General features: G+C 36.1%; 39 protein-coding genes and 2 rRNA genes. 27 read left to right on the forward strand and 14 right to left on the reverse strand.

Annotation, left to right across the window (positions count from 1 at the left end; genetic code table 11):
• The first annotated feature begins 790 nt into the window (after positions 1-790).
• The 11 genes from plsB to A9G22_RS07940 all read left to right on the forward strand — a co-directional run bounded on the left by plsB (position 791) and on the right by A9G22_RS07940 (position 16112).
• On the forward strand, positions 791-3220 hold the full coding sequence (gene plsB, locus A9G22_RS07890) for a glycerol-3-phosphate 1-O-acyltransferase PlsB (protein ID WP_065587239.1): 2430 nt from the start codon (positions 791-793) through the stop codon (positions 3218-3220).
• Positions 3221-3481: 261 nt separating this feature from the next.
• Positions 3482-6550 carry a formate dehydrogenase-N subunit alpha gene (gene fdnG / locus A9G22_RS07895; protein WP_081297010.1) on the forward strand — a complete coding sequence of 1023 codons (3069 nt, stop codon included), beginning with the start codon at positions 3482-3484 and terminating at the stop codon, positions 6548-6550.
• A 15-nt stretch (positions 6551-6565) separates the two neighbouring features.
• On the forward strand, positions 6566-7540 hold the full coding sequence (gene fdxH, locus A9G22_RS07900) for a formate dehydrogenase subunit beta (protein ID WP_081297009.1): 975 nt from the start codon (positions 6566-6568) through the stop codon (positions 7538-7540).
• Positions 7533-8225: a formate dehydrogenase subunit gamma gene (locus tag A9G22_RS07905; protein ID WP_065587238.1), complete on the forward strand. Its 693-nt coding sequence runs from the start codon at positions 7533-7535 to the stop codon at positions 8223-8225. Before fdxH ends, A9G22_RS07905 begins: the two co-directional genes overlap by 8 nt.
• Positions 8226-8335: 110 nt before the next feature.
• Positions 8336-9244 (forward strand): formate dehydrogenase accessory protein FdhE, encoded by a 909-nt coding sequence (gene fdhE / locus A9G22_RS07910; protein WP_075508650.1) that lies wholly within the window; start codon positions 8336-8338, stop codon positions 9242-9244.
• Between the two features lie 201 nt (positions 9245-9445).
• Positions 9446-10405, forward strand: coding sequence for an ABC transporter substrate-binding protein (locus A9G22_RS07915; RefSeq protein WP_075508651.1), 960 nt, complete (start codon positions 9446-9448; stop codon positions 10403-10405).
• Positions 10406-10695: 290 nt separating this feature from the next.
• Complete coding sequence (locus A9G22_RS07920) at positions 10696-11673, forward strand: ABC transporter substrate-binding protein (RefSeq protein ID WP_075508652.1); 978 nt, start codon at positions 10696-10698, stop codon at positions 11671-11673.
• Between the two features lie 59 nt (positions 11674-11732).
• Positions 11733-12683, forward strand: coding sequence for an ABC transporter permease (locus tag A9G22_RS07925; protein ID WP_065587234.1), 951 nt, complete (start codon positions 11733-11735; stop codon positions 12681-12683).
• A complete protein-coding gene (locus tag A9G22_RS07930) occupies positions 12680-13474 on the forward strand; it encodes an ABC transporter ATP-binding protein (RefSeq protein ID WP_065587233.1) in 795 nt (264 codons plus the stop codon). Before A9G22_RS07925 ends, A9G22_RS07930 begins: the two co-directional genes overlap by 4 nt.
• Before the next feature lie 225 nt (positions 13475-13699).
• Entirely contained in the window at positions 13700-15373 is a 1674-nt protein-coding gene (dauA, locus tag A9G22_RS07935; RefSeq protein ID WP_075508653.1) for a C4-dicarboxylic acid transporter DauA, read from the forward strand.
• 193 nt (positions 15374-15566) lie between these two features.
• The gene (locus tag A9G22_RS07940; RefSeq protein WP_065587231.1) at positions 15567-16112 is read left to right on the forward strand and encodes an HdeD family acid-resistance protein; all 546 of its coding nucleotides are present in this window, start codon (positions 15567-15569) and stop codon (positions 16110-16112) included.
• A gap of 129 nt (positions 16113-16241) precedes the next feature.
• Here the strand turns inward: A9G22_RS07940 and rsgA are convergent, their stop codons facing one another.
• Positions 16242-17270: a small ribosomal subunit biogenesis GTPase RsgA gene (gene rsgA, locus A9G22_RS07945; RefSeq protein WP_065638471.1), complete on the reverse strand. Its 1029-nt coding sequence runs from the start codon at positions 17268-17270 to the stop codon at positions 16242-16244.
• Between the two features lie 79 nt (positions 17271-17349).
• On the opposite strand from rsgA, the gene orn reads away from it, so the two are divergent.
• From orn to A9G22_RS07995, 10 genes are all read left to right on the forward strand, one after another.
• Positions 17350-17913: an oligoribonuclease gene (orn, locus tag A9G22_RS07950; RefSeq protein WP_065587229.1), complete on the forward strand. Its 564-nt coding sequence runs from the start codon at positions 17350-17352 to the stop codon at positions 17911-17913.
• Positions 17914-17918: 5 nt separating this feature from the next.
• The gene (waaA, locus tag A9G22_RS07955; protein ID WP_075508654.1) at positions 17919-19190 is read left to right on the forward strand and encodes a lipid IV(A) 3-deoxy-D-manno-octulosonic acid transferase; all 1272 of its coding nucleotides are present in this window, start codon (positions 17919-17921) and stop codon (positions 19188-19190) included.
• A 9-nt stretch (positions 19191-19199) separates the two neighbouring features.
• Positions 19200-20195, forward strand: coding sequence for a ferrochelatase (hemH, locus tag A9G22_RS07960; protein ID WP_176700251.1), 996 nt, complete (start codon positions 19200-19202; stop codon positions 20193-20195).
• Positions 20196-20390: 195 nt separating this feature from the next.
• Positions 20391-21722, forward strand: a complete 1332-nt coding sequence (locus tag A9G22_RS07965; protein ID WP_075508656.1) for a CoA-disulfide reductase — start codon at positions 20391-20393, stop codon at positions 21720-21722.
• A 95-nt stretch (positions 21723-21817) separates the two neighbouring features.
• Positions 21818-23239 (forward strand): cation:dicarboxylate symporter family transporter, encoded by a 1422-nt coding sequence (locus A9G22_RS07970; RefSeq protein WP_075508657.1) that lies wholly within the window; start codon positions 21818-21820, stop codon positions 23237-23239.
• 574 nt (positions 23240-23813) lie between these two features.
• Entirely contained in the window at positions 23814-25865 is a 2052-nt protein-coding gene (locus A9G22_RS07975; RefSeq protein WP_141670009.1) for a WG repeat-containing protein, read from the forward strand.
• 6 nt (positions 25866-25871) lie between these two features.
• Positions 25872-26510, forward strand: a complete 639-nt coding sequence (locus A9G22_RS07980; RefSeq protein WP_141670010.1) for a hypothetical protein — start codon at positions 25872-25874, stop codon at positions 26508-26510.
• Positions 26510-27121: a hypothetical protein gene (locus A9G22_RS07985; RefSeq protein ID WP_065587222.1), complete on the forward strand. Its 612-nt coding sequence runs from the start codon at positions 26510-26512 to the stop codon at positions 27119-27121. The genes A9G22_RS07980 and A9G22_RS07985 overlap by 1 nt, the downstream gene beginning before the upstream one ends.
• A 56-nt stretch (positions 27122-27177) precedes the next feature.
• The gene (locus A9G22_RS07990; protein WP_082264519.1) at positions 27178-29748 is read left to right on the forward strand and encodes a tetratricopeptide repeat protein; all 2571 of its coding nucleotides are present in this window, start codon (positions 27178-27180) and stop codon (positions 29746-29748) included.
• A 100-nt stretch (positions 29749-29848) separates the two neighbouring features.
• On the forward strand, positions 29849-30178 hold the full coding sequence (locus A9G22_RS07995) for a hypothetical protein (RefSeq protein ID WP_075508660.1): 330 nt from the start codon (positions 29849-29851) through the stop codon (positions 30176-30178).
• Positions 30179-30269: 91 nt separating this feature from the next.
• Here A9G22_RS07995 and galU read toward each other — a convergent pair whose 3' ends face one another.
• The 6 genes from galU to A9G22_RS08015 form a co-directional block, all read right to left on the reverse strand.
• Positions 30270-31184, reverse strand: coding sequence for a UTP--glucose-1-phosphate uridylyltransferase GalU (gene galU / locus A9G22_RS08000; protein WP_065587219.1), 915 nt, complete (start codon positions 31182-31184; stop codon positions 30270-30272).
• Between the two features lie 19 nt (positions 31185-31203).
• A complete protein-coding gene (locus tag A9G22_RS11855; protein WP_081297006.1) occupies positions 31204-31512 on the reverse strand; it encodes a DUF2569 family protein in 309 nt (102 codons plus the stop codon).
• Between the two features lie 166 nt (positions 31513-31678).
• Positions 31679-32221 carry a hypothetical protein gene (locus A9G22_RS08005; RefSeq protein ID WP_075508661.1) on the reverse strand — a complete coding sequence of 181 codons (543 nt, stop codon included), beginning with the start codon at positions 32219-32221 and terminating at the stop codon, positions 31679-31681.
• Positions 32222-32277: 56 nt separating this feature from the next.
• A complete protein-coding gene (locus tag A9G22_RS11130; protein ID WP_176700253.1) occupies positions 32278-32409 on the reverse strand; it encodes an entericidin A/B family lipoprotein in 132 nt (43 codons plus the stop codon).
• A 44-nt stretch (positions 32410-32453) separates the two neighbouring features.
• Positions 32454-33647 (reverse strand): amino acid aminotransferase, encoded by a 1194-nt coding sequence (locus A9G22_RS08010; protein WP_075508662.1) that lies wholly within the window; start codon positions 33645-33647, stop codon positions 32454-32456.
• A gap of 274 nt (positions 33648-33921) precedes the next feature.
• Positions 33922-34305 (reverse strand): RidA family protein, encoded by a 384-nt coding sequence (locus tag A9G22_RS08015; protein WP_065587216.1) that lies wholly within the window; start codon positions 34303-34305, stop codon positions 33922-33924.
• Between the two features lie 193 nt (positions 34306-34498).
• Between A9G22_RS08015 and ffh the strand changes: the two genes are divergently transcribed.
• On the forward strand, positions 34499-35866 hold the full coding sequence (gene ffh, locus A9G22_RS08020; RefSeq protein ID WP_065587215.1) for a signal recognition particle protein: 1368 nt from the start codon (positions 34499-34501) through the stop codon (positions 35864-35866).
• A 113-nt stretch (positions 35867-35979) separates the two neighbouring features.
• On the opposite strand, the gene A9G22_RS08025 is transcribed toward ffh, so the two are convergent.
• Entirely contained in the window at positions 35980-36852 is an 873-nt protein-coding gene (locus A9G22_RS08025) for an EamA family transporter (RefSeq protein ID WP_075508663.1), read from the reverse strand.
• A gap of 125 nt (positions 36853-36977) precedes the next feature.
• Positions 36978-37964: an octaprenyl diphosphate synthase gene (ispB, locus tag A9G22_RS08030; protein ID WP_075508664.1), complete on the reverse strand. Its 987-nt coding sequence runs from the start codon at positions 37962-37964 to the stop codon at positions 36978-36980.
• A 154-nt stretch (positions 37965-38118) separates the two neighbouring features.
• On the opposite strand from ispB, the gene A9G22_RS08035 reads away from it, so the two are divergent.
• Positions 38119-38946 (forward strand): TonB family protein, encoded by an 828-nt coding sequence (locus A9G22_RS08035; protein ID WP_075508665.1) that lies wholly within the window; start codon positions 38119-38121, stop codon positions 38944-38946.
• A gap of 68 nt (positions 38947-39014) precedes the next feature.
• Here the strand turns inward: A9G22_RS08035 and pepP are convergent, their stop codons facing one another.
• Positions 39015-40331 (reverse strand): Xaa-Pro aminopeptidase, encoded by a 1317-nt coding sequence (pepP, locus tag A9G22_RS08040; protein ID WP_442899748.1) that lies wholly within the window; start codon positions 40329-40331, stop codon positions 39015-39017.
• Positions 40332-40361: 30 nt separating this feature from the next.
• Complete coding sequence (locus A9G22_RS08045) at positions 40362-40904, reverse strand: UPF0149 family protein (protein ID WP_065587210.1); 543 nt, start codon at positions 40902-40904, stop codon at positions 40362-40364.
• Positions 40905-41049: 145 nt separating this feature from the next.
• Between A9G22_RS08045 and A9G22_RS08050 the strand changes: the two genes are divergently transcribed.
• From A9G22_RS08050 to crr, 4 genes are all read left to right on the forward strand, one after another.
• On the forward strand, positions 41050-41382 hold the full coding sequence (locus tag A9G22_RS08050) for a hypothetical protein (protein ID WP_141670011.1): 333 nt from the start codon (positions 41050-41052) through the stop codon (positions 41380-41382).
• 138 nt (positions 41383-41520) lie between these two features.
• Positions 41521-41778 (forward strand): phosphocarrier protein Hpr, encoded by a 258-nt coding sequence (gene ptsH, locus A9G22_RS08055; RefSeq protein ID WP_034911114.1) that lies wholly within the window; start codon positions 41521-41523, stop codon positions 41776-41778.
• Positions 41779-41830: 52 nt separating this feature from the next.
• Positions 41831-43558 (forward strand): phosphoenolpyruvate-protein phosphotransferase PtsI, encoded by a 1728-nt coding sequence (ptsI, locus tag A9G22_RS08060; protein ID WP_075508667.1) that lies wholly within the window; start codon positions 41831-41833, stop codon positions 43556-43558.
• Between the two features lie 9 nt (positions 43559-43567).
• Positions 43568-44071 carry a PTS glucose transporter subunit IIA gene (gene crr / locus A9G22_RS08065; protein ID WP_065587207.1) on the forward strand — a complete coding sequence of 168 codons (504 nt, stop codon included), beginning with the start codon at positions 43568-43570 and terminating at the stop codon, positions 44069-44071.
• Positions 44072-44150: 79 nt separating this feature from the next.
• Here the strand turns inward: crr and pgi are convergent, their stop codons facing one another.
• The 3 genes from pgi to A9G22_RS08080 form a co-directional block, all read right to left on the reverse strand.
• On the reverse strand, positions 44151-45800 hold the full coding sequence (pgi, locus tag A9G22_RS08070; protein ID WP_065587206.1) for a glucose-6-phosphate isomerase: 1650 nt from the start codon (positions 45798-45800) through the stop codon (positions 44151-44153).
• 157 nt (positions 45801-45957) lie between these two features.
• Positions 45958-46073 (reverse strand): 5S ribosomal RNA (gene rrf, locus A9G22_RS08075).
• Between the two features lie 169 nt (positions 46074-46242).
• A 23S ribosomal RNA gene (locus tag A9G22_RS08080) occupies positions 46243-46861 on the reverse strand; the annotation flags it as partial.

Here is a 46861-nt window from a genome sequence, read left to right on the forward strand (position 1 = left end):
ATTTAATTTAATTTAATTTAATCAAAATGATAATGTTAATAGTTTTATTATACTAAATAACAATAAATTATGTAGAAAAACACCGAACTATTTACACTTCATTATCAAAATAAACCTCTAAAAAATCATTAGGTATTTTACCAAAAATAAATTAATATATTGTTTTTATTATTTATTATTGGTTGTCTGTTTATATTGCTTGCACTATTTAGCTTTAAGATTAAGTTTATCCATTTACTTACGAACGAGTTCATGAGATAAATAATAACCTTCATCTAACAGTCTATCATGTAAACATCTATAACCCATGATGGAATTCAAATAACGTATTAATCCTCTTATCTAACTATTGATTGAATTCTGTTCGCTAAGAGGGCAAACATTTTAAATAAGCATAATAACCACTAATAGATACCTAAAATAAAGTGAATAATCGTAGTTTAGGCAAATCATCTTGTTTTTTTTGATAAATAAGATCAACATTGAAGATAAAAGCCAAGTAGATGCGTGGCGTTGGTAACAATAAACCGTTATAATACTATTAAGTATCGTTATAATCTGATTTTCTTAGTTTATCCAAAATTACATGAAATGAAAATTGCGTAAATTTGCTAACGATTAAACGATAACAAGTATATTTTTTTAATTCATTGCTCTTTTTAATGCATAAAAAAGCTATCTAGCTTTACAAGCAAAACACACTTATTGTTGTTTGTTGTTTGGTTGATGGGTTAAACAATTAAAATCAGTTAAGTATATCAATAACACAAACGTATGAGGTTTATTTTTTATGTTTTCTTGGTGGACTCAAGTTTATTTTTTTCTTATCCAAATTTTGGTAAAACTTTTTGTTAATAGTAAACCGATTCCTACTGATCCGATAATAGAATTAGATCTTGACAACAACAAACCAATTTTATACGTACTCCCTTACAACTCTCAAATCGATTTGATGGTAATTCGGTCTCTTTGTTTGCAATATAACTTACCTGACCCATTAATTAGCATAGATATTAATGGAAAAACCATACCGGCTTATATCTATACTGATAAAGGTCCTGGTATTTTTGCATCCAATCAACAACAAAATAAAGCAATTGAAATTTTAGGAGATTATATTTCGGCACATCAACAAAATCATGATCTAGACATCCAAATGTTACCTGTTTCGGTCATGTTTGGGCGTCGACCAGATACTGAAGGTAAAAAGAAATTATCACTACAAGTACTTGGTGCAACTAGTAAATTTTTTAAAATAATCACATCTGGGAGAGACTGTTATACTCGATTTTCTCGTACAGTTTCATTCAAAGATATTCATGTTGATAGACAGCAAGATCTTCCTGTTTTAGCTCATAAATTAGCCCGTGTTGCTCGTATTCATTTTGCAAAACAAAGAATGGCATCTGTCGGACCAAAACTACCCGTTCGCCAAGAAATGCTTAATAAATTATTAAATAATCCTGGGCTCTCAGAAGCTATACAAGAGGAAGCTAAAAGTAAAAATATTAATCTTGATAAAGCTAAAAAAAATGCATTAGCTATGCTAAACGAAATTGCAGTTAATTTTTCTTATCGTATGCTAAGAATAACAGATTTTGTGCTTACTTGGGCTTGGCATCGACTTTATCAAGGCCTTAAAGTAACAAATGCAGATCCCGTCCGTGAACTTGCGCAAAACGGACACGAAATTGTTTATGTTCCTTGTCATCGTAGTCATATGGATTACCTATTATTATCCTATGTGCTTTATCGACAAGGGTTAGTCCCACCCCATATCGCTGCTGGCATTAATTTGAACTTTTGGCCAGCAGGTCCTATTTTTAGAAGACTAGGTGCATTTTTTATTCGTCGTTCATTTAGAGGAAATAAGCTTTATACTGCTGTTTTTCGTGAATATTTGGCCGAACTATTTATCCATGGTTATGCTGTCGAGTATTTTATTGAAGGTGGGCGCTCACGCACAGGTCGATTACTCAATCCCAAAACAGGTATGTTGATGATGACTATACAAACACAGTTAAGAGGTGATGCCAGACCAATTACTGTTGTGCCTGTTTATATTGGTTATGAACATGTTTTAGAGGTCGCAACTTATGCCAATGAACTCCGTGGTGCTAAGAAAGAAAAAGAGAGTTTGTGGCGTACAATTAAAGCCTTTTTCAAGTTAAAGAAATTAGGATTTGGTTATGTTAATTTTGGACAACCGATACCTCTGAATCAGTTTTTATACCAACAAGTTCCTGATTGGCGAACTGAAATTGAACCAACTGGTACTCAACGCCCAAGTTGGTTAACACCAACAACCAATTTACTTGCTAAACAAATAATGGAGCACATTAATTGTTCAGCCGCAATTAATGCAATGAATTTATGTTGCTCAATATTGTTGGCCGCAGATCAACAAGCGTTAACCAAAGTTAGGCTAATTGAATTCATTGATAAATTATTAAAATTATTAAAGAACATTCCTTATTCAAATTTGGTAACAATTCCAGATCAAACTGCAGAAGAATTGTTCGAACATGCCAAAGAAATGGGAAAATTTGAGATCACAACCGATGAGGCAGGTGAAATTGTTGGTCTTACTGCAGAACAAGCAGTTTTAATGACCTATTATCGCAATAATATTCAGCATTTATTGATTATTCCAGCCATCGTAGCCAGAATTTTACTCAAAAATAACCATATCTCATCTGACGAAATTTTAAAACAAGTAAAACTACTTTTCCCTTTAATCAAATCAGAGCTATTTCTTTATCATAATGATGAGCAACTAACGGAATATGTTCATAGAATTATTAAATCGTATGTCGAATTAAGCCTAATCAACTGTTCATCCGACAAAGTAACACTCAACTCTTTGAAAATGTCGGGGTTACAATTACTAGCTTCTTCATCCAAAGATACCTTACAACGTTATGCTATTGCGTTTTCTTTATTGCAAAAAGATCCAACGATTAGTCGTGCAACATTAGAAAAAGAAGGCAGGTTAATAGCTGAACGATTATCAGTTTTACATGGCATCAATGCACCCGAATTTTTTGATAAAGGTGTGTTTTCAACGCTTGTTGCTTCTTTACGAGAACAAGGTTATCTAGATGACAAAGATGGGGTTAATTTATCAAAAATTGAAAAAATGAATGCAATACTTAAACCTCTCATTACCGCAAGAGTAATGCAAACTATTGACGAAATTACCCCTTTATTAAAACAATAAAATAACAAGATTATTAATTTTAACTTGTCCATTTATCCAAATGGGCAAGTTTATGTTTATAAATAGGTTAAATAGTATAGAAAGTAAAAAACAAATTGAGATAAAAATAATTCTTTTATCTAAAATTTGACGCATATCAAATTTTCTTTTTCCCCCTTTATTTCCATGCCATTAAAGATTATCATTACAAATTATAGGGATGTTAATAGATTCCAATATAACAAATCAAATAATGTAATGTCAGCTTTTTAAGGAGTCCATATGCTATTTAACCGTAGACAGTTCTTTAAGATCTGTGCTGGTGGTATGGCAGGAACAACGGTTGCCACACTAGGACTAGCGCCTAATATGGCGCTCGCACAAACTCGCCAATTTAAATTACTCAAATCAAAAGAAACCCGTAATAACTGTACTTACTGTTCAGTTGGCTGTGGAATGTTACTTTATAGCCGTGGAGATGGTGCAAAAAATGCTGAATCATCCATATTCCATGTTGAAGGTGATCCAGACCATCCTGTTAGTCGTGGTTCGCTTTGTCCTAAAGGTGCTGGTGTACTTGACTATATCAAAAGTGAACAACGTGTCAAATACCCTGAATACCGCGCTCCAGGCTCTGATAAATGGCAAAAAATTAGTTGGGATGAAGCCGTTGACCGAATTGCTCGCTTAATGAAAGCTGACCGAGATAAAAACTTTATTGAAAAAAACGAACAAGGAACGACAGTTAATCGCTGGACAACAACAGGCTGGCTTGTTACCTCAGCTGCGAGTAATGAAACAGGTTGGCTGGCATTCAAAGTTGCACGTGCATTAGGCATGTTAAGCCTTGAAACCCAAGCAAGGGTTTGTCATGGTCCTTCTGTATCAAGTTTAGCCGCTACTTTTGGTCGCGGTGCTATGACTAACAACTGGAATGATATTAAAAATGCTAATGTTGTTATTGTCATGGGGGGTAATGCGGCCGAAGCTCATCCAGTTGGATTTAAATGGGCCATAGAAGCAAAAATTAATAATGGCGCAGAACTGATTGCCATTGATCCCCGTTTTCATCGAACCGCTTCGGTTGCCGATCACTATGTACCGATTCGCTCAGGATCTGATATTGCATTTTTGCTTGGTATTATTAATTATCTTATTACCAATAACGAAGTTAACTTTGACTATTTAGTGACCCATAGTAATGCAAGTTTAATTGTTCGTGATGATTTTAATTTTGATGCCAATAGTGGGTTATTTAGCGGTTATGATTCAGCTAATCGCCAATATGATCCAACCAGTTGGGCATATCAAAAAGATGAAAATGGTTATGCGCTTCGAGATAAAACACTCAGCCATCCTCGCTGTGTATGGAATCTACTGAAAAATCATGTCAGTCGTTATACACCTGAAATGGTAAATAAAGTGACAGGAAGCCCAATTGAGGGATTTTTACATGTTTGTCGCTCACTTGCAAGCACCAAAACTCATGATAGAGCAGCCACTTTTTTATATGCATTAGGATGGACTCAGCATACTTATGGCTCACAAATTATCCGTACGGCTGCAATGATTCAGCTTATCTTAGGTAATATTGGCGTAATGGGTGGTGGAATTAATGCACTACGAGGGCATTCCAATATTCAAGGTTTAACTGATGTCGGTTTATTATCAAATCGTTTACCTGCTTATCTTGATTTACCTAAAGATTCTCAAGTTTCACTCGAACAGTATTTAGAGGAAAAAACGCCTAAACCGCTAGGACCAGACGAAGTTAATTTTTGGGCAAATTACCCAAAATTCTTTGTCAGTTTTATGAAGTCAATGTATGGTGATAAATCAACTCAAGATAACAATTGGGGATTTGACTGGTTACCAAAATGGGATAAAACCTATGATGTATTAAGATTCAGTAAAATGATGCGTGATGGTCAAGCCAATGGTCTTATTTGTCAAGGTTTCAATCCTCTTGCTGCGCTACCAGATAAAAATAGTATCCGTAACGGTTTATCGAACTTGAAGTTTTTAGTTAGCATTGACCCTATGCCAACTGAAACGGCAGAGTTTTGGAAAAATCATGGTGAATCGAATGATGTCGATCCAAGCCAAATCCAGACAGAAGTTTTTAGGCTTCCTGCAAACTGTTTTGCTGAAGAAAACGGCACTATCGTTAACTCTTCGCGTTTATTACAGTGGCACTGGGCGGCAGCAAGACCGCCTTATGAGTCATTATATGATCCAGAAATCATCGCTCGTATCTTTCTTAGAATGAAAGAGTTATATGCCGAAGAAGGGGGGGCATATCATGAGCCAATCAATAACTTAGTTTGGGATTATCAAAATCCAGAAGGCCCTGCTGCAGAAGAGCTAGCGCAAGATTATAATGGGCGAGCCCTTGCTGATCTCACCGATACCAATGGCAATGTTATTCTTAAAAAAGGTCAGCTATTAAGTGGTTTTTCTCAATTAAAAGCAGATGGAACAACTTCATCAGGAATATGGATATTTTGTGGTTCATGGACAGAGCAAGGTAACCAAATGGCAAGGCGAGATCCTAGCGATCCGTCAGGTAAAGGTATTCATGCCGGATGGGCGTGGGCATGGCCGATGAATCGGCGGGTACTTTATAATCGTGCCTCGGCGGATGAAAACGGCAAGCCATGGGATCCCAAACGCGTACTGGTAAAATGGAATGGTTCAAGCTGGGACGGTAATGATGTTCCTGATTTTACTGCAACGCTATCGCCAAGTGCTGGAGCGGGTGCCTTTATCATGAATAACGATGGTTTAGGCGGATTGTTTTGTTTAAATCGATTAGTCGATGGCCCGTTCCCTGAGCATTATGAACCGTTTGAAACACCAATTACCAATAATCCATTACATCCAAATCAAGTGAGTAGCCCTGTGGCGCGGGCATTTACAGAGGATTTGGCGCGCTTAGGAAATGCCAGTGAATTTCCTTATGTTGGTACCACTTACAGTATCACCGAGCATTTCCACTTTTGGACTCAACATGCCAGACTGGCTTCTATTACTCAGCCAGAACAATTTATTGAGCTCAGCGAAAACTTAGCCAATAAAAAAGGCATAAAACTAGGCGATACCGTAAAAGTGACTTCATATCGCGGTTATATCAAAGCTAAAGCTGTTGTGACAAAGCGCCTTCCGACATTAACTGTTGATGGTAAAGAAATCGAGACTATTGGAATTCCTATTGTTTGGGGATTCACAGGTCAGACGAAGAAAGGATTTTTGGTGAATGAATTAACGCCACATTTAGGTGATGCCAATTCACAAACGCCAGAATATAAATCATTTTTAGTCAATATTGAAAAAGTGACCAGTGCGGCATAGGGAGGAAGATAAATTATGTCATTACAAACACAAGATATTATTCGCCGCTCGGGAACCAATTCGTTAACGCCAGCGCCACGAGCACGCGATTACCAACAAGAAGTGGCTAAATTAATTGATGTAACCACATGTATTGGCTGTAAGGCTTGTCAAGTTGCGTGTAGCGAATGGAATGATCTTCGTGCCGAAGTGGGTAATACTGTCGGCGTTTATGATAATCCGGCTGATTTAGAGCCGAAAGCATGGACAGTGATGAGGTATTCAGAAGTTGAGGTTAACGGCAAATTTGAATGGCTGATTCGTAAAGATGGCTGTATGCACTGTTCTGATCCTGGTTGTTTGAAAGCCTGCCCATCAGAAGGCGCTATTATTCAATACGCCAATGGTATTGTTGATTTTCAATCGGAACACTGTATTGGTTGTGGTTATTGTGTCGCAGGTTGCCCGTTCAATATTCCTCGAATTAGTAAAGAAGATAATCATTCTTACAAATGTACTTTATGTGTGGATCGCGTTGCAGTTGGGCAAGAGCCTGCTTGCGTTAAAACCTGCCCAACTGGTGCTATTCACTTTGGCACTAAACAAGATATGATTCGTCATGCTGAAAATCGAATTGTAGACTTGAAAAAACGCGGTTTTGAACATGCTGGCCTTTATGATCCACAAGGTGTTGGCGGTACTCACGTTATGTATGTTTTACACCATGCTGATCAACCAGAACTGTATCACGGCCTACCAAAAGACCCACACATTAGTGAAATTGTCAAATTTTGGAAAGGTATTTGGAAACCGTTATCCGCAGCTGCATTTGTTGCAACATTTGGCGGGTTGCTTTTTCATTACATGGGGGTTGGTGCAATTGAAGTGGATGAAGATGACATTGAACAAGAAAAACAAGCTGATAGACAAGCGCGAAAACGTCTAGGATTACCCGTTTTTGGTCGCAAAAATGGTGCTAATTCATCACAACAGGAGAATCATCATGAATAAAAAAGGCATGATTTTAAGAACACCACTTATTGTTCGTTTTTGCCACTGGTGTATGGTGTGTCTGTTTATTCTTACTGCACTATCAGGCTTATCCTTGTTTTTTCCATCAATTAAACTGTTTGGTTTATTCCTTGGTACACCACAATTAGTGAGGGCATTACACCCAATTATTGGTTGTATTGTTTTTGTCTTACTGATGTTTATGTTTGTAAAGCTTGCTCGTCATAATATCCCTAACAAACAAGATATTGTATGGTTAAAAAACTTTAAAAGCGTCATTATGGGCAAAGAAGAAGGTATTCCAATTGGCAAGTATAATGTCGGTCAGAAGTTTTTATTCTGGTGCATTATGAGCTTAATTTTTGTATTATGTATTACTGGGCTAATCATGTGGCGCCAATATATTTCTGATTATTTTCCAGTACAGGTTGTACGTATTGCGATATTCTTCCACTCGTTTGCTGCTATAGCTTTAATTTTACTTGCTATTGGCCATGCTTATATGGCAATTTGGGTGAAAGGCTCTATTAAAGGGATGATAACAGGTTACGTATCACGTGCTTGGGCACGAAAAAATCATTCTACTTGGTATGAGGAAGAAATGGAAAAAATTTATCAAAATGAACTAAATGCAAAGGCCAAATCTGAAGCAGAATCTACAGACGTTGAGCACAAGCCAGCATAGACGTTCTCCTCTAACTGTAATTGTATTTTCCGCTGATAGTCACTATCAGCGGAGTTATCTTAAAAGTAAAAATCAGTGATAAGTGAAATCACAATCAATGAGCATTTATAATGAGTATCAAAATCATCCCTCAAGATCAACTAGAACTACAAGCGACAAACTCAGTTATTAAACAAATTCCATTACTCTTTTACCCATCGCCTAAAACGCTGTATATTCATCGAGCAGAGCGTTTAACGAGCCTTGCAAACAATAGTCCAATTAGTGATTATTTGAAATTTTGTGCAATAATCGCTGAAAAACAAGCGAATTTAATTAAACATAATCCTATAGATATTGATGTATCTTGTTTATTAAACAGCGATCGCCCGCCACTTAGTTTAGCTAATTTACCACTTCAAAATACTTGGCAAGATTACTTAACTTCATTATTGAACTCATTTTCTGATACAACGCAGCAAATCACTTTAGTCATAGACCAGCTTAAAAAAAATAGTTCTCTAGAATTACAAGATAAAGCATTGCATTTACTTAAAGGAGAATTTGATCGAGTCGATGGCAATGAAACAATATTTATTTGGTCATCATTATCGGTTTATTATTGCCAACTTGCCAGCCAAATTAAAGGTAAAGCTATCGCAGAAAATACCGATAAACTTTGGTTGTGTCCTGTTTGTAATAGCATGCCAACAGCTAGCGTAATTCAATTAGGTAGCCACAATGGTTTGCGCTATTTGCACTGTAGTTTATGTGAAAGTGAATGGTATGTGCCTAGAGTTAAATGTACCTGTTGCGATAACATGAAAGGTATACAATATCTCTCACTAGAAAAGGAACTTGCAGCCACAAAAACTGAATGTTGTGACGTTTGCCATAGTTATCTAAAAATACTCGATCAAGACAAAGACCCTCATATTGAAGTCATCGCTGACGATATTGCCTCATTGATATTAGATATCAAAACAGAAGAAGAGGGTTTTGCAAAAAGTGGTATAAATCCTTTTATATTTGCTAAATAAAAAAACGTATATACTGATACCTACAAAAATTAAGTTTTATGGGTATCAGTATATAAAAAATTTATTAAAAATAATTAATCATTTAATTCATATTATAATGCTGATATTTTTTTATATAATAATTAATTAACAAATACAACTTAACTTTTTTGATTAATAAAGCTAGAATAGAACTATTGTACTAGTTTACGAGTTCGACTTATGAAACGCTTTATTTTATTAATCATATTTTTGTTTACACCTTTTTTGAGTTTCGCAAATACAATAAAAAATGTCGCTATTACGGCGATTGTTGAACATCCTTCATTAGATCAAATTCGTGATGGTGTTAAAGATGAATTGGCAGAAAACGGCTATAAGTTAAACGACAATTTAACGGTGCAATATAAAAGTGCACAAGGAAGCAGTGCTACAGCAGCCCAAATAGCTAGACAATTTGTCGCCACTAAACCAGACGTCATTGTGGCAATTGCAACACCAAGCGCTCAAGCAACTGCCGCTGCAACCAAACAAATCCCAGTCGTATTTGCCGGCATTACCGACCCTATCGCGGCTAAATTAGTTAAAAACTGGCAACCAACAGGCACAAACATCACCGGTGTTTCCGATTATCAAGAGATAGGCCCACAAATCGACTTTATGAAGAAAATCGTCCCTAATGTCAAATCGGTAGGCTATATTTATAGCCCAAGCGAAATTAATTCAACTGTCGTGTTAAAAAATCTACAAAAGCTTTTATCCCAACAAAATATTGCTTTGGTTGCCGTGCCTGCCCAACGAACTGCGGATATTTCAACAGCTGTTAATACATTAAAAGGTAAAGTCGACTTAATCTACACAACAACCGATAACAATGTTGTTTCAGCTTATGAGTCCCTAGTCAAATTTGCGAATGAAAATAAAATCGCACTTTTAGCTTCGTTCCCTGATGCAATTGAACGCGGAGCTGTTGCAGCATATGGCATGAGTTACTATGATGTAGGACGTCAATCAGGTAAACTGGTTGTTCGAATATTAAAAGGTGAAAAGCCAGGAAGTATTGCCCCAGAAATAGGGCAAGCCCTACGCCTTGTCATCAATACTGATGCTGCTAAAAAACAAGGAATAACCTTGCCTCCTGACGTTATTCAATCCGCATACAAAGTCATAGGTAATAATTAAGCCCAACCTCACCAGAATGAATTAAGAACTTTGCTCATTTAGTGAAGTGGGCAAAGAAAAAATGGTACAAATAATCCGTTTCAACCAATTGATATAACCTATAATCCTTGTCTTCCAATAACTGGGTTAGTATCACTTACGATAGTATGTTGATATGACATTAAATTACCTATAAGTGTAATAAAATATTTACACTCATAACAATTTTTACGCTAGAAAATTATCTATTTTTGCTTTATAGTAACTCAATATTTAGCTTGGTTGTAAAAAAAATATTACAGGAGTGCCTTATGCGTAATTCTATTTTTAAACTTTTTATGCTACTTAGTTTATCGTTTTCAGCATTTTACTCTTCAGCAGATGCTAAAAATGAACAAAAATTTGTTGCTATTACAGCAATCGTTGAACACCCAGCATTAGATAATGTACGCAAAGGGGTTGAAGATGAGTTAAAGGACAATGGTTACATTGCGGGAAAAAATTTAAAATTACAATTTTCGAGCGCACAAGGCAGTAGTGCCAATGCAGCCCAAATCGCGAAACAATTTGTAGCAAGTAAACCAGATGTTATCGTCGGAATAGCCACGCCAAGTTCACAAGCATTAGTTGCGACAACAAAACGCATTCCGATAGTTTTCACTGCCGTTACCGATCCCGTGGTAGCCAAATTAACACCAAGTTGGGATGCATCAAAAACAAACGTAACAGGTGTATCTGATGCTTTATCACTAGATGCGCAAATTGATCTGATGTTAAAAATTAAACCTGAAGCTAAAAATATTGGTTATGTTTATAGTCCAAGCGAAACTAATTCAACCATCATTCTAAAACAATTGCAGGTTGAACTAGAAAAACGAGGTATGAAAATTATTGCTGCCCCAGCCCAGCGCACTTCTGATATATCAACAGCAGCGAGAAGTTTAAAAGGTAAGGTAGATATGATTTATACGACTACTGATAATAACGTTGTTTCTGCTTATGAAGCTTTAGCAAAAGTGGCTAATGAAAGTAAAATCGCCCTTATTGCATCTAATCCAGAATCGACAGAACGCGGTGCAATTGCTGCTTTAGGGATGAGTTATTATGATCTTGGTCGTCAAGCTGGTAAAATTGTTATCCGTATACTTAATGGTGAAAACCCGGGCGATATTGCACCGCAAGTAGGCAATATCACTCAATTAACAATAAATAAAAAAGCGGCTGAACGACAAGGTGTTATATTACCTGAAAATGTATTAAAATCAGCTGCCAAAATTGTCGAAAAATAAATTTACTAATTTCTAACTCAATCGCCAACTTTGGCGATTAACTTTAATGGATTTTTTTCATGTCTTTTGAATTTTTATTAGGCTCAATTGGAATTGGACTTATTTATGCACTAGTGAGTTTAGGTGTATTTATCTCCTTTCGTTTACTTGATTTTCCCGATCTTACTGCAGATGCCAGCTTTCCTCTTGGTGGCGCAGTATGTGGATTGTGCATTTATGTAGGCATCGATCCTTGGATCGCAACATTATTAGGTATGTTTGCTGGCTGTCTTGCTGGCGCGATGACAGGAATATTGTATGTGAAGCTCAATATTCTTCAATTATTATCAAGTATTATTGTCATGATAGGGCTCTATTCTATTAATTTAAGAATATTAGGTATTGGGCCTTACGTGATGGATGAAACAACTCGACTAGCCGGCTCACCTAATCTTTCTTTACTTGATGCCAAAACAATATTTTCACCATTTATTGCTGAAGACTACAGTAATCAATATTTTGTGCAACCCCTTATGATATTAGGATTTGTGCTTGTATTTTGGATGTTACTAAATCTATTTTTAAATACTCAAAAAGGACTTGCCTTAAGAGCAACAGGCACTAACCCCCGAATGGCAAAATCTCAAGGTATACCGACAGATGGCATAACCATTTTGGGTATGGCAATTTCAAATGGTTTAATTGCGCTAGGGGGTTCCCTTTTTGTGCAAACGCAAGGCAGTGCCGACATTACCATTGGTGTTGGTACAATTGTAATTGGTCTTGCCTCAATTATTATTGGTGAAAGCCTCTTCCCAGCTAAACGTATTTGGACTGTGATGCTAGCCGTTATTTTCGGCTCTATTTTATATCGTTTATTCATTGCCTTTGCACTTAGTAATGAATTTTTACAAGAAATCGGTGTCGGAACAGAAGATCTCAATCTAATCACAGCAATACTTGTTGTGCTAGCTCTAGTTGTGCCTAAGCAATTAAAAAAACACGCCAAAATAAGAGGGAAGTCAGCATGATTAAAGTAGAACAATTGCAATTAACCTTTAATCGAGGCACGCCTATCGAAAATCATGTTTTACGTGGGTTAAATCTTAATATCAGTGAGGGAGAATTTGTCACTATTATAGGCAGTAATGGAGCCGGAAAAAGCTCATTTCTTAATGTGATTAGTGGTGATTTACTTGTTGACTCTGGTCATATTGTCATTAATGGACAAAATGTCACTCGCTGGCCAGCATGGAAAAGAGCCGGTATGGTTGCTCGCGTATTCCAAGACCCTATGGTTGGAACTTGTGAAAACTTAACAATCGAAGAAAATCTTGCCATCGCCTATAACCGTGGACATCGTTTTAGGCTATCTCCAGCTCTTAATCACGAAATCAGATCAATATTTAAAGAAAAACTGGCCACTTTAAATTTAGGTCTTGAAAATCGATTATCAGATATGATGGGATTACTTTCCGGCGGTCAAAGACAAGCTATTAGTTTGTTAATGTCAACTTTACAGCCATCTAAAATATTATTGCTTGATGAACATACAGCAGCACTTGATCCAAAAACCGCACAGTTTGTTTTAGAACTCACCAATGAAATTGTTTCAAAAAACCAATTAACCACCATGATGGTTACTCATTCGATGAAACAAGCATTAGAGTATGGCACTAGAACAGTGATGCTTCATCAAGGGCAAGTCGTGCTTGATGTATCTGGAGAACAACGAGCTAAATTAACTGTAACTGATTTATTAGATATGTTTGAAAAAACACGCGGTGAAAAAGTTACCGATGATGCGTTACTTTTAGGTTAACAACACATAAAAAGCAATATTTGAAAAAAATATTGCTTTTTATATTGCATAACAACAAAATAAATTATACCTATCAGGTGATAATTTAATCAAGCCATACCAGCAAAAGCAACAAAAGTTTTTTTACAAAAAAGAGGATTATTTTCAAAACACACTTTTATTTTTTGCAAAAAAGATTATCTTATTAGGAATTTAAGATAACTTCCCTTTAATTAAACAAAAATAATGAAATTATATGGCCTTTCTGGCACCAAAATTAGCTGTGCATTTATATCTGCATGTATAAGTACTCCTTATAACACAACTCGTTTTATCAAAGATCTAATAGCCGGAATAACTGTTGGTATAATTGCTATACCACTAGCAATGGCACTAGCAATCGCTAGTGGTGTACCACCACAGTATGGGCTATACACCGCAATTATAGCGGGCTTTGTGATTGCATTAACGGGTGGGTCACGTTTTAGTGTTTCAGGCCCTACTGCGGCATTTGTGGTTATTTTATACCCTGTATCGTTACAATATGGGTTATCTGGATTACTCGTTGCAACATTACTGTCTGGCATATTTCTTGTATTAATGGGATTGATTCGACTAGGGCGATTAATCGAATACATTCCATTACCCGTGGTATTAGGTTTCACATCAGGTATTGCCATAACTATAGCAACCATGCAAATTAAAGATTTTTTTGGCTTGACGCTTGAGCATATGCCAGAGCGCTATATTGAAAAAGTTATTGAGTTAACGAAAACACTACCCACCATAAATATTGCTGACACTATAGTCGGAATAGTAACACTGATGGTGTTAATTGTATGGCCAAAACTTAAAGTCAAAATATCGGGGCACTTACCGGCACTGGTTGCTGGCATTGCTGTCATGTTTATTTTTAATCAATTTGGTTATCAAATTGAAACCATCGGTTCACGATTTACCTATACGCTAGCCGATAATACAATAGGTCACGGCATACCCTCTGTATTACCAGAATTTGTTTTACCTTGGCAGCATGCTGAATTTAATTGGGATTGGTCAACACTGACCGCCTTATTGCCGATTTCGTTAACCATGGCAATGTTATGCGCAATTGAATCACTACTTTGTGCTGTCGTATTAGATGAAATGACACACACTAAACATCACTCAAATAGCGAACTGATTGGCCAAGGGTTAGGAAATATTATCGCGCCCTTTTTTGGTGGGATTTCAGCAACTGCAGCTATCGCAAGGTCGGCTGTAAATGTCAAAGCGGGAGCGACTTCGCCGATTGCTGCCGTGTTGCATTCACTCGTTGTGTTACTTGCACTGATCTGCTTTGCACCCGCATTATCATTTATTCCACTTTCTGCTATGGCAGCATTATTACTTATCGTGGCATGGAATATGAGTGCAGTTCAACGCGTCATTTACATTATTAAATGTGCGCCAAAAGATGATATTTTAATTATGCTTATTTGCATGTCGCTCACAGTACTATTTGATATGGTGATTGCAATTACACTTGGGATTGTGCTGGCATCAATTTTATTTATGCGTCGTATCGCTCGAATGACTCGGTTAGTTGAACTTAATCGCAGTGACAACAAAACCTTGGTGTTACGTATTAATGGGTCACTGTTTTTTGCTGCTGCTGAACGCACATTTTTAGAGATATATCAAAAGATTAATGGATATGAACACATAGTACTACAATGGGATGCGGTACCTATTCTTGATGCTGGTGGACTCAATGCTTTAATACATTTTATCGATGAATTACCTGAACATGTTGATCTATCAATTTGTGAATTACAATTTCAACCATTAAAAACATTAGCTCGCGCCAAAATTGTTCCTATTTCTAACAAACTCATGTTCTATTCAACGTTAGATGAAGCACTGAAAGATAAAAGCTAATTCACAATTTAGCTTTATTATATTGACTAATTTATATACGCAGTGAAAGTTTGCATAAAATCGAATTACTGCGCAATAAATTGTACCTTCACGACCTTTCTTTTCATTTACTAATCGCTGTTGACAGACTATAAGTCTTAGCAGTGGTTTGAATTTGAAATCCAAAATTAACTCATAAAAATAGGTAAATAACATGATATCTAACGAAAACAATTTCCACGCTCTTAAAGAAAAATCAAGCTGGTTTATTTTAGTCGGTGTTATTTTAATTGTATTAGGGTGCTTAGCATTAGGTTATCAGTTCATTGCTACCGTTTTTTCTGTCTATTTTATTGGCTCATTAATTTTAATTGCAGGACTTGCCCAAACATTACATTCTTTTAGCATTAAAAGTTTTGGCCAATCAGCCTTATGGGCAGTAATGGGTATTTTATACATATTTATTGGTTTAATGTCATTTCTCAAACCTGTTGCTGTTTCATCTGCCTTAACATTAGTGATGTCGCTCTTATTAATGATGAGTGGCTTTACACAAATATTTTCCGCTATGATCAACCGTAATTTACCTCGTTGGGGATGGGTACTCATTTCCGGTATGATTACATTAATTTTGGGTTTTATGGTTATTATAGGATGGCCGTATGACAGTCTTTGGATATTAGGTATGTTTTTAGGTATTGACCTTGTCTTCCAAGGTTGGGCATATGTAGCTATCGGCTTTGCACTAAAAAATCGTTAATAACTAATATTGTTTATTTTGCTACTCACAATTTAAATTTCACAGCTTGTGAGTAGCAACAAATAATAATCTCACCTATCTTTACTAAACTAACTAAAATTAAAATTTTTTAATTTTGATTAAAGCTTATTACTTATAGCTTTTATTCGTTTTTGCCTTTACCTCTTGCATTGTCTGTAAAATTCGATGATAGTTATCAAGCCTTGATGGAGCAATTTGGCCGTCTTGCATTGCTTTTTGTAGCAAACAACCTGGCGTATCGAGGTGATTACAATCACGAAAGTGGCAACCGCCTAAATAATTGTCAAATTCTTTAAACCCCCTAATTACCTGTTCTGGCTCTAAATGCCATAAGCCAAATTCGCGGATCCCTGGTGAGTCTATAATATCGCCACCATTTGGTAAGTGGTAAAGCCGAGAGGATGTGGTTGTATGTTGACCAAGACCTGATATTTCTGAAATACCTCCAGTCATCGCTGTTTGTGATTGATGAGGCAATAGCAAATTAATAATACTTGATTTACCCACACCAGATTGTCCAACTAAAATAGAAACCTTACCATGCAAGGCATCTTGCAATACCGCAATACCTTGTTGATTTTGGCATGAAACATATAATAATTGATAACCAATATGAGTATAAATCGCCAATTGTTTTTCAACATTAGCGCGTTGCTGATCATTGAGTAAATCAATTTTGTTTAAAACAATAATGGGTTGTATATCAGTACTTTCACAAGCCACTAAATAGCGATCGATAATATTTAGTGATAGTTCTGGCAAGACAGCCGAAATAATCACGATTTGATCAACATTTGCGGCAACAGGTTTAACACCATCATAAAAATCAGGCCGAACAAGTTCCGAATGCCGAGGATGAACCGCTTCAATGATACCATTGGTATTCGGCTCTAAACTTTCGCGCCACAAAACTTTATCGCCAGTGACTAACGACGGTAACGTGCGCCGAATACTACAACGATAAATAAGGCCTGCATCATCTTCGACATCAGCCGATTTACCAAAACGACTTATCACCACACCATCACGAGGGGATGAAAAATTTGATAGACTTTCATCTTGTTTTATAGCTAATCGTTGCTGATGTTTTGCCGCTACGCGCCTTTTTTGATTTTGGGAGAGTTGATTTTTTGCCATAGCACTCATTTTTTACTAAAACAGATTGTCAGTTATGCTACACTACTCAGTATCAAAAAGAAAATGTCTATCGCAAATTATGAGCAAACAATCACAAATTAACAGTAGCAATCTTATTTGGATCGATCTTGAAATGACAGGACTTAATCCAACCACTGATCGCATTATTGAAATTGCAACCATTGTTACCGATTCTAATTTAAATATCCTTGCTGAAGGACCAGTCATTGCCGTGCATCAATCTGATGAGCAATTAGCATTAATGGATGAGTGGAATCAAAATACCCACGGCAAATCAGGACTCATCGAGCGTGTTCGCACAAGTACCATTAGCGAACAACAAGCCGAACAACAAACCATCGAATTTTTAAAACAATGGGTACCTGAAAACAGCTCACCAATTTGTGGTAATACCATTGGGCAAGATCGTCGTTTTTTATTTAACTATATGCCTAATTTAGAACGTTATTTTCATTATCGTTATTTAGATATTAGTACAATTAAAGAATTAGCTAAACGCTGGAAGCCTGAAATGTTAAAAGGGATTAGCAAACAGAGTTCGCACCAAGCGCTTGATGATATTCGTGATTCGATTGCCGAACTGGTTTATTACCGCGAGCACTTTTTTGATCTAACCCAATAATTAGCATGCAAATTTTATATACTGTTTTATTATATTTGATTCAACCCTTTGTTTGGCTAAGGCTACTTTGGCGTAGCTGTAAAGCGCCCGCTTATCGTAAGCGTTGGCTTGAACGCTATGGTTTTTGCCAAAATAAAGTTGAATCTAATGGTATTTTACTGCATGCCGTATCAGTGGGGGAAACGATTGCCGCTATCCCACTAATCAAAGCATTGCAACAACAATATCCTAATTTACCTATCACCGTGACCACCATGACGCCAACAGGCTCAGAGCGAGTGAAATCGTTACTCGGTGATAGTGTTTATCATGTCTATTTACCTTATGATTTGCCTTGCGCAATAAATCGTTTTTTAAAAACCATTCAGCCAAAATTAGTGATTATTATGGAAACTGAGCTTTGGCCTAATTTTATTTGTCAGTGTTACAAACGAAATATTCCGCTGGTTCTTGCCAACGCTAGATTATCAGAACGATCAGCTAACCGATATCGCAAACTAGGACGGGCGATTAGCCATTTACTATCAAAAATCAGCACCATTGCCGCACAAAATAAGCAAGATGGAGAGCGTTTTGTATCACTGGGTTTGCCGAGTGATCATTTAGCCATAACCGGCAGTATTAAATTTGATATTGATTTAACGGCTCAACAGCAGCAAAAAATTGCAATGCTAAAACAACAATGGCAATTAAATCGCCCTGTCTTTATTGTTGCAAGTACACATAGTGGCGAAGATGAAATCATCTTGTCTGCCTTTGAACGATTATTAAAAACATGCCCTGATTTGTTATTAATCGTTGTTCCCCGCCACCCTGAACGCTTTAAAACCGTCGAAAAATTAATTAATGACCGCGGGTTAAATTATATCAACCGCAGTAGCAACCAAGTTCCGACTAAACAAACACAAGTCATTTTGGGCGATACAATGGGAGAGTTAATAGAACTTTATGGCATTGCCGATATTGCCTTTGTTGGAGGTAGTTTAGTGAAGCATGGTGGGCATAACCCATTAGAGCCAGCACTCCACCACATCCCAATCATTAGTGGCGAGCACTTTTTCAATTTTAAAGTTATTTGTGAACAGCTCATTTCAGCTAACGGGATGATCATTTGTGCTAGCTCAGCAGACGCTCTTTATTCAGCGGTTAATACGCTTTTGGAAAATAAAAGTAATAGTCAGCAAATTGGCGAACAGGCATATCAAGTATTAAAACAAAATCAAGGGGCACTAGATCGGCTGCTTAACATTATCAACCATTATCTTTGCTCAAAATAAGGATTGCTTGTGGAAAAAAAACAAGGACTATTATTGGTTAATCTAGGCACGCCAAGTGCGACAACGCCAGATGCAATAAAGCAGTATTTAACCGAGTTTTTGCTCGATCGGCATGTCGTTGATTTGCCAAAGCTGTTTTGGTCTCCCATTTTAAAGTCTCTTGTGATACCCAAACGAGTACCTTATATTATTCACCATTACCAAAAAATTTGGATAAATGGCGCATCACCTTTATTGCATTATAGCCGATTATTATGTGATAAATTACAACGTCATTTACCGAATATACAATGTGAATTAGCCATGACTTATGGTGAACCGGATATTCAATCGGCATTGAATAACCTTCGATCATGTTCAAAAATTACCGTATTACCACTCTTTCCGCAGTATTCCACAACCACAACTCTTGCAGTACTTGATAAACTCAAACAGATTATTGCCTCTGATCAAATCATTGATAATATCTGTTATATTCGTGATTATGCTGATCATCCAAGCTATATCAATGCACTTTATTTACAAATTAAACAGGCTTTTCAAGATCAAGGAGAGCCTGAAGTGCTCGTGCTTTCTTATCATGGTATCCCAGAACGTTATATTCACAAACGAAAAGAGGATTACATTGAACGTTGTGAAATGACCACGCAGTTATTAATCGAAAAATGTCGAGCAAATGGGTTAAATCGACCAATCCAAATGGCGTATCAATCAAAATTTGGTAAAGGTAAATGGGTTACGCCAAGTACTAGTGAGACACTACAAGCATTGGCACAAAGTGGCATTAAAAATGTGCACGTCATCTGCCCGGGTTTCTCGGTAGACTGTATTGAAACCCTTTATGAAATTGATGAAGAAAATCGAGAACTGTTTTTTAATGCAGGCGGAAAAACGTTTTATTATATTCCCGCATTAAATGAGAGCGACTTACAGATTAATTTAATCATAGCGTTAATCAATCATACTCAACCAATTATATTTAAAAACTTATACTCAAACACATAGTTTCCTGAAACTTTTTGACAAAAGCCATTTGACTTAAAAAGATGATACAAAGTTGGTAATTGTTAACGTTCAAATGATTCAAATTTTGAATTAATAAATATTAATGCTAAATAGCTATCTATCTCCCCAATAATTTATGACGTATGATAGGATATTATTAATCATTGAATATCTGAGCACTGAGGAGAAAATTAAGTGAAAATCATCATCATTGGCGCTCAAGCCGCAGGTGCAAGTGCTGCCGCAAAAGCCAAAAGAATGAACCCAGAGGCAACCATCCGTATTTATGAAAAATCGAATATTGTCTCGTTTGGCGCTTGTGGTTTACCCTATTTCATTGGTAACCACTTTACTGATGCCAATGAAATGATATCTCGAACACCAGAACAATTTCAAAAAGATGGTATTGAAATTAAAACGTTACATGAAGTCATGGCGATTGATGTTAATCAAAAAAAATTAACCATTAAAGATCACAATACTGGGCATTGCTTTGATGACAACTACGATAAATTATTACTGGCGGTTGGCGCAAGTCCTATTATGCCTGCTTTTAAAAATGGTCAGCTAAAAAACATTTTTACATTACGCGATCTGCACGATGGGTTAGCAATCAAACACGTATTATCAGACCAAAACACCCAAAATGTTATTGTTGTCGGTGCTGGCTATATTGGGCTTGAAATCGCTGAATCGCTGGTCGCCTTACAAAAAAAGGTTAAATTAATCCAATTGGATGACAGAATCCTTGTCGATGCGTTTGATGAACAAATTACCGACCTAATTGAAGAAAATATTCAACAACATTGCGACCTACACTTGCAAGAGCAAGTACTTGGCTTTGAAGGCTCACACAGTGTCACGCATGTGATTACCGATAAAGGACGATATCCCGCTGATATGGTTATTATTGCAACAGGCGTAAAACCAAACAGTGATATCTATAAAGATCTTGGCATCAACACACTTGAAAATGGTGCCATAATGACCAATAGCTTAGGGCAAACCAATATTGCGGATATTTACGCCGCTGGCGATTGCGCCGCGCTTTACCATAAAGTTAGCCATTCAATGGTATATATCCCGCTCGCCACAGGAGCAAATAAGCTTGGTAAAATTGTAGGCGAAAATTTAGGTGGCGGACATTGCGAATATCCCGGCACGATTGGCACTTCAGCGTTAAAAGTTTTTGATATCGAAGCCGGGCGCACTGGTTTAACTGAAAACGAAGCCCAAAAAGCTGCAATCCCCTATAAAACTGTCATAGTTAAAGATAAAAATCACAGTAATTATGTTGCTGGACAAACAAGTGTAACAGCCAAACTTATTTATCATGCCGATACGCGCGTGATTTTAGGTGGACAAATAGCCGGTGGTCAGGGCGCGGTATTAAGAGTGAACACGTTAGCAACCGCTATATGGGCGAATATGAAAATTGACGAATTGGCCATGATGGATTTTCTGTATGCGCCACCCTTTTCCAGACCTTGGGATATTTTAAATATTGCCGGCTCTATAGCCAAATAAGCAGCATTAATATGTATTTATCGTTATACATCAAATCATGTTATTAAACATAGATTGTTAACCAGATAATTGAATTATCAAAAGAGAGGCTAATTATGTCAAATGCCATTTTTCAGGGGACTTTTTTTGAAAAGTTCCTATCAATAACTCATTATCAAACCCTCATTGGTATTGGGCTACTTCTCATCTGTTTTTTTGCGGTGATGAAACCGTTACAAGATAAAAAAGTCAATTTTTCAATTCGTATGTTAGTTGGCTTAATCCTTGGTGCTGTGCTTGGCTTAGGCATTCAAGCTGTAGCGGGCTTTCCTGATACATCAACCATTTGGATGCAGGAAACCGCAACATGGTATGGGCTATTTGGTCGAGCATTTATTGCCTTTATCCGAATGTTAGTGATACCACTTATTTTTGTATCGATTGTCAAAGTGATTCTCGACTTTTCGGGCAAAAAAAATCTACCTCAAATTGCATTTAGAGGGATTTTTTGGTTACTGTTTACAACAGCCATTGCCTGTATCATCGGTATTTTGCTAGCGAATCTATTTGCTTTAGGTGAAATAAGCTCAAGCCCTGTACATCAAGCCCAAGCAAAACAATACACCAATATTATTGATACCTTTGTGAATCTCATTCCAAGTAATATTATTGCATCCATGGTAAATGAAAACATTGTTGGATTAGTCATCTTCTCGGCTTTAATGGGGCTTGCCGCCAATAGAATGGAAAAGAAGAATCCACAACCTATTGCACTTTTTAAAACATTTATCGAAGCGCTTTACAAAATCGTGATGTCCATTGCGATGACAATCATTAAATATATGCCTTACGCAGTCATTGCGTTACTGGCTCGCACTATTATTTCTAATGGAATACCGGCTATTATTCAGGTTTCAAGCTTTGTTGCCGCTATCTATATTGCCACATTGATTATGCTAATTGTGCATATCGCCATTGTCTCGATTCATGGTATTTCACCAATCATGTTTATCAAAAAAGCATTAGGAACATGGTTATTAGCCTTTACTAGTCGCTCATCAGTTGGCTCACTACCTATGACTATCTCAACGTTAACCGTTCGAATGGGAGTGAATACCGGCACTGCAAATTTAGTCGGCTCACTTGGCAGCACTATGGGAATGAACGGTTGTGCTGGTTTTTTCCCGGCTTTACTTGCCGTGATGGTAGCCCATATGGTTGGCATTGAAACGAATATCCAATTTTATATTATGCTTGTCATTGTAGTAGTTATTGGTTCAATCGGCATCGCCGGCATTCCCGGCACAGCAACCGTTGCCGCAACCGTTGTTTTATCTGGTATGGGGATGGCTGAATACTTCCCATTAATAGGGATGGTTTTAGCCGTGGATCCAATTATTGACATGGCACGAACCTTAGCCAATGTATCTGGCGCCATGACAGCGGCTGTGGCAACTGATCGTGAAATTGGCCTTATGGATATGGCTGTGTATAACGATCCTCATATCACCCTTGAAAATGAGCCGTCAGAAGTTTGACGGCAATGAGAAAGTTGTTCTAACCTGATGTAGGTATTAATTTCAAAAAACAACAAAAAAACTTAAATAAAATCAATTGCTTTTCTGACTATTTTTTAATGAGCGATTAAAATTTTTTGGGTAAAACAGAAATTTCTAAAAGCTTTTTATCCAAAGGAAAATCAATAAAGCTTTTTTTACTCGTATCATCGATGATACGAGTAACGCAAGGGGCAATTTATTTACATAACTATCTGTTAACCCTAACATAATCACTTATTCATCCAAAATTCAAACGTCCGACACAACCCTTTCTCCCCCACAACAAAAACTTCTTACTCCCTATAAAAAGTAAATAAAAATATTGATTTTATCCATGTTTTTTTTGTATTTTTTATCCCAAAACATCCTCCCACCGAAACTAACATACCCATTTCAAAATTTCTATTTAAAAAATAACAAGAAATCAATCTCAGTTTATTTTAGAATTAAATATTAATAATCATTAACTTTGCTTTACCATTATTCAATAAACGCTAACCGTAAATAATGAATAAATGGAATATTGTTATTACTGAGGAAAGGAAATAAATAAGTGATAAAAAAAAGATTAAAGAGCGCTTTATATCTAATAAGTTTGGCTTGCTTTTCAATGTCGTCGTATGCTGATGATGCAAGACTTTATGTGCCTTATAAGAATTTGTTACTTGATCGTAGCGGTAAGGTAATTGTCGATAATGAGGGGAATGGAAACTCAATAACTTATAGGGATCATTATTGGATTATACAAAAAAGTAATGATGTTTTTTTTAATAATTTTAATCAAGTTAACAACTTTGAATATTCTTTTGATAAACAAGGTGATATTTTAACTTTCAAACCCGGTGGGTCGTTAACGTATTTAGGTAATGAAAGAATGGCTTATGACTATCAAGATACCCAGGTATCAGTTTTAATTGATACCGATGGTCATTTAATTACCCCCAAAGGCGTTTATTATAAAAAAATCAATCCATTTAATAATGGTTACGCCGAAGTAAAAACACAAGATAATAAACAGGGGTATATTGACTTGCAGGGGCAATTTGTCAGCAAGAATCCCAATGAGCTAAACACCAAATACAATCCACATTGCCAAGACGTAACCCTCGATAAAATTATGCAGCTGTGTGTCAAAAATAATAGTAAATACCTTATTAACAAAAAAACTGGTAAAGAGGTGAATATCGGTAAACAGGCATGGAAGATGGATAGCTATTATTTTGATGAGGATATAGATCTTTCTGGTCAATATTTTTGGGTGAAAAATTATCAAGATAATTACAAGGTATATCAACTTTACGATTACGAAGGGACAATGCTCTATGAAAATAGTTTTTATCAAGTCGCCCCTTTTTATAGTTCGGTAAGTTGGGTTAAAAAGGATAGTAATGAAGATAACTACCGTTTAATTAATTCTAAAGGCGAAACTCTCGACAAATACGATAATTATAGTACCGTTCAAGTCGGTGATCATGTGCTGTTTTATGCTAAAACAAAATCACCAAAAAAAGACTCTAAAGATGGGGAATTTTTAACCAAGATTTTGGATCAGGATGGTCATGTTTTATTCTATGAAGATAAAATCGATGAAACTCAAAACAGTGCTTGTAAGCAAGATTTGATCGTTTTGAGAGATACCCAAGATAACATTGTATGGCCTTTAGATATTGAAAAAGAGTGCTTATTAAACCGATATGTTAATGAATCGGTCGAAATAGATACTTGGAAGGGTAAAAAAAATAAGGTCGTTGACATCCCCAAAGATAAAATAGGTGAAATTGTCAGCTATTTTGCTGCTAAAAAACATAATGAAAACACCGATATAATAAATCACACCGATAATGAAACCTATTTAACAGGCCCTGAAACGGTTAATATTGAGGGTATTGCTGATTTAACTATACCAAAAGGTTATATTTATTATGAGAACCCTTTTCTTGAAAAGAATTGTAATCGTTTTTTGATGCCTGCATACAGCAATAATAATCAATTGTGTATTTCTATACATAATGTTGGCTATATTGATTTAAAGGCAGAAAAAAAGCAATTTGATGATCCTCTGCGTCTGCAAGAAATAAAAAATCATTTACAACGCAAAGTGATAAATTACCACAATCGCTATCAACATTTTGAATGGTTAATAGAGCCACAATTAGATGTTGAAAATCACACAATGAAATTTGGTTATCGTTATATCTTTGAACGTATCCGCGAAAATAACAGACAAGGAGTTATTACCGGTCAGATTATTGCTCAAGTCATTTTTGTTAAAGATCATATGATTGTTTTAACCAACACCCCTAACAATATGTTAGCTAATTCTGCGCTAATCGAATTTGATTGGGCTAAGCAAATTAAAGCACGACCAGAATATCAATTTGATAAGCAACCTGTTTATCGCTGTAGTCAATTTGCGTTAACAGATTCGGCACTTTCTATAGCAAATTTTGATTATCTGAATAAGGGACGTTGCTTTCCAATATCATTAACTGAACTTATTTATGCTAAGGAACAACAACATGATTCAAAAGAATTAACTAGCCTGCAAAATGCATTGTTTTTTGAACCATTTTATTATCATTCTGATACAGGTATAGGGCGTTAACACTTTATGAAATTTAAGAAATATATATCATCTTGTCAGTTATGTATGGCATTGATGTTAACCATCGTTAGTAATCAGTCACATGCGGATGCGACACTTAATTTAACATCTGAACAGTGGCAAAAAGAAATTCAACAACGTTTTGATGCAATTAATGAGAATGGTGAACCCGTTGAATGCGTTGTATTTGTAAACATTGATAAATTCCCTTATCACTTTGATTATTCTAGATTAGTATCAGAGCCTCTATTGATGGCGGTCGATGCCGAATTAGTTGATGAGTCGATCAAAGTGAGAAGTCACTCTGAGCAAAATTATCGATACACTTATCACCTCACCGAAAAAGGGAAACGCTACTATAAGGCTTGGCCTAAATTACGGCATTCTGGTTTTTGTTTTGGTAAAGTCACGGTTGAAAAAATAAGCAAAACCGATAAGATTGGTAATTATGTTACTGTTGAGTACCAATATAAAGTGGAAGATTTTCCTGCCAATATTGAGCCTATTTTATCAAAACAAAATTCGTATATTAATAATCCATCAAGAATCGCAATCGCTACATTTAGTTTAGATCAAAACAATCAGCTTTATAGCGTGTCAGGAATTGGTTTAATTACCCACATCTACGAAGGATGGCATCAATAATGAAATTAAAAACACTACTTATGTTGCTTTGTGGTTTGTCGCTTGTGGCTTGTGATAACAACATTAATAAAGATAAATTACAATCGACAATCAATAATAATCAACCATTGTGTTATTCTTTACCTAAAGAAGTAAGATCATTTCCTAAAGATATTTTTGATGACAATATCGGTGAAGATAATCTGAATGATGAACTATTAGATATCTTTGTCGATTTAAACTTATTAACTAAACGTAAATTATCCATAACCAAGTTGGATGGGTCATTAACTTATGCCACAAGATATCGATTATCCCAAGAAGGTAAAACGTATTTTAATCCAGAAAAAGGGGGTTTTTGTTTTGGCAAAGTTGAAATTAATGATGTGTATAACACTGAGTCGGTTTTAATAGGATATAATAAACGCAGTAAAACGTCAAAATGGGTCTATTATCATTATTTCTTTAACGATATTCCTGATTGGGCAAAAGATAAACGCCTAACACAATATTATATAACTCCTTTGCTAAACACCGAACGGCTTTATGATGCAAAGGCAATTCATTATCAACCTAGTTTATATTTTTCTTCATTTGAAGTTGATAAAACTCCATTAATCCAACTTCGCTAAATTGAAGGAAGATCGTTATCTATTTTGTAATGTACTAAAAAATAAGATGTAATAAAATGAATAATATAAGAATTTTGTTTTTATTGTCCATGTTTTTGGCTTTCCCATGTTGCACATTTGCAAGCGTCATCTATCAAGAAGATTGGTATTTAGCTATCGAAAAGAAAGACAGCGTTGCCCAATATAAAATCGCTCAGGCTTATAGCCCTTTAACAAAAAACGATAGTTATTATTGTCACCCTAATCAGTTATATTTTAGTCATCATAATAAAAAATTGTCAGGTTGCCGCGATAAATCTGCCGATAAATATATCGAGTTTTTAACAAAATCGGCCGAAAACTTATACCCTATCGCCCAAAAAGATTTAGGTATTGCTTATATTAAAGGAGAATTGGTGCCTAAAGATATTAAAAAAGGGCTTTATTGGTTAGAAAGGGCTGCCTCACCGATTTCAGACAAAGCAAAATTTCGAATCATTGAAGGCACATTTTGGTTAGCACAGCCAAATGGTAAAAAAATTGGCGTCGGCGAAGCCCATTATTGGTTAGGATTGCTTTATCACGAAGGGACGGAGGTTAAAGCCGATTATACTAAAGCAATCAAGCATTATAAAATAGCTAGTACAAGTACCGATTGGGGAGTTTATAATCTTGCACAATATCAACTTTATAAACTCTATCAAGATAAGCTCAATGATCCCAAAAAGTCACTCTACTGGCTTGAAAATACAGCAAATAATACCGGAAAATTTGTTGATGAACAAATGTTAGAAACGTCAATGCAAATGGCTAATTACTTTTTGGATGGTGGGCAACCCGACGGTTCTAAATTAGATACTCCTAATTACCTTTGGGCAGCAAAATGGTTATTAAAAGTAGCCGAACAATCTAACATATCAAAAGAGTCTAAACAAATAGCAGCTTTCCAATTAGGGTGGCTTTATTTAAATGGTTTAGGTGTAGAAAAAGATATTGGAGAAGCAATAAAATATTATCATTTAGGCATGTACCAAGATGACCTAACAGACTATCAGATGAACTTAAAAAAATATAAATACGTTACATCTTCAACTGATATGTCATTGCAAAATCAATTTTTACATCAAGTTATTACGCCATTTTATATAAACAACTTTGATATTGCTGAAGCCCAAAAGGTTATCGACGTTGTTTTTGCAGATAACCCTAAAGATAAAGAAGTTTTTTATGAAAAACTGATAGAAGATCTAGTCGAAACACTTCAAGTTGAAAGTTATGTTTTATTACGTAAATTTGAATCTATTCCTCTTTTGCTGAAACTTGCCCAACAACAGGAAATGGCTTATGGTTTTTATCGTGATGCTAGAAATATTGAAGGTAAAACAACTAATGAATTGATAGATCTTTATCAATCAGCATTAAAAATTAAACCCAACAATCCGACAGCGCTTTATCAATTTGGTACGTTATATGACTTTATTCTTGAGGATGAAAAGACAGCAATAACCTATTACCAACAAGCGGCTGAATTAGGCAATTCAAAGGCAAATTATCGGTTAGGTGTCATTTATTATTTAGGCAAAGGCGTTGAGCAAAGTTATCGTGAGGCTTGGCAATATCTTGATTTGGCAGCTAAGCAAGGTTATCAACCCGCACAGGATTTTTTGATCACAATTGATAAATCTCATCCTGAATTTGATTGGTTAACAACCCAATATCTTAATCATCAACAAGTGTACCGTTCTCCAACGGTTATGGTTGATGGAATGGATTGGTTACAAACTCAAAGCGAAGAGAACCAAAACGATAAAGCCACATATCACCAAATAAGACATGATTCAAATGGGAATGGGCTAAAAACGTATCAAGGTTGTAAAGCCGCATTGTCACTTGCAGCTAATGGTGATACTTTTGCACAAGGTGAGTTGTTAAGTCAAATGAGTAACGGTGCAGATTCTTTTATTTGTACACCTAAGAAAGAGTTGCTCTTTAGTTGGATTGATAGCAGTAATAAAAATGATCACAAGAAAGCATTTTTAAAATTACAATATTATAAATTATCAAAACAATATAAAGAATTCCAAGCTATGCTTAAAGTTCAAGTTGCAGGTAATAATCCTTATGCAATATTTGAACTGGCACAAAAACAGGTTAATTTGCCAAATAATACCGTGCTACCTTATATAAAAACATTACTAAAATCAGGCAGCCCAGCTGCTGCAAGGCTTTTAGCTTTTTATTATGAAAATACAAATATTAATACGTTTGAATATACTAAATTAGTTTTATTACAAAATGATTTAAGTCAGTACTATTTAGATCCTGAAATTAGCGAATACTATCAAAAAAATCGCTTCTCAAAATACTTTTATGCAAATTTAAAATTATCCTCGACTGATATTTATAAAATATGGTTTGAACTTGCACAAATGCATGAACAAGGAATAGAAATTCCGAAAAATAATGTGTTAGCTTTAGTTTGGTATCGTTTATTAGTTGAATATAATCAAACCAAAGCAACAACAAAAGTAGCGCAAATTAGTGCTCAATTAACCGAAGAACAACAAGCAGAAGTGAATAATATATTAAGTAACTATCGTAATTTATATCGTTTTCTTCCGTTAACACATTTAGATATAAATGAATAACTAGCTAAGTATGATAATGCTTAACTAAAACAAATAAATCAAACCGCCGCATTCAATGCAGGCTGGTGTTGTGATAGTAAGTTAATATAGGTAATAAGATATGAGTAATATTGTTATTGAAAAAAAAAGTAAATCAATTAGCCACAAAGTACTTTGGGCATTAGGAGCTGTTTTTCTAACATTGGTTATTAGTGGTGGCTATTATTTTTTTAAAAATAATGCTTTTTTTGCTAGTCAACCAGTACCTCAACAGCCAAAAAACATCAAAATTACTGAAGTTACACCTCGATTTTTTGGTTATTATCGGCATCCCCTCGTATTCAATTGTATTGAATACGATGGAAAGCGCATTGAAATATCCAAAATAGACTATTATGAAGATAGTCCCAAGGAGCTACAAAATATACGCGAAAATTGCATACCTTTTTAAAGGTAAAATTGATATTAATAAAATATTCAAATTTAAGAATGAAAAAAGACGCAAACTGCGTCTTTTTAATATTGTTTGATGTTATATAAAACTAAAGCGTCTTTAACCACGCTTTAACATCTTTACCTAAACTTTTGTGACGTATTGCGTATTGAACAAAGGTTTGCACATAACCGAGTTTATTACCACAGTCGTGGCTACGGCCTTTTATGCAATAAGCATCAACACTATCTTCTTCAAGTAGCATGGCAATTGCATCGGTCAATTGAATTTCACCACCAGCACCTAATGGTGTTTTGGCAAGTAAAGGCCAAATCTTTTCAGATAATACATAGCGTCCAACTACCGATTGGTTTGATGGCGCTTCTTCAATTGATGGCTTTTCAACAACACTATACATTTGTGCAATATTACCTGCTGATAGAGCCTCACCACGACAATCAACAATACCATAAGAAGACACTAATTCTTTTTGCACTGGCTCTACCATGATTTGGCTATGTTTGGTTTCATGATAATTGTTGATCATAGCCGCTAGATTATCTTTGGTAAGATCACTTTCATATTCATCAATAATCACATCGGGCAAAACGACAGCAAAGGGTTCATCACCCACCAATGGATAAGCACATAATACCGCATGACCAAGTCCTTGAGCTAAACCTTGACGGATGCTGGTTATTGTTACATGCTTAGGTAAAATGCATTTTACTTCTTGCAATAACTGACGCTTAACTCTGGCTTCTAACATGGCTTCTAATTCAAAACTGGTATCAAAATGGTTTTCAATTGAATTTTTTGATGAGTGTGTAACAAAAATAATTTCAGTTATTCCTGCGGCAATACACTCTTTAACCACATATTGAATAAGTGGCATGTCAACAACCGGAAGCATTTCTTTTGGAATAGCTTTAGTTGCTGGTAACATGCGCGTCCCTAAACCGGCAACAGGGATAACCGCTTTTTTGACTTTCCCACTAGCTGAACTTTCTAAATTTGATGTCATTTTATTTCCTTAAAACAAATTAATTAATAATAGCGCTACAACTACCTTCACTACAGCAACCATTAACAAATGTATTTTTGACTCGCACTGACTTTAACACATAAGGGATCCAAATACAGTTAGAAATGATTACTCTACCAATACATCTGATATCAGAAAAATTAAATTCAAATTGCAATATTAAAAGGTTTAAATATATATTTAATAGCATGAAAACAATATCACTGATTTTAAATGTAATAAAAAAAATAGCAAATTTATAATTTTTAGTAAAATATAGATATATGATATAGACGTTTAAAAGCAAAATTAAATTCGTTAGTCCGATTTCATTAAAAAAACAACTAAAATTAGCTAGGTAAAGTTCTAATGAGGATCAGGTAATTGTGACCATATGCCACTAAATACAATCATATTTAATGCATAAAAAATAAGAAAAATAACGCCAATAATATTTATAATTAAATCAATACCGAAAAAAATTAACCAATCGCTTAATCCTTTAAGTTCTTTTGCCTTGGTGATTTTTGTGCCTGTTTAATAATTGATAAATCACTAGATTGAATTAGTAAGGAATTATCCCTATCTTTGGCTAAAGAATCAATAGCGATATAAACGATTTGGCAATTCTGTAACACGGCTTGTCTTACTACGAATTTGGCTTTACGGTCACGCGCTTCTTTTTGAGCTTTACTGATATAAAGGTCATCGTATCCATCATCATATAAAGAAGCCCTTTCGAACAAATTTGGAGCTCGCCAAAATGTTTCTTTGGGATAATCTCGTACCAAAATTTGATCAGTTAATTTACCTTTTATTCCGGCATAATGACTTGGTAAAAGTTTGCTTTCTCGGCTTTGGGCAATATAAATATGTTGATAATTTTTTATATTTGAGGGGAGTTTATTTAATAAGAATTCAAGACCTGATAGGTTTGAATACTGGCAATTTTCCAGCGTTAAAGGTGCCGTTCGAAAGTTTAACGAACCGCACCCAGTAAGTAAGAACAATATCACTATAGACAAAATACGTAACATTTTTACTCTAAAAATAGTTAAAAAGCGAAAATATTGCTAGACATATATATCCTTAGTTACAATTTATCACTCACTTTTTCGGCAGTATGTGAAATGGCCTTTCCGCCAGATTCAACATCTTGACCAACACCTTTAACGGTGTTACATCCAACAACTAAAGTTGCCATTACTATACCTAATATTAACATTAACACTTTATGGAACATAAAATATACTCCTTTTAGTAACATGTTTATTTTAATGTAGCAAATGCTTCTGCCACACGATCGATATTATGGTGATTTAAACCCGCTACACACATCCTTCCGCTGCCCACCAAATAAACAGCAAAATTATCTTTCAATTGTGTAACTTGCTCTTTATTAAAACCGGTATAACTGAACATGCCTCGCTGTTTAACCAAATAATCAAAATTACGATCAGGTACAGCTTTTTTTAATAATTCAACCAGAATTGATCGCATGGTTACAATGCGATTTCTCATTGATTCGACTTCTTTAAACCATTGCGCTTTAAGCTCTGGATGATTTAATACATAACTAACTAACTGCGCACCATAAGCTGATGGACTTGAATAATTTTGGCGAACAGTAGCTTGTAACTGCCCTAATACGCGACCAGCGGCTTGACTGTTATCACATAAAACAGATAATCCGCCAACACGTTCACCATAGAGTGAAAATGTTTTCGAAAATGAGTTACTAACAAATCCACACAAGCCTGTCTCTGCCATTTTTCGAATCGCATAGGCATCATCATCAATACTTTCGCCAAAACCTTGATAAGCAATATCCATAAATGGAATAAGATCACGGGCCTTTAACACCTCAATCACTTTATCCCACTGCGTATGTGTTAAATCTGCACCGGTTGGGTTATGGCAGCAAGGATGAAGTAACACAATGCTTTTAGCAGGTAGTTGATTTAATGTTTCAAGCATTGCTTCAAATTTTACGCCACAAGTTTGCTCATCAAAATAGGGATATTTGTTTACCTTAAACCCGGCACCGCTAAAAATAGCGATATGATTTTCCCATGTTGGATCGCTGACCCATACTTCAGATTTTGGGAAATAGCGAAATAAAAAATCAGCCCCTATTTTAAGAGCACCTGAACCACCTAACGTTTGTATCGTTGCGATACGTTTATCTTTATAAGCCGAATGATCTGCACCAAATAATAGAGACTGAATTGATTGGCAATACGCTGGCAAACCACTCATTGGCAAATACAGCTGTGCACCTTGATTGAGATGATAAATATCATCACGAGCAGTTTTTATACATTGCAATTGGGGAACGACGCTGTTTTCATCATAATAATAACCAATACTTAAATTCGTTTTATTATCTCGGCTATCATTCATAAACTCAGCGACTAACGATAAAATGGGATCCCCTGCATACGATTCTACTTTTTCAAACATGTTCACAATCCAATTGGCACAAAAAACAACAATAAATATTTGTAGATTATTGCACCAACTTTATTGGCAATCAATCATTAAATAGCAGTTTAACAATAAATAATTAATTTGATCTTTGGTTAGAAAATGGCTGTATTTTTGATAGTAAAAAGTAATAGATGAGATAACTAAAAATATAACGTGTTTTAACCCGCTTTTTTACACTAAACCGTATGGTTTCCTGAAACTTTTTGACAAAAATTAGCACCTTTTGGTGCTAATCAGGTAAGCAAATTTATTTAGCCGCAATGACTTCAATTTCGACTTTAGCATCTTTAGGAATTCGGGCAACTTGCACGCAAGAGCGAGCAGGGAAAGAGGCATTATTTTCAGTGAAAAATGCTTCGTATACCGCATTTACCGCAGCAAAATCATTCATATCAGCTAAAAAAATAGTTGTTTTTACGATATTACTGACTTGATAACCTGCCGCAGTGACAATCGCTTTAACATTGGCTAAACTTTGTTTGGCTTGTTCTTTCACACAACTAGGCATTTCACCTGTAGCGGCATCTAGTGGGATTTGTCCTGAGGCAAATAACATATTACCTAAATCGACCGCCTGAACATAAGGCCCAATAGCGGCTGGTGCTTTGTCAGTACTAATTACTTTTGCCATACTCGATGTTCTCCTTATTTATAATCTACCCTGCTTTTTAATAACTAAAATGGTTAAGGTATTCGCTTCTTGTTTGTCCTCATTTCAACAGGATCGCAATTTGCTGTCAAGTTGGCGCAAAATTATGATCGTGGGACTTATTGAAATTTTCTGATATGATAATGACAATTTTTTATTTATTACGAGAGTTAATATGTTCGAAAATTTAACCGACCGTTTATCACAGACATTCCGCAATATCAGTGGTCGTGGGCGACTATCTGAAGACAATATTAAAGATGCGTTGCGCGATGTGCGTATGGCATTACTCGAAGCTGATGTTGCCCTGCCAGTGGTTCGTGAATTTATTAATCAAGTTAAAGAAAAAGCCGTTGGATTAGACGTCAGCAAGAGCCTAACACCGGGACAAGAATTTATCAAAATAGTTCAAGATGAACTTACAAGCGCAATGGGTGAAGTCAATAGTTCGCTCAATTTGGCAACCCAACCACCTGCTGTTATGTTAATGGCAGGGTTACAAGGTGCCGGTAAAACAACTAGCGTTGCTAAACTGGCTAAATTCCTAAAAGAAAAACAGAAAAAGAAAGTACTCGTGGTTTCTGCCGACGTTTATCGACCCGCTGCAATTAAACAGTTGGAAACACTGGCTAAAGCGATTGATGTTGAGTTCTTTCCATCTGATATTACTGAAAAACCGGTCAGTATTGTAAATAAAGCTATTTCTCATGCAAAATTGCAATTCTTTGATGTACTTATTGTCGATACTGCGGGTCGTTTGCATGTTGATAACGCCATGATGGATGAAATCAAAGCACTGCATCAAGCCATTAATCCAATTGAGACATTATTTGTGGTTGACGCCATGACTGGGCAAGATGCAGCCAATACGGCTAAAGCTTTCAACGATGCTTTGCCACTTACCGGTGTAATTTTAACCAAAGTTGATGGTGATGCGCGTGGTGGTGCGGCGCTATCCATTCGTCATATTACCGGTAAGCCGATAAAATTCTTAGGGATGGGTGAAAAAACTGACGCTTTAGAGCCGTTTTATCCAGATCGTATTGCTTCGCGCATCTTAGGTATGGGTGATGTGCTATCTTTGATTGAAGAATTACAACATAATGTCGATCGCGAAAAAGCAGAGAAAATCGCCAAAAAACTGAAAAAAGGCGATAAGTTCGATTTTAATGACTTTCAAGATCAACTCAAGCAGATGCGTAATATGGGCGGAATGGGTACTCTGCTAGCTAAATTACCCGGTGTGGGTCAACTTCCTGATCATATCAAAGCGCAGATGGATGATAAAATCACCATCAAAATGGAAGCTATCATTGGCTCAATGACATTAAAAGAACGCGCTAATCCTGAAATCATTAAAGGTTCACGCAAACGCCGTATTGCAAACGGTTCTGGTACCCAAGTGCAAGATGTTAACAAACTCTTAAAACAGTTTGAAGATATGCAAAAGATGATGAAGAAAATGAAAGGCGGTGGCATGATGAAGATGATGCGCCAAATGAAAGGGTTAATGGGTGGCGGTATGGGATTCCCGCCTCGTTAAGTCATTACAAACGCTTGTTTCAACGAAAATCAGTGATAGCAAACTACCACTATCACTTTTCCGCAAAAATATCGCGCTTATAAACAGCGCGATAATACTTGCCATTGACAAATTTAATTGCTTGGTTTAATCGATTTAACCTTTGTTGGCCTGCTCATTGTAAGTACTGTACCTATCGATGATATAATAATAAACACAATGGCTATCCACTGATAGTGGGTTAATTGTTCATGCAAAACAATAAATCCAGAAAGTGCGGCAAAAACAGGTGACAAACTCATTAATGTACTAAATGTTTGCGCGGGTAATTTGGGAAGTGCAATCATATCCAAACCATAAGGAATGGCCGATGCTAATAACGAAACCACAAAAATCAGTGGTAGCAACTCCAACGAAAACAGGGCACTGCCAGTTTGCCAGATGCCGATAGGAAATAAAAAGCACGAAGCAATGCCCGACCCAATCGCTACACTTGCTGAGCCATAAATAGCACTCGCTTTGCGACCAAATAAAATATAACATGCCCAGCCACTTCCCGCTAATAGCGCAAATAAAATACCCATTGGATCTAAATTACTTGACGCTTGAGTTAGAGGTAAAAGCATAGCCAGCCCCATAATTGCAACACTTAACCAAATAAAATCAAGCACTTTCCGTGAAGCGCACATCGCCACCATAATAGGCCCTGTCAGTTCAATGGCAACAGCAATACCAAGCGGAATTCTGGCGATTGCGTTATAAAACGCTAAATTCATGCAACCAATTGAAATACCATATAAAGATATGTATTTCAGTGCTTGTTTTGTCATTGCTTTGCGCCACGGTTTGAAGATTAACACTAACATAATTGCCGAAAAAAATAATCGCCAAGCTGTCATCCCCTCTGGCCCTAACACAGGAAATAGATATTTGGCTATAGACGCACTGCCTTGAACCGAAATCATCGAAATAAAAATTAACAAAACAGGCCAAGACCTTTTTAGCATAAATAATTACCTTAATTGAAGTTTGAAGTTATTGTATATAAAACTCATGACAAGAAGTTTCAGGAAACCATGCGTTTTAGTATAAAAAACGCATGGTTTTATTGATTTATTGGCTCATTGGTAAGTTAGTTTTCTCTTTTTACTGACAATAAGGCAAGATCTTGTAACGCTTGTTTATAAGGCGAATCAGGTAAAATGGCAATAACGTCAAATGCTTTTTGCGCTTCTTTTTGAGCGGTTTGTAACGTAAAATCTAGCGAACCACATTCGTCCATGATGTTTAAAATGCGATCTAACAATTGTCGACCATTACCTTGCTCTATTGCTTGACGAATTAATGCTGCATCTTGGGCATTTTTAGTGTGGTGCATTGCATGTAAAAGCGGTAAAGTGGGTTTACCTTCATTCAGATCGTCCCCTAAATTTTTACCTAATTTTTCATTACTATCGGCGCTATAATCCAGTAAATCATCAATGATTTGAAAGGCTGTGCCTAGATATTTGCCATATTCCTGTAAAGCCAACTCTTGCTCTTTATTTGCACCAGCTAGCACCGCAGCCGAATGCGAAGTTGCCTCGAATAAACGAGCCGTTTTGCGATAAATCACTTCTAAATATTGTTCTTTAGTGATATCGGGATCGTTACAATTAATTAACTGTTGTACCTCACCTTCAGCAATCACATTGGTTGCCGCCGACATAATCGTCAATACTTTAAAAGATTCAGTACGCACCATCATTTGAAAAGAGCGAGTATAGATATAATCGCCAACCAGTACACTAGCGGCATTGCCAAAAAGTGCATTGGCGGTTGATTTGCCACGGCGTAAATCTGACTCATCAACAACATCATCATGCAATAAGGTTGCTGTATGAATAAATTCAATAAAAGCCGCGGTAATAATATGTTTATCGCCTTGATAGTTAAGTGCTTTGGCAATTAACAACGCGATTACTGGGCGTATGCGCTTTCCACCACTACTAATGATGTAATTGCCTAACTGATTGATCAAAGCCACATCAGAACTCAGTTCTGCTTGTATTGCTTGATTCACTTTGATTAAATCTTCTTTAACAAGATCGAGTATTTGATTCATTGACGCAGTATTCATCAGCCTAACCATTATAAATAACAGATATTTACTTTCTATTATCTGATAAATATCATGAAGCAACAAGGTGTCATCTATCATATTTCAAAAAACACTACAAATGATAAGCATTTTCATTTAGAATGCTGACCTTAAGTTAAAAATGATTATTATTATGAAGATTAACTTTGATATAGACATAGATGATACCAAGGTCCCTTTGTGTCCGACGAAAAAACAACCTATAAATGCCTATGCATGTACATCGGTATCTGTACTGTCGCATCTTGTCTTATTTGCACTGCTCTTTAGTTCCGCCTTGTTTGCTAAAAACATTGTTGTTGATGCAGGTGATAATTCGATTAAAGCTATTATGGTCGATATCTCACAATTAGCTGCACCAAAACAATCATTAGTAGAAAATACCCCCGAAATTCCAGGCGTGGAAAATAGCGAACAGATTGATAACAAACTAATCGAAGAACTTCCCATTAAACCTGTTATTGAGCCTAAAGTTGTTAAAGAAGAACAGCCTGAACCTATTCTCGAAAAAATCCTCGATAAGCCTATTATTGAGCCCAAAAAGGAAGTTGTCGTCAAAAAAGAACCAAAACAAAAGAAAAAGCGTCCTCCTGCTCAAAAAGCATCACGTCAACAAGTTAGACAAGAAGTTATTAGCGACAAGGTTGCTAACACTGCTGTAGCACCGCAGATTTCAGATAATCGTCAATATTCTGGTAATCCTTTGCCAATTCGGCGCAACCAACCTGAATACCCACGCCGAGCGCTAGATATGCGCTTGGAGGGTTATGTAGTCGCGCTATTTGATGTAAACAGTGATGGACGAGTTGAAAATATTCGGATTATAGAAGCAAAACCTAATAATATTTTTAATCGTTCCGTGATTAATGCCATGAAAACATGGAAATATAAGCCAATTGCGGCAAAAGACCTGAAAATAAAAATTATTTTTAACCGCAATAAATCAATTAGTTTGAATTAATAACGAGAGATATAGACAACAACAAAAGAGCCATAACTTCTGTTTAAGAAATTACAGCAATAGCGTAACTAATGAGTAAGTGTGTTTGCCATCAATTGTTCAATTTGATACGGATCTTTAGGTACATTACTCGTCAACACGTCATTTCCTGTCTCAGTAATTAAGATATTATCTTCAATCCGAATACCAATGCCTTTATATTGTGCAGGTACATCTGCGTCTTGATTAATATAGAGTCCGGGTTCAACGGTTAATACCATCCCTGGCGCTAAAATACGATCTCGACCACTACCAACATCATGCACATCTATGCCTAGCCAATGTCCTAAACCATGCATATAAAATGCAGTGTAATCTTTATTGGCAATTAACGTTTCCACATCACCATGCATAATGCCTAATTTAATTAAACCTGCTACCATCGTTCTGACCACATGATTATTCACTTCCATGATTGATGTACCGGGCTTAAATAATTGAATCGCTTGATATTGCGCTGCTAACACTATGTCATAAATCTCACGTTGAGCTTGGCTAAATTGACCATTAACAGGAAAAGTGCGAGTAATATCACCTGCATAGTATTGGTATTCACACCCAGCATCAATCAAAACTAAATCTCCATCCTTTAGCTGCTCACTATTATTTTCATAATGTAAAATACAACCATTATTACCGCCGCCAACAATAGTGTTATAAGATGGAAAGCGTGCTCCATGCCAAGCAAATTCGTGTAAGATTTCAGCTTCTAGTTGGTATTCAAACATTAATGGTTTACACTTTTGCATCGCTCTAACATGGGCTTGCGCACTAATTTCACAAGCTTGGCGTAAAATTTTGATTTCAAAATCTGATTTAAACATACGCATTTCATGGACTATCGGTCGCCAATCAATCATGCTGTTGGGGGCAGAAAGATTCATTCGGCTACCTTGTCGTAAAATACGCATGGCACTATCAACAATTTTATCGGCATAGGCATACTGTTGATCGGCATGATAAATCGCCGTTTTGCCATTTAATAAATCGGGTAATATTGTTTCTATCTCATCAAAGGGATGCGCCTTATCAACCCAAATTGCGCCTAATGCGGCTTGTTGACCTAAACGGTAACCAGTCCATGTTTCTGCAAGTGCATCTTTTTTACGATTAAATAATACATATCTAGGCGTATTATCATTTTGTTTCACCACAGCAAAAACGGCTTCTGGCTCGGCAAAAAGCGTAAAATACCAAAAATCGCTATTTTGCCGATATGGATAATGGGTGTCATTACTACGCGCGGTTTCAGGAGCTGCAAAAAAAAGCGCAATACTATTTGGCACCATTTGCGCTAATAATCTTTCTCGACGTGCAAAAAGTTCTGTTTTGATATCAGTGTTTATCATTGTAATGACCTTGAAAATGTATAATTATTAATGGATTGTTGGGATGATATCTGACTCATTAAATTCATCAAAACATAGCATAGAAGTGATGCGAACATACTCTTTAATCTCTTCAAAAGCAAAACCAAGCTCTTGTTGATCTTCAGTTTCATCATAACCCAGTTTAACAATTTGCCGTAGGTCATAAATCGCTTCGCCCACATCGCCTTTGATATAATTAATTTTAGGTTGTACAAGACCAATACCAAGTAAGAAATGATTTATCCAGCCGACTAAATCATCAAGCTGTGAATATAAATCTTTGTCACTGATTAATAATTGAAAGCTAAAATCTTCATCAAAGAACTGTTGCTTAATAATCGTATAAAGTTGACTAATTTTCTCATCTAATGATGCTGGCATTTTTTCACCATTATTTAACATATCTTCAACCAATGGCCGCCAGCTTTCATCATAATTACCTCCAGCTAATATACCTGAAAGAAAACCATGCAATTCGGCTGCGGTAATACCTATTTTATTCTGGATTAGTAAACGATTAAATTCGTCGTAATTAATAGTATCTGACATAAAATTCCCCTAATCTTGTTACATCACGAAAAAATGTACTCTGCACTTTCTTCAATTATTAGTATATAATTTGTATATAATTATAAATAATAAACAGGTTACTGTGCTTTATAAAGGAATTATTTTGAATATTGTTGGATTTATTATGCAATTGTCTCTGCAACTATTATTTCTTGCAGGATTAACATTCTCATTAACCTCCTGTAGCTCGTTTTTATCGAATAAAGGCGTAATTATCCTTGATGTGCAAGATAAAATACATACCAATGTAACCAGCAAAGATTTACCTAAAAATTATACATTAGGTACTAGTGCACAAGAACTACAACGATTTGAAACTTTCTGCAGAGAAGAGATCCGCGCATCACAACTTGAAGGTAGTGAAGAAATCGTTTTTGAAAATATAAAACATGGAATCCATGGACAGGTAGAATTTAAAAAATGCAGTGATAAAGTCACTCGTATCTACCGATACTAATAAAATATAGCTATCTTTATAAATTATAACTAATACGATTGACTTAATATAAAAGATCTATGAAATCTTACTAGCCTTTCAGGCGGTTTTTATTTATATTGGTCACTGAAATAACAATATTTTTGGGAGTAAAATAATATGTACAAACAAGATGTAACTATTACTGCATCTAACGGTCTTCATACCCGCCCTGCTGCGCAATTTGTGAAAGAAGCAAAAAACTTTAATGCAGAAATCACTGTCACATCTAATGGCAAAAGTGCTAGTGCTAAAAGTCTATTTAAATTACAAACATTAGGCTTATCACAAGGCACAACTATTACTATTTCTGCCGAAGGTGAAGACGAAAAAGAAGCAGTTGCCCATTTAGTAAAATTAATTCCTGAGTTGGAATAATAACTCCCAATTAGCTATGAACGGTTTTAAAATTGAATAAGGATTAAATGTTATGGTATCAGGTACACTTGTTTCCCCAGGTATCGCTTTTGCTAAAGCGCTATTATTAAAAGAAGAGCCTATTGTTATTAGTAATAGGCAAATTCTTGATAACAAGATTGACGCTGAAATAGAGCGCTTTAAGGAAGCTCGAGAAAAATCAAGCAAACAACTACATGCTATTATGGAACGAGCAAAAACCACATTAGGTGAAGATAAAGCGGCTATTTTTGAAGGTCATATTATGCTTCTTGAAGATGAGGATCTTGAACAAGAAGTTATTTCTCGTATTCAAAGTAAACATTCAACCGCTGATGCCGCTGTTCAATCTGTCTTTGAAACTCAAGCTAAAGAACTTGAAAATCTAGATGATGAATATCTAAAAGAACGTGCAGCAGATATTCGTGATATCGGTAAACGTTTACTCAAGAATATTTTAGGTATTGAAATTGTTGACTTGAGCGCTATTACTCAACCATGTATCTTAGTTGCAACTGACTTAACACCTTCTGAAACAGCTCAGCTAAACTTAGAGATGGTATTAGGTTTTATTACTGATGCTGGTGGGCGTACATCGCATACTTCCATTATGGCTCGTTCTTTAGAAATTCCAGCTATTGTAGGAACATCTAATGCCACCCAAGAGATCAAGCAAGGTGATTTTGTTATTTTAGATGCTATAAATAATGCTATTTATATCAATCCAGATCACACCACTCAAGAAAAGTTAAAACAAGTTCAAGCTAAATATATTAGCGACAAAGAAGAACTAGCTAAATTGAAAGATCTACCGGCTGTAACGCTTGATGGTCACCAAGTAGAAATTTGTGGCAATATTGGTACAGTGCGAGATATTGCAGGTGCTGAACGTAACGGTTATGAAGGTGTTGGTCTATACCGTACGGAGTTCTTATTTATGGATCGTGAAGCTTATCCTGATGAAGAAGAACAATTTAAAGCTTATAAAGAAGTGGCCGAATCAACCAATGGTTTATCCGTAATTGTCCGTACTATGGATATCGGTGGTGATAAAGATGTGCCTTATATGCATTTACCAAAAGAAGAAAACCCATTTTTAGGCTGGCGTGCAATTCGTATCTGTTTAGATCGTAAAGAAGTTCTTCATGCACAATTACGCGCAATTCTACGAGCGTCAGCATTTGGTAAATTACGCATTATGTTCCCAATGATTATTTCTGTGGAAGAAATTCGTACATTAAAATCTGAAATCAATAGTCTTAAAGAACAATTAAATGCCGAAGGTAAAGCGTTTGATAAAAATATTGAAATCGGTGTAATGATTGAAACACCTGCAGCAGCCGTCATTGCACATCACTTAGCCAAAGAAGTAGATTTCTTTAGTATCGGAACCAATGACTTAACACAATATACGCTTGCTGTTGATCGTGGTAATGAACTTATTTCACACCTTTATAATCCATTTTCACCTTCAGTGTTAACGTTGATTAAGAATGTTATAGATGCTTCTCATAAAGAAGGAAAATGGACAGGTATGTGTGGTGAACTTGCAGGTGATGAAAGAGCCACAATCTTATTGCTTGGCATGGGACTTGATGAATTTAGCATGAGTGCAGTATCCATTCCTAAAATTAAAAAATTAATTCGCAACACTAATTATGAAGAAGCGAAAAAATTTGCTAATACTGCGCTAGAAAAAGCAACATCAAAAGAAATTATGGATTTAATTGAAAATTATACTGCTGAAAAGCAAATTTGTTAGGAGACAATGATGGGTCTATTCGATAAAATTAAGCAATTAGTATCTGATGATAATAAAAACAGCATCGAAATTATTGCACCCTTAAGTGGCGAAATTGTCAAAATCGAAGATGTACCAGATGTGGTTTTTGCTGAAAAAATCGTTGGTGATGGAGTAGCAATTAAACCTTCTGGCAATAAAATTGTTGCACCATTAAGTGGTAAAATTGGCAAAATCTTCGAAACCAACCACGCTTTTGCTATAGAATCAGATGAAGGTATTGAACTTTTTGTTCATTTCGGAATTGATACTGTAGAATTAAAAGGTGAAGGTTTCACTCGAATTGCTGAAGAAGGTCAACAAGTAAAAGTAGGCGATACCATTATTGAAATCGATCTACCGCTACTTGAAAGCAAAGCCAAATCTGTATTAACACCTGTAGTTATTTCTAATATGGAAACCGTAATAGAGTTAACTAAATTATCTGGCTCTGTCGAAGCAGGTAAAACTGCAATAATGCGTGTAAAAAAATAATTATTTCATTATTATAAAAAAACCTTCAGTTTTGGCTGAAGGTTTTTTAGGTTAAAACATATCTATTTTTTAAGACTACTTAACGCCACTTTTTGTATTGGTTAATTAAGTTATTAGTTGAATCATCATGAGAACTTACTGGTTTATTATCTGATAATTCAGATAAAATACGTCCAGCTAATTGCTTACCAAGCTCAACACCCCATTGATCAAAACTAAAGATATTTAAAATAATCCCTTGGGTAAAAATCTTATGCTCATACATGGCAACTAACGCACCAAGGGTATAAGGGGTGATTTTTTTCACTAATATTGAATTAGTTGGCTTATTGCCATCAAAGACTTTAAATGGTACCACAGAGTTTACTTCGTCAAGTTTTTTACCAGCAGCAATAAATTCTTGTTTAACTTGCTCTTTTGTTTTACCAAAAGCTAAAGCTTCGGTTTGTGCAAAAAAGTTAGATAACAATTTCGGATGATGATCACCAACTGGATTATGGCTAATTGCTGGAGCAATAAAATCACAAGGAATAAGTTTAGTTCCTTGATGAATTAATTGATAAAACGCATGTTGACCATTAGTTCCCGGTTCGCCCCAAATAATTGGGCCGGTAGTATAAGGTGTTTTATTGCCACTTCGATCGACACTCTTACCATTTGACTCCATATTACCTTGTTGGAAATAAGCCGCAAAACGGTGCATATATTGATCATAAGGTAAAATCGCCTCGGTTTCTGCACCACAAAAATTGTTGTACCAAATACCAATTAACGCCAGTAAAGTTGGGATATTTTTATCAATTGGCGCACTTTGGAAGTGTTTATCCATAGCATGCCCACCAGCTAGAAATTGTTTGAAATTATCAAAACCGATTGATAACACAATCGATAAACCAATGGCAGACCAAGATGAATAACGTCCACCAACCCAATCCCAAAATTCAAACATATTGGCGGTATCAATACCAAACTTTTCAACTTCCTTTGCATTAGTTGATAGTGCAACAAAGTGCAAAGCAACCGCTTTATCGTCTTTTGCCGCATCAAGTAACCATGATCGTGCCGTTTGTGCATTAGTCATGGTTTCTTGTGTAGTAAAGGTTTTAGACGCCACTAAAAATAAAGTGGTTTCAGGATTTAAACCTTTAACAGCTTCAACAATATGTGTACCGTCAACATTTGAAACAAAATGCATATTTAAATGATTTTTGTAAGGACGTAGCGCTTCGGTAATCATATGAGGACCCAGATCTGAACCGCCAATCCCAATATTAACAACATCAGTAATTGCTTTACCTGTGTAACCTTTCCATTCGCCACTAATGATTTTTTTACTGAATGATTCCATCTTAGCTAAGACAGCATTAACATCATCCATCACATTCTTACCTTCAACATAAATTGGGGTATTTGATAAATTACGTAACGCAACATGTAATACTGCCCGATTTTCTGTACGATTGATTTTTTCACCACTATACATAGCATTAATCGCACCAGTTAAATCACATTCATCAGCAAGTTTATACAGTAATTCTAGCGTTTCTTGTGTTACTCTATTTTTTGATAAATCAACCAAAAACTCATCTTCAAAAGGAATACTCAGTTTTTCAACTCGGTTAGGCTCCTCTTTTAAAAGTTGAGCAATGGTTTTATCTTTATTTTTTTGATAACTAGCTTGAAGGGATTTCCAAGAATGGGTAGTAGTTGGATCTATTGACTTTAGCATAATTTATTCCTTAAATAATATCGCATTGCAGCCATAATAGCATTGCAGCCATAATATGGCTATGCCTAAAATGATGCAAGATAAGGATCTTGTCAATAAAAAAATGCCAAAAGCAAAAAAGCCCAGCATCACTGCTGGGCTCTCTCTAAATTTAAAAGTCTGGCGGCACCCTACTCTCACATGGGTAATACCCACACTACCATCGGCACTACGGCGTTTCACTTCTGAGTTCGGCATGGGGTCAGGTGGGACCACCGCGCTATTACCGCCAGACATATCCTGTCTTCTCTTCTTCTACATCAATGATGCTATAATAAAATATTATACCTCTTCACCATCAATATCTCAATCCAGAACAAACTGCTTTATCATTCTTTAATCAACCTCAGTCAACCTAGAATATTAAAAACTCTCGCGTAACCCCAAAACAACTCCGAGTTGTAAGGTTAAGACTCTCGGTTCATTAGTATCAGTTAGCTCAATGTATCACTACACTTACACACCTGACCTATCTACGTCTTAGTCTCAAACGGACCTTACTGAATCTCTTCAGGGAAAACTCATCTCGAGGCTAGTTTCGTACTTAGATGCTTTCAGCACTTATCTATTCCGCACGTAGCTACCGGGCAATGCAATTGGCATCACAACCCGAACACCAGCGGTGCGTTCACTTCGGTCCTCTCGTACTAGAAGCAAACCCTCTCAATTTTCCTACGCCCATGGCAGATAGGGACCGAACTGTCTCACGACGTTCTAAACCCAGCTCGCGTACCACTTTAAACGGCGAACAGCCGTACCCTTGGGACCTACTTCAGCCCCAGGATGTGATGAGCCGACATCGAGGTGCCAAACACCGCCGTCGATATGAACTCTTGGGCGGTATCAGCCTGTTATCCCCGGAGTACCTTTTATCCGTTGAGCGATGGCCCTTCCATTCAGAACCACCGGATCACTATGACCTACTTTCGTACCTGCTCGAGCCGTCACTCTCGCAGTCAAGCTAGCTTTTGCCATTGCACTAACCTCCTGATGTCCGACCAGGATTAGCTAACCTTCGTGCT

It is taken from the genome of Gilliamella sp. App2-1 (assembly GCF_001690255.1).
GTDB lineage: Bacteria > Pseudomonadota > Gammaproteobacteria > Enterobacterales > Orbaceae > Gilliamella > Gilliamella apicola_G.

Excerpts from the sequence above, each read along its gene's own strand:
- plsB (WP_065587239.1), top strand. The coding sequence starts at position 791 with ATGTTTTCTTGGTGGACTCAAGTTTATTTTTTTCTTATCCAAATTTTG.
- fdnG (WP_081297010.1), top strand. The coding sequence starts at position 3,482 with ATGCTATTTAACCGTAGACAGTTCTTTAAGATCTGTGCTGGTGGTATG.
- fdxH (WP_081297009.1), top strand. The coding sequence starts at position 6,566 with ATGTCATTACAAACACAAGATATTATTCGCCGCTCGGGAACCAATTCG.
- A9G22_RS07905 (WP_065587238.1), top strand. The coding sequence starts at position 7,533 with ATGAATAAAAAAGGCATGATTTTAAGAACACCACTTATTGTTCGTTTT.
- fdhE (WP_075508650.1), top strand. The coding sequence starts at position 8,336 with ATGAGTATCAAAATCATCCCTCAAGATCAACTAGAACTACAAGCGACA.
- A9G22_RS07915 (WP_075508651.1), top strand. The coding sequence starts at position 9,446 with ATGAAACGCTTTATTTTATTAATCATATTTTTGTTTACACCTTTTTTG.
- A9G22_RS07920 (WP_075508652.1), top strand. The coding sequence starts at position 10,696 with ATGCGTAATTCTATTTTTAAACTTTTTATGCTACTTAGTTTATCGTTT.
- A9G22_RS07925 (WP_065587234.1), top strand. The coding sequence starts at position 11,733 with ATGTCTTTTGAATTTTTATTAGGCTCAATTGGAATTGGACTTATTTAT.
- A9G22_RS07930 (WP_065587233.1), top strand. The coding sequence starts at position 12,680 with ATGATTAAAGTAGAACAATTGCAATTAACCTTTAATCGAGGCACGCCT.
- dauA (WP_075508653.1), top strand. The coding sequence starts at position 13,700 with ATGAAATTATATGGCCTTTCTGGCACCAAAATTAGCTGTGCATTTATA.
- A9G22_RS07940 (WP_065587231.1), top strand. The coding sequence starts at position 15,567 with ATGATATCTAACGAAAACAATTTCCACGCTCTTAAAGAAAAATCAAGC.
- rsgA (WP_065638471.1), bottom strand. The coding sequence starts at position 17,270 with ATGGCAAAAAATCAACTCTCCCAAAATCAAAAAAGGCGCGTAGCGGCA.
- orn (WP_065587229.1), top strand. The coding sequence starts at position 17,350 with ATGAGCAAACAATCACAAATTAACAGTAGCAATCTTATTTGGATCGAT.
- waaA (WP_075508654.1), top strand. The coding sequence starts at position 17,919 with ATGCAAATTTTATATACTGTTTTATTATATTTGATTCAACCCTTTGTT.
- A9G22_RS07970 (WP_075508657.1), top strand. The coding sequence starts at position 21,818 with ATGTCAAATGCCATTTTTCAGGGGACTTTTTTTGAAAAGTTCCTATCA.
- A9G22_RS07980 (WP_141670010.1), top strand. The coding sequence starts at position 25,872 with ATGAAATTTAAGAAATATATATCATCTTGTCAGTTATGTATGGCATTG.
- A9G22_RS07985 (WP_065587222.1), top strand. The coding sequence starts at position 26,510 with ATGAAATTAAAAACACTACTTATGTTGCTTTGTGGTTTGTCGCTTGTG.
- A9G22_RS07990 (WP_082264519.1), top strand. The coding sequence starts at position 27,178 with ATGAATAATATAAGAATTTTGTTTTTATTGTCCATGTTTTTGGCTTTC.
- A9G22_RS07995 (WP_075508660.1), top strand. The coding sequence starts at position 29,849 with ATGAGTAATATTGTTATTGAAAAAAAAAGTAAATCAATTAGCCACAAA.
- galU (WP_065587219.1), bottom strand. The coding sequence starts at position 31,184 with ATGACATCAAATTTAGAAAGTTCAGCTAGTGGGAAAGTCAAAAAAGCG.
- A9G22_RS08005 (WP_075508661.1), bottom strand. The coding sequence starts at position 32,221 with ATGTTACGTATTTTGTCTATAGTGATATTGTTCTTACTTACTGGGTGC.
- A9G22_RS11130 (WP_176700253.1), bottom strand. The coding sequence starts at position 32,409 with ATGTTAATATTAGGTATAGTAATGGCAACTTTAGTTGTTGGATGTAAC.
- A9G22_RS08010 (WP_075508662.1), bottom strand. The coding sequence starts at position 33,647 with ATGTTTGAAAAAGTAGAATCGTATGCAGGGGATCCCATTTTATCGTTA.
- A9G22_RS08015 (WP_065587216.1), bottom strand. The coding sequence starts at position 34,305 with ATGGCAAAAGTAATTAGTACTGACAAAGCACCAGCCGCTATTGGGCCT.
- ffh (WP_065587215.1), top strand. The coding sequence starts at position 34,499 with ATGTTCGAAAATTTAACCGACCGTTTATCACAGACATTCCGCAATATC.
- A9G22_RS08025 (WP_075508663.1), bottom strand. The coding sequence starts at position 36,852 with ATGCTAAAAAGGTCTTGGCCTGTTTTGTTAATTTTTATTTCGATGATT.
- ispB (WP_075508664.1), bottom strand. The coding sequence starts at position 37,964 with ATGAATACTGCGTCAATGAATCAAATACTCGATCTTGTTAAAGAAGAT.
- A9G22_RS08035 (WP_075508665.1), top strand. The coding sequence starts at position 38,119 with ATGAAGATTAACTTTGATATAGACATAGATGATACCAAGGTCCCTTTG.
- A9G22_RS08045 (WP_065587210.1), bottom strand. The coding sequence starts at position 40,904 with ATGTCAGATACTATTAATTACGACGAATTTAATCGTTTACTAATCCAG.
- A9G22_RS08050 (WP_141670011.1), top strand. The coding sequence starts at position 41,050 with ATGCAATTGTCTCTGCAACTATTATTTCTTGCAGGATTAACATTCTCA.
- ptsH (WP_034911114.1), top strand. The coding sequence starts at position 41,521 with ATGTACAAACAAGATGTAACTATTACTGCATCTAACGGTCTTCATACC.
- ptsI (WP_075508667.1), top strand. The coding sequence starts at position 41,831 with ATGGTATCAGGTACACTTGTTTCCCCAGGTATCGCTTTTGCTAAAGCG.
- crr (WP_065587207.1), top strand. The coding sequence starts at position 43,568 with ATGGGTCTATTCGATAAAATTAAGCAATTAGTATCTGATGATAATAAA.
- pgi (WP_065587206.1), bottom strand. The coding sequence starts at position 45,800 with ATGCTAAAGTCAATAGATCCAACTACTACCCATTCTTGGAAATCCCTT.